Source organism: Flexithrix dorotheae DSM 6795 (genome assembly GCF_000379765.1).
In the GTDB taxonomy this organism is placed as follows: domain Bacteria; phylum Bacteroidota; class Bacteroidia; order Cytophagales; family Flammeovirgaceae; genus Flexithrix; species Flexithrix dorotheae.
The window spans coordinates 115,343-165,793 of sequence record NZ_KB903437.1; the positions used below are offsets into that span (position 1 = coordinate 115,343).

42 protein-coding genes are annotated in these 50,451 nt (G+C 35.3%); 19 read left to right on the top strand and 23 right to left on the bottom strand.

Translation table 11 applies throughout. The features are described from left to right. Positions 1–343 precede the first annotated feature (343 nt). From A3EM_RS0112085 to A3EM_RS0112105, 5 genes are all read right to left on the bottom strand, one after another. Positions 344–1,825, bottom strand: a complete 1,482-nt coding sequence (locus A3EM_RS0112085) for an NADH-quinone oxidoreductase subunit N (RefSeq protein ID WP_020528476.1) — start codon at positions 1,823–1,825, stop codon at positions 344–346. Positions 1,826–1,828: 3 nt separating this feature from the next. Further along, positions 1,829–3,586: a complex I subunit 4 family protein gene (locus A3EM_RS0112090; RefSeq protein WP_020528477.1), complete on the bottom strand. Its 1,758-nt coding sequence runs from the start codon at positions 3,584–3,586 to the stop codon at positions 1,829–1,831. Then, positions 3,579–5,618, bottom strand: a complete 2,040-nt coding sequence (nuoL, locus tag A3EM_RS0112095) for an NADH-quinone oxidoreductase subunit L (protein ID WP_020528478.1) — start codon at positions 5,616–5,618, stop codon at positions 3,579–3,581. The genes A3EM_RS0112090 and nuoL overlap by 8 nt, the downstream gene beginning before the upstream one ends. 18 nt (positions 5,619–5,636) lie before the next feature. After that, positions 5,637–5,942: an NADH-quinone oxidoreductase subunit NuoK gene (gene nuoK / locus A3EM_RS0112100; protein ID WP_026210255.1), complete on the bottom strand. Its 306-nt coding sequence runs from the start codon at positions 5,940–5,942 to the stop codon at positions 5,637–5,639. Positions 5,943–6,184: 242 nt separating this feature from the next. After that, a complete protein-coding gene (locus A3EM_RS0112105; protein WP_020528480.1) occupies positions 6,185–7,207 on the bottom strand; it encodes a hypothetical protein in 1,023 nt (340 codons plus the stop codon). Positions 7,208–7,662: 455 nt separating this feature from the next. Between A3EM_RS0112105 and A3EM_RS0112110 the strand changes: the two genes are divergently transcribed. Then, on the top strand, positions 7,663–8,718 hold the full coding sequence (locus tag A3EM_RS0112110; RefSeq protein ID WP_020528481.1) for a nucleoid-associated protein: 1,056 nt from the start codon (positions 7,663–7,665) through the stop codon (positions 8,716–8,718). A gap of 17 nt (positions 8,719–8,735) precedes the next feature. Here A3EM_RS0112110 and A3EM_RS0112115 read toward each other — a convergent pair whose 3' ends face one another. After that, positions 8,736–10,040, bottom strand: coding sequence for a tetratricopeptide repeat protein (locus A3EM_RS0112115; protein WP_020528482.1), 1,305 nt, complete (start codon positions 10,038–10,040; stop codon positions 8,736–8,738). Positions 10,041–10,232: 192 nt separating this feature from the next. On the opposite strand from A3EM_RS0112115, the gene A3EM_RS0112120 reads away from it, so the two are divergent. From A3EM_RS0112120 to A3EM_RS0112135, 4 genes are all read left to right on the top strand, one after another. After that, positions 10,233–10,427, top strand: coding sequence for a hypothetical protein (locus A3EM_RS0112120; RefSeq protein WP_020528483.1), 195 nt, complete (start codon positions 10,233–10,235; stop codon positions 10,425–10,427). Between the two features lie 162 nt (positions 10,428–10,589). Then, positions 10,590–12,056, top strand: coding sequence for an SGNH/GDSL hydrolase family protein (locus A3EM_RS0112125; RefSeq protein ID WP_020528484.1), 1,467 nt, complete (start codon positions 10,590–10,592; stop codon positions 12,054–12,056). Between the two features lie 47 nt (positions 12,057–12,103). After that, positions 12,104–13,390, top strand: coding sequence for a GDSL-type esterase/lipase family protein (locus A3EM_RS0112130; protein WP_020528485.1), 1,287 nt, complete (start codon positions 12,104–12,106; stop codon positions 13,388–13,390). 188 nt (positions 13,391–13,578) lie between these two features. Then, the gene (locus A3EM_RS0112135) at positions 13,579–15,402 is read left to right on the top strand and encodes a glycoside hydrolase family 15 protein (protein WP_020528486.1); all 1,824 of its coding nucleotides are present in this window, start codon (positions 13,579–13,581) and stop codon (positions 15,400–15,402) included. 52 nt (positions 15,403–15,454) lie between these two features. Here the strand turns inward: A3EM_RS0112135 and A3EM_RS0112140 are convergent, their stop codons facing one another. From A3EM_RS0112140 to A3EM_RS47515, 3 genes are all read right to left on the bottom strand, one after another. Beyond that, a complete protein-coding gene (locus tag A3EM_RS0112140; RefSeq protein WP_020528487.1) occupies positions 15,455–16,051 on the bottom strand; it encodes a hypothetical protein in 597 nt (198 codons plus the stop codon). 44 nt (positions 16,052–16,095) lie between these two features. Then, complete coding sequence (locus A3EM_RS0112145; protein WP_020528488.1) at positions 16,096–16,659, bottom strand: nucleotidyltransferase family protein; 564 nt, start codon at positions 16,657–16,659, stop codon at positions 16,096–16,098. A 97-nt stretch (positions 16,660–16,756) separates the two neighbouring features. Then, a complete protein-coding gene (locus tag A3EM_RS47515; protein WP_020528489.1) occupies positions 16,757–16,930 on the bottom strand; it encodes a hypothetical protein in 174 nt (57 codons plus the stop codon). Positions 16,931–17,060: 130 nt separating this feature from the next. Between A3EM_RS47515 and A3EM_RS47955 the strand changes: the two genes are divergently transcribed. Together A3EM_RS47955 and A3EM_RS0112160 are read left to right on the top strand one after the other, a co-directional pair. Continuing rightward, positions 17,061–17,213, top strand: coding sequence for a hypothetical protein (locus A3EM_RS47955; RefSeq protein WP_020528490.1), 153 nt, complete (start codon positions 17,061–17,063; stop codon positions 17,211–17,213). Then, positions 17,210–18,898 (top strand): sodium:solute symporter family protein, encoded by a 1,689-nt coding sequence (locus tag A3EM_RS0112160; protein WP_020528491.1) that lies wholly within the window; start codon positions 17,210–17,212, stop codon positions 18,896–18,898. Before A3EM_RS47955 ends, A3EM_RS0112160 begins: the two co-directional genes overlap by 4 nt. A gap of 47 nt (positions 18,899–18,945) precedes the next feature. On the opposite strand, the gene leuB is transcribed toward A3EM_RS0112160, so the two are convergent. The 3 genes from leuB to leuC all read right to left on the bottom strand — a co-directional run bounded on the left by leuB (position 18,946) and on the right by leuC (position 22,197). Then, entirely contained in the window at positions 18,946–20,031 is a 1,086-nt protein-coding gene (gene leuB / locus A3EM_RS0112165) for a 3-isopropylmalate dehydrogenase (RefSeq protein ID WP_020528492.1), read from the bottom strand. An 82-nt stretch (positions 20,032–20,113) separates the two neighbouring features. After that, positions 20,114–20,707 (bottom strand): 3-isopropylmalate dehydratase small subunit, encoded by a 594-nt coding sequence (gene leuD, locus A3EM_RS0112170; protein WP_020528493.1) that lies wholly within the window; start codon positions 20,705–20,707, stop codon positions 20,114–20,116. Positions 20,708–20,796: 89 nt separating this feature from the next. After that, positions 20,797–22,197: a 3-isopropylmalate dehydratase large subunit gene (leuC, locus tag A3EM_RS0112175; protein ID WP_020528494.1), complete on the bottom strand. Its 1,401-nt coding sequence runs from the start codon at positions 22,195–22,197 to the stop codon at positions 20,797–20,799. A gap of 786 nt (positions 22,198–22,983) precedes the next feature. Between leuC and A3EM_RS0112180 the strand changes: the two genes are divergently transcribed. Together A3EM_RS0112180 and A3EM_RS0112185 are read left to right on the top strand one after the other, a co-directional pair. Then, positions 22,984–24,549 (top strand): LysM peptidoglycan-binding domain-containing protein, encoded by a 1,566-nt coding sequence (locus A3EM_RS0112180; RefSeq protein ID WP_020528495.1) that lies wholly within the window; start codon positions 22,984–22,986, stop codon positions 24,547–24,549. Positions 24,550–24,652: 103 nt separating this feature from the next. Further along, positions 24,653–24,835, top strand: coding sequence for a hypothetical protein (locus A3EM_RS0112185; protein ID WP_020528496.1), 183 nt, complete (start codon positions 24,653–24,655; stop codon positions 24,833–24,835). Between the two features lie 243 nt (positions 24,836–25,078). Here A3EM_RS0112185 and A3EM_RS0112190 read toward each other — a convergent pair whose 3' ends face one another. Continuing rightward, positions 25,079–25,774, bottom strand: a complete 696-nt coding sequence (locus A3EM_RS0112190; protein ID WP_020528497.1) for a LytR/AlgR family response regulator transcription factor — start codon at positions 25,772–25,774, stop codon at positions 25,079–25,081. Further along, positions 25,761–26,792 (bottom strand): sensor histidine kinase, encoded by a 1,032-nt coding sequence (locus A3EM_RS0112195; RefSeq protein WP_157637853.1) that lies wholly within the window; start codon positions 26,790–26,792, stop codon positions 25,761–25,763. The genes A3EM_RS0112190 and A3EM_RS0112195 overlap by 14 nt, the downstream gene beginning before the upstream one ends. A gap of 215 nt (positions 26,793–27,007) precedes the next feature. Between A3EM_RS0112195 and A3EM_RS0112205 the strand changes: the two genes are divergently transcribed. Beyond that, positions 27,008–27,388: a MotA/TolQ/ExbB proton channel family protein gene (locus A3EM_RS0112205; RefSeq protein ID WP_020528500.1), complete on the top strand. Its 381-nt coding sequence runs from the start codon at positions 27,008–27,010 to the stop codon at positions 27,386–27,388. A gap of 98 nt (positions 27,389–27,486) precedes the next feature. On the opposite strand, the gene mnmE is transcribed toward A3EM_RS0112205, so the two are convergent. Next, positions 27,487–28,869, bottom strand: a complete 1,383-nt coding sequence (mnmE, locus tag A3EM_RS0112210; RefSeq protein ID WP_020528501.1) for a tRNA uridine-5-carboxymethylaminomethyl(34) synthesis GTPase MnmE — start codon at positions 28,867–28,869, stop codon at positions 27,487–27,489. A 246-nt stretch (positions 28,870–29,115) separates the two neighbouring features. Between mnmE and A3EM_RS45775 the strand changes: the two genes are divergently transcribed. The 5 genes from A3EM_RS45775 (at position 29,116) to gldD (ending at position 34,479) form a co-directional block, all read left to right on the top strand. Next, positions 29,116–30,699 carry a GAF domain-containing protein gene (locus tag A3EM_RS45775; protein WP_020528502.1) on the top strand — a complete coding sequence of 528 codons (1,584 nt, stop codon included), beginning with the start codon at positions 29,116–29,118 and terminating at the stop codon, positions 30,697–30,699. 134 nt (positions 30,700–30,833) lie between these two features. Further along, positions 30,834–31,901 carry an A/G-specific adenine glycosylase gene (gene mutY / locus A3EM_RS0112220; protein ID WP_020528503.1) on the top strand — a complete coding sequence of 356 codons (1,068 nt, stop codon included), beginning with the start codon at positions 30,834–30,836 and terminating at the stop codon, positions 31,899–31,901. A 52-nt stretch (positions 31,902–31,953) separates the two neighbouring features. Next, a complete protein-coding gene (locus A3EM_RS0112225) occupies positions 31,954–32,391 on the top strand; it encodes a single-stranded DNA-binding protein (protein ID WP_020528504.1) in 438 nt (145 codons plus the stop codon). A 23-nt stretch (positions 32,392–32,414) separates the two neighbouring features. Continuing rightward, positions 32,415–33,761, top strand: coding sequence for a gliding motility-associated protein GldE (gene gldE / locus A3EM_RS0112230; protein WP_020528505.1), 1,347 nt, complete (start codon positions 32,415–32,417; stop codon positions 33,759–33,761). Positions 33,762–33,861: 100 nt separating this feature from the next. Continuing rightward, entirely contained in the window at positions 33,862–34,479 is a 618-nt protein-coding gene (gene gldD, locus A3EM_RS42200; protein ID WP_020528506.1) for a gliding motility lipoprotein GldD, read from the top strand. Positions 34,480–34,626: 147 nt separating this feature from the next. Here the strand turns inward: gldD and A3EM_RS0112240 are convergent, their stop codons facing one another. The 7 genes from A3EM_RS0112240 to A3EM_RS0112270 all read right to left on the bottom strand — a co-directional run bounded on the left by A3EM_RS0112240 (position 34,627) and on the right by A3EM_RS0112270 (position 42,976). Next, the gene (locus A3EM_RS0112240; protein WP_020528507.1) at positions 34,627–35,382 is read right to left on the bottom strand and encodes a phosphosulfolactate synthase; all 756 of its coding nucleotides are present in this window, start codon (positions 35,380–35,382) and stop codon (positions 34,627–34,629) included. A gap of 104 nt (positions 35,383–35,486) precedes the next feature. Then, the gene (locus A3EM_RS0112245; RefSeq protein WP_020528508.1) at positions 35,487–36,884 is read right to left on the bottom strand and encodes a tetratricopeptide repeat protein; all 1,398 of its coding nucleotides are present in this window, start codon (positions 36,882–36,884) and stop codon (positions 35,487–35,489) included. A gap of 89 nt (positions 36,885–36,973) precedes the next feature. Continuing rightward, positions 36,974–37,966, bottom strand: a complete 993-nt coding sequence (locus tag A3EM_RS42205) for an NAD-dependent epimerase/dehydratase family protein (protein WP_020528509.1) — start codon at positions 37,964–37,966, stop codon at positions 36,974–36,976. Between the two features lie 116 nt (positions 37,967–38,082). Beyond that, entirely contained in the window at positions 38,083–38,859 is a 777-nt protein-coding gene (locus A3EM_RS0112255) for a tyrosine-protein phosphatase (RefSeq protein ID WP_245576500.1), read from the bottom strand. Next, a complete protein-coding gene (locus A3EM_RS0112260) occupies positions 38,829–41,255 on the bottom strand; it encodes a polysaccharide biosynthesis tyrosine autokinase (protein ID WP_083925219.1) in 2,427 nt (808 codons plus the stop codon). Before A3EM_RS0112260 ends, A3EM_RS0112255 begins: the two co-directional genes overlap by 31 nt. Before the next feature lie 103 nt (positions 41,256–41,358). After that, a complete protein-coding gene (locus A3EM_RS0112265; RefSeq protein WP_083925220.1) occupies positions 41,359–42,240 on the bottom strand; it encodes a polysaccharide biosynthesis/export family protein in 882 nt (293 codons plus the stop codon). 280 nt (positions 42,241–42,520) lie between these two features. Then, positions 42,521–42,976, bottom strand: coding sequence for a nucleoside deaminase (locus tag A3EM_RS0112270; RefSeq protein ID WP_020528513.1), 456 nt, complete (start codon positions 42,974–42,976; stop codon positions 42,521–42,523). An 86-nt stretch (positions 42,977–43,062) separates the two neighbouring features. On the opposite strand from A3EM_RS0112270, the gene A3EM_RS0112275 reads away from it, so the two are divergent. The 4 genes from A3EM_RS0112275 (at position 43,063) to A3EM_RS0112290 (ending at position 49,954) form a co-directional block, all read left to right on the top strand. Continuing rightward, positions 43,063–43,578 carry a DUF2911 domain-containing protein gene (locus A3EM_RS0112275; protein ID WP_020528514.1) on the top strand — a complete coding sequence of 172 codons (516 nt, stop codon included), beginning with the start codon at positions 43,063–43,065 and terminating at the stop codon, positions 43,576–43,578. 24 nt (positions 43,579–43,602) lie between these two features. Beyond that, positions 43,603–45,081 (top strand): gluconokinase, encoded by a 1,479-nt coding sequence (locus A3EM_RS0112280; RefSeq protein WP_020528515.1) that lies wholly within the window; start codon positions 43,603–43,605, stop codon positions 45,079–45,081. 98 nt (positions 45,082–45,179) lie between these two features. Next, a complete protein-coding gene (gene purL / locus A3EM_RS0112285; protein WP_020528516.1) occupies positions 45,180–48,869 on the top strand; it encodes a phosphoribosylformylglycinamidine synthase in 3,690 nt (1,229 codons plus the stop codon). 119 nt (positions 48,870–48,988) lie between these two features. Continuing rightward, complete coding sequence (locus A3EM_RS0112290; RefSeq protein ID WP_020528517.1) at positions 48,989–49,954, top strand: site-2 protease family protein; 966 nt, start codon at positions 48,989–48,991, stop codon at positions 49,952–49,954. A gap of 314 nt (positions 49,955–50,268) precedes the next feature. Here A3EM_RS0112290 and A3EM_RS47055 read toward each other — a convergent pair. After that, the coding region (locus A3EM_RS47055; RefSeq protein WP_026210258.1) for an ATP-binding protein at positions 50,269–50,451 on the bottom strand (183 nt) is incomplete at its 5' end.

Below are 50,451 nucleotides of genomic sequence, written 5' to 3' on the forward strand. Positions count from 1 at the left end.
CCAAGGACTTGAAGAAATTTACCTGTATCTGGGAATCTTTCCCACACTAATTTTGAAGGCGGTCTCGCTTACATACAGCATTATCATAAAATGAGTTTATAGTAATTGAAAAGCCAAAAATATTTCATCCTTTATTGAAGTAGTTTGGTGTGGAAACCATACGTTTTATTAATTTTCAATATTCGGGATTAAAAACTCATCAAGAGTTGTCTACAAAATAATTCGTAATAATGTCAATTGTTCCTACAGCATTTGAAGGGTTTCAAAAACGCAGGGTTCAAACAAAAACCCTGCTGGGACAGAATGCTGGATTTATCTTTAAAGAAAAAAGAAGCACTGGTGCTTAAAAAAGCAAAGTATTTAAAAACCCGGTCAATACATCTGGTTTGAAAAAGAAGAAAATCAACGGTAAAGTTAAAACTACAAGCAATGCAGTCTGGACGGGTTGAATGGAAAATTGCTGATTTTCATTTGGCCTGAAAAACATGAAAAAGGGAATTTTCAAATAATAGAAAAGCGCAATTAAAGTATTAAACAAACCAAAAATAAACAGGGTCAGCATAAAACCTTCCCCACTATTTTGATATGCTTCCCATAAGGCTGAGAAAATAAAAAGTTTTGCTGTAAACCCTGCGGTAATGGGTAAACCGGTGAGGGCAATCATGATGGTTACCACTAAAATTCCAATTACTGGAAAACTTAGACCTGTCCCTTTCATTTTTTCAATCGAATCATTTCCTGAAGTTTCTTCAAAAAACTGGATGAAAACAAAAGCCGCAAAATTCATAAATACATAAATGCCCAGGTAAAAGTATAAACCAGAATAGCCTGAAGCTGAAAGTGGGATAATTGCCAGCAGTAAAAAACCTGAATGGGCAATAGAAGAATAAGCCAGCATTCTTTTCGCACTTTTCTGCCATATAGCGGAAAAATTTCCAATCAAAATACTCAGGCCGGCTACGAACCCTAAAAGATAAATTATTCCTTTTTCCTCCTGCACAAAATTTTCAAATCCCTGGATGAAAGTTAAAAGCACTGCAATTCCTGCAGCTTTTGGGGCTACCGAAAAGAATGCGACCAAAGGAGTTGGTGCAGCTTCATAAACATCGGGTGTCCAGATGTGGAACGGAGCTGCGGAAATTTTGAAAAATAATCCGCCAAGTGTCATCCCCAATGCAATGATTACCGGAATAGTTGGGATATGTGCTAAGCCGGAGGCTATTTCAGAAAATACTAAAGATCCGGAAAAACCATAAAGCAATGACATTCCGTAGAGCATTACCCCGGAAGAAATTGCCCCAAAAAGTAAATATTTTATTCCTCCTTCTGCACCTTTTTTATCGAATTTGAAAACAGTGAGTACATAAGAAGTAATGGAAACCAACTCTATGGAAAGGTAAACCATAAGTAAATTATTCGCCATTGCCATAAGGTTGAGGCCAAGAATAATGGCGATGAACAAGCTATAAAACTCTCCATAATTTTTGAAATCTTCCTGCTTATTGTTTCCAGAAAGCATCATCATCAGGATAACCACCATTCCTGAAAAGTTGAATAAATACTTGAAAAACAGAGAACTTTTGTGGATGGCCAGCAAACCAAGCATGAATGGAGCTTCATTCCCGGTTCCCGTTTTTTGAATGAAGAGGAAATTAATGGCTAATCCGATAAGGGCAACCACACCTAAAACCAATTTCTTTTTGCTGGTGAGGAAAAGTTCAATAATGATCAGCGCAATAAACAGCACCGCAAGCCATCCTTCTGCATAAAGAGAAGAAATACTTTCAAGAATATGGTTTAGTTTATCGCTCAGGCTCAAATTCATTCCTTACTTATTGATGGCTTGTAAAATTATTTCCAGGTTTTCCTTTCCGGTAGCTTCTACAAAATTCACAAAATAATTCACAGAAGGGGAAATTACATCCAGTAGCAGATGCGGAAAAAGTCCCAGAATTATGGTCATAATAGCTAATGGCACAAACATGATAAGTTCTCTGGAGGAAAGATCAGTTAACTGATCAACTGCCAGATCTTTTTGAGCCCAGAAATTTCCCAGATACATTCTTTGCAAAGTCCATAAATAATAAGCCGCACCCAAAATTAATCCCAATGTAGAAACTATAGCCATCCAGATGGGTATAAGTCCATTGGCACTCTCAGATTTGAAAGCGCCAAGGAATACAAATAATTCTGCAACAAATCCTGAAAAACCAGGTAATCCCAAAGAAGCAAAAAAGGCAACCATTACCATAGCGGAATAAACTGGCATTTTGGAAATCAAACCTTTGTAATTTTCTATTTCCAGATTGTGAGTTCTGTAATAAACTACTCCGGCTACCAAAAACAGCATAGCAGAAATAATACCGTGGCTGAACATTTGGTAGATTGCTCCATTAATGCCCTCAGTGGTTAAGGAAGCAATACCCAGCATCACAAATCCCATGTGTGAAACTGAAGAATAGGCAATCAGTTTTTTCAAGTTATGCGTGCCCAAGGCTACGAATGCGCCATAAACAATGGCAATTACCCCAAATAAACCAATCCACCAGGAGAAATAAATCGCCCCTTCCGGGAAAATACTGTAGGGAATTCTCAATATGCCATACCCTCCTATTTTCAACAATATTCCGGCTAGCACTACTGAAATTGCAGTAGGGGCCTGAACGTGTGCATCGGGTAACCAGGTGTGTACCGGAACAGCGGGTAGCTTAATGGCAAATCCAATGAATAATAGCAGGAAGGCAATCAGCCGGGCATTTTCTCCGAAAAAGGAAGTAATTTCTCCTTTGAAAAAAATGCTGCCCGGAATATAATTTTCCGCATCCATCATGGCAATGAGACTAAAAGTTCTCACCAGGTTTTCAGGTTTGATCTGATCTACTTTTAGCATTTCCTGAACCTGCTCCACATTTTCAGTAGTGACATTTTCAACACTTTCCGTTAACCCTATTTTTACAGCAGTTGCAGCCGGGTCTATCACCGAAGTGTATAACCCAATCATTACAATCAGGATAAAGATAGATCCCAGCAAAGTATAAATAAAAAACTTAATAGAAGCATATTCTCTTCTTGGTCCTCCCCAAATGCCTATCAGAAAGTACATGGGTAAAAGCATGAATTCGAAGAAAAGATAGAAAAGGAAAAAATCCAGTGCCATAAAACATCCCATAATGGTAGCACTTAGCACATTGAATAAAGCAAAGAACCCTTTTCTTTTATGACTAATTTCGAATGAGGAAATTGCCCCAATTACCATTACAATGGCAGTAAGTAATACCATTGTACTGTTGAGTCCATCTAAACCCAGGAAATACTGAATTGAAATAGTACCCAGGGTTCCCAGATCAAGGTGGAGCCATTGGTGATTTTCCACCAGCTGAAAATTACCCTGATTATTTATTCCTACAGGAGCACCAGCCGACCAGTCCAGTTTCAGCATGACCAAAATGGACAAAATGAGTTGAACAACTGTAGTGCCCAGTGTAATCCATTTTAAACTTCCATTAAGTGACTTTGGAAGTAAAAGGATAACAATTGCTGCTATCAGCGGGACAAATATGAGTAATGAAAGTAAAGATTCACTCATTAATTAAGTAGATCAATAAACAAATAAAACCAAATAAAGTCCAGGCAAAATAGGACTGGACTTTTCCTCCCTGAAAAGATCGGGTTAAGTTTCCGGTTTTTCCGGAAACCATTACCATAAAATTTACAAAGCCATCTACAATATATTTATCTACCCAGGCTATGATGTGGGCAAAAATCACATTGAATAAAGCAAGTTTATTTACAATTCCATCGATAATAGAAAGATCGAAAGTTTTCAGTTTTTCAGCAATCAGAATGCTGTTTTTCACCAATACCCTTTCATAGAAACTATCCATATACCAGAAGTTCAGGGATAATTTATAAGCAAAAGAAGATTTGGGAAACAGCGATTGTTTTAAGTTGTAAAGCACTCTATTTCCATACACCAGCCAGGCAAGTCCAAGGCCGGAAATGGCTAGTGAAGCAGAAATTACTTCTACCAATAATTTTTGACTATGGTCAATGACTAAGTTTCCTTTAAAGGTAGCCAGCAACCATCCATTTTCCCCATCAAACGGATTAAGAGAAAATACAAACCCTATGGATAAAAAACCTAAAATCACTAAGGGTAATTTCATTTCCCAGGAAATATCCTGAATATAATTTCCGGCATCTTTTATTTTATCTTCCAAATTGAATTCACCAAAGAATACCATGATCAATTGCCTTCCAACATAAAAGGCGGTGAATAAAGCAGATAAAAATCCGAAAAGCGGAATCAGGTAGGCTGCCCCACCATATTCACTGGCAAAACTATAAGCCCCAACCAGAATCGCATCCTTTGAAAGAAATCCTGAAAATAAAGGCAAGCCTGCTAATGCCATAGCTGAAAATAAATAAGCGATAAAAACCACAGGTATCTTTTTACGCAAACCACCCATATTCCTCATATCCTGTGGATCGAAATGTGCTTTGGTGTCGTGCTCCACCTGATGCATCACATGGATTATCGCTCCAGCGGATAAAAACAAACAGGCTTTAAAAAAAGCATGAGTAACTAAATGAAATAAAGATGCCCCAACAGTGCCTACTCCAATGCCCATCACCATATATCCCAGTTGGGAAATGGTGGAAAAAGCCAGTACTGCTTTAATATCATTTTGGGAAAGCGCTGCATAGGCAGCCATAAATGCAGTGATTGTCCCTATAGCGGCAATCACAATTTGTACTTCTGGTGTAAAAATGAAAGCAATTCTTGCCAGCATATAAACACCGGCAGCTACCATAGTAGCTGCGTGAATTAAAGCTGAAACCGGAGTGGGTCCTTCCATAGCATCAGGCAACCATACGGACAAAGGAAACTGAGCAGACTTTCCAATTGCTCCGCAAAACAATCCCATCCCGGCAAGGCTGATGAGTAAGTACTGGCTGGCAAAGTCAACAGCATATACCCCGGAAAAATGTTTAGAAGCGATTATACCTAAATCGGTATTTTGAAATAAAGCAAATAATGACAAAATCCCTACTAAAAAACCTGCATCCCCTATTCTATTCACTAAAAACGCTTTTTTACTTGCTTTTAAGGCAGCAGGCTTTTCCTGCCAGAAGCCAATTAATAGATAAGAAGATACCCCAACTAATTCCCAGAAAATATAGATGAATATGATGTTGTTGGTAAGGATTATTCCCAACATGGAAAAAGTAAAGAGACCGAGGTAGGCAAAATACCTTGGAAAATTTTTATCCCCTTTCATATACACCAGGGAGAATAAATGCACCAAACCAGAGACCAGAGTAACTACCACCAACATAATTGCAGCCAGTTTATCAATATTGATTCCGATAACAAAGGCGTTTGTCTGATGGGAAAACCATTCGAAGTGGGTAAGTGTACTGCCCTGATTCAGCCAAACCTGATAAAAAACATAAAGGGAAAGCAATGCGGAAAAAGCCAATACAGCTGTAGCCAAAATACCAGATTTTTTTTCCAGTTTCTTCCCAAAAAAAATCAGGAGTAAAAATGAAAAAAGTGGCATTAGGGTAATTCCCGTTGCGATTATAGCAATATCGTTTGTTTGAGCTCCTTCCAAGTCAGGGTTTAAGTAAATTTATCCTTTTAGTTCCTTAATATCATCCAGATCAGCTGATTGGAAAAAATGGTAAACCTTTAAAATAATGGCGAGCCCCACAGCCGCTTCGGCTGCAGCAATTACAATGACAAATAACGAAAACATTTGTCCCTGAATTAATTGGGCATCGTATTGTGAAAAGGCTACAAGGTTAAGATTGGCGGCATTAAGCATTAATTCTATACCCATAAGGACAACAATTGCATTTTTTTTAACCAAAACAACCGTTAATCCAATGCAAAATAATGCGCCACTTATGTATAAAAAATGCTCAATGGGAATCATGTTTCCAGCCAAATTTATTTTCGTTTTTCAGTATTTTCCTGAAAAATTGCACAAATATAGCTGTTTAAATGATATTTCGCAGGTAAGTAACTGAATTCCATTCTGGATAAAACTAATTAGATATACAATGGCTCATTATCAAACATTTAAGTCAATTTTTAACCTATAATTGTTTTGCCCAAAACCCGGATCAAAATAATTTGAAGAGGATATCATTCAGGTACTTTTACAATCAAGTGAGATTATTTGATAAACAACAGGCTTAGGCTTGTCTCCAGAATTTCTCCCATGTTTTTACATTTCAAAAATGTATTAAATTTATAATGATTGGCAAGATCGTTTTTAAGTATATTTATGTTATCCGAAGTGGATAATGTATCTGCTTTCATGGCTCTGAGCAAACTACTTATCTTGTGTTCAGAAGTTTTGAGTCTGTTCCCCATCATGGATCTTTCTTCCTTTTGGTATTGAATCACCGTCTCAGGAATCATGGCCTCAATTCCCATTTTGATAATGGGATTATTTTGCTTGAAATATTGGGGTAAATAAATAGACTTTCTGCCTTCATAGGATTGTTGGTCAAAATCAATAGCCCTCAATTTGAAGTCGGTTTCTTCAAAATCAGGGGTTACTACTACTACATAATTACTGGAATGCATATCCCCCAATAGCCGAACAAAACACCTTTCATTAAATTTGACAAACTCCTTCCCCATCCTGATTTTATTAATTTTCGGATCGTCAAGATATTCCTTAATAAACTGATCTCCTGGTAAGCCAGAAATGTGCTCTTCAATTAGAGTTTGTTCGTGCACCAGATAACTGATTCTGTTTGGGGAAAGGATATCTTCCAGTTCCAATCCATACACCCTGGAAGCATCCGCCTGCTTAATGTAGAAATAATCGAAATTGTCATTTAATTTATTGACTACCCTCACCCTGAATGGTTGAGTGTTTCCGTAAGTGCAAATATCAACACGCTCTATGTATAAATGCTTCATTACAGAAGTATCTCCACTTGCTTTTAGGATCGCATAGATTTTTTTTAAGTCGAGATATATTATTTCCCGATCAGAGTGGGAATAAATAACTGTTTTCCAGAGTGTATCTTCTCCCAGGTGGTCATAAAGGGGAATGGCACTTTCAAATCTGGTTAAATCTTTATAATGGATGGGAATTTCCAAATACCTGTTGTAGCGTAAAAGGAACTGAGTAAGCCCAGCAGAAATTTTATAAGTTATTTTCTTTTTTTTGATAATAGCCATAACCTGATATTTGCTACAATTAGGCAAGCCTGATTCGCTTCCATACTATTATTACATTTTCGGAAATTGAGTAAATCTATAGCTTTTAATTTCCTCCCCCTTTCCCCCTCCAAAGGGGGAAAATAGACTTTTCCCTTCTGGAGGGGATACAGGGGAGGTTTTTGGGTTACTATTATAATCTGTCCAAGATCAATTCTTGACAGAAAAGCGTAGAAATGTCAATTTTGCCCTTTAGTATGATTCGCCTCTTTGAAACCTTTAATTTATTTGATAAAATTAAATATTATATTTCAATAAGTACCACTACTTTCTAAAATGAGTATTTTCATCTTATAATCAAATGGTTATGGTATTAATTAGATATATTTATTTCCGATTGATTACAAAGGAAAGGATATATTCCGGATAGATATTTAGAAAATTTGGCAATTCACCCGCTAACCAATTTTTTATTAATGATAGATTTTAAGAATACTGAAATTGAACAACTGGCCGTACATTATGTAGGAAATCCTGCACAAGACCAACCTTTGAAACTATCAAATGAACCCTTGAGGTTTTCTGATGATATGGTTTACAATCTGTTGATCAATTATTTTTTTAAACCTTTCAAATCAGAAGAAGTTTACCAGTTTCATCATGATGATGACATTAGCCTGAATGAAGTTTTTGCTTCCTGTTATGCGATTTTTTCCAACCAGGAAAAGTTCTTTGAGCAATCCAGAATAATTGCGGATATTTTATATAGAAGTACTGATCATCCGCAGGTAAAAAGTGGAGAGATGTTTATAGCTTATTTTTCAGGTACACAACTGGAAGGGGAAGAAATTGATGCCATCGGAATATTTAAAGCTGAAAATAAAGACACCATCCTCAAGGTTTTCCCGGAAGAAAATGGATTTGGAATAGATCACGAAGAGGGAATTAATATAAATAAGCTGGATAAGGGTTGTATAGTCTTTAACTTGGAAGCTGAAACCGGGTATAAAGTAGCTATCGTGGATAATTTGAAAACAAATGGGGAAGCCATATATTGGAAAAAAGATTTCCTGGGACTTCTGCACAAAGAAAACAATTTTACCCATACTCAAAGTTATCTGCAGTTGTGTAAAGGATTTTTTGAAGAAGTTTATAATGAGGAAAATGGTGTGGACAAGTCAGCACAAATTATGAAGATAAACCAATCAAAAAATTACTTTAAAGATGCCAATACATTTAAAGAAGAGGTTTTTGAACAGGAAGTGATGCAGGAACAGGAAATTATTGAAGCATTTAAAGATTATAAGGAGTCGTATCAGGAAACTGAAGAATTTAAATTACCCGACAAAGATCAATTTCAAATTTCCAAACAGGCAGTTAAGTCCCAGCAAAAATTTTTCAAAAGTATTTTAAAACTTGATAAAAATTTCCATGTATATATTCATGGCGGAAGGGATTTAATAGAAAGAGGTTTTGATGACCACAAGAAAATGAAATATTATAAAATCTATTTTAATGAATTGTTACCATAATTAAAAGTTAGGAATTATTACTGGTTACACAATGCCGCAAGAGGCTTTTTAGCCTGAGAAAAACCCAGCGAAAGAGACTTTTTCAAATCCTCACAACTCAGATTCTGATTTTTTAAGGAGTGGTAAGTTAATCCTCTGTTATAATAATAAGTAGCATTTCCCGGGTCATAGCCAATAGCCGAACTAAAATCAGTTAGTGCATTATTAAAGTCCTTCAGTTTATAATAGGTTCCTCCCCTGCTGGCATAAACTTTGGCCCAGGAAGGATCAAGCCGGAGAGCTTTGGTAAAATCCGCTACTGCTTTATTATATTTTTCTAATTTTTGGTGAGCCAATCCCCTATTGTAATAAGCTTCAATATTTGTATTATCCAGGCTAATGGCTTTGGTAAAATCTTCTAAAGCTCCCAGATAATCTTCATTTTCATATTTGGCATACCCACGATTGATATACGCTGAAGGAAAAGCTGTTTCACTATCAATGGCATTGTCCAGCATTTTGATAGCGTTTGAATTATTTTTTCCTATAAGTGCCATATTATATAAAGCCAGGCTGTTTTCCGGATCAATTTCCAGGGCTTTGTAAAAATCCTGAATTGCCAAATTTTCTTTATTAAACTTTTGATAGGCAATTCCACGGTTAACATAAAAATCAGAATTTCCGGGATCAAGCTCCAGGGCCCTGGAAAAATCTTCAATTGCTCCGTCCCTGTAATTTATTTTCATTTTGGCCTGCCCGAGATAATTAAATATTTGAGCATCCTGAGTACCTAAAGTCATAATGGAACTAAAACCATTGGCAGAATCACCTCCGAAGTCCCCGCTTTTAAAATAAACTGCATTTGTTTCATTATCGGGAGTATGAAGAAGCATCTCAAAATCTTCAATTGCAAGCGGGTAATTCTCTAATTGGAAATGAGAAATAGCCCTTCCAAATAAGGCCTCTTTGGTATAGCCATTCCAACCAAACGGCATATTTTTTAAAACCACATTGTAATCTTTCACTGCGCTGACATAATCCTCCAAACCTTCAAAGCAGGACGCTCTCATATAATATAGGTTTTTGTTGTTGGCATTTTTCTCTAATGCCATATTGATGAGGGGAAGAGCGGATAAAAATTCCCCTTTATCTATAAATTTTTCAGCATTTCTGGTAAGCTTCTCTACCTGTTTCTGATTGGAAATTTTGGTGAGTGGATAATAGTTTTCCTGGGTGTTGGTGCTATTATTTTGAGCTATTGCCGAAAAAAATAATGAACCAAAAAAGAATAGAAGTGTTAATAACTTAACGTTGTAACAAAAGGATTTATAACAAGAATTCATTGTAACTAAATTGATTAATTAACAAGGAAGTTTGTAGCGTTTGGTAGATTTAGATTAGAGTGGTTTAACCAAATTTAACTTTTGTAAATTTACTATCCTAAAATATTGGTATTTTTTGTGTTATTGTATATTTTAGAAACAAAATTTTGGGAAACAAACTCAAACTTCACCTAATACTTAAATTACTAAAAAATGGAATCATTAATTATTTGGGCTGTTATATTTATCTTAGGATTTTTATTTACCACCCTACTTTATATTTTCTTTACAAAAAGGGCTATTCCTAATCCTGAAGAAATGGAAGGGTTTATCAATGCCACCAGGGGAAAATTTCAATCACCTGAAGAAGCTTTTTATGTAATGAAATCGGATGAAAGAGTAGCATAACTCCATATAGTTTTTAGAGAAGTTTGCTAAGTTTCATTTCTTGTTTAATTTCGTTGGTTTTAAATTGCAATAAGTATTCTTATTTCACTTTGAAGAAATAAAAATACATCCTAACGTTCATAGGGTAACTTTTAGAATTCAGGATTTTTTTACCTGTTTAGAATGATAAAGCCAACAAGACTTATTTCAATTCTTATTTATGTAGGTGCAATGTCTGGTTTGATAATGTTATTATCACCAGGGAATATTGTCCTTACTTCAGATTTTAGTTTTAAAATTCCCACTTTTAAGGATGTTTTTGCTTCTCCACAACCAAGTGTGGATATATCCGGTATAATTGCGCTGGATGAACAACTGGATAGTTTAGACAAAACCGCTGAGGTTTCAGAAGATACTATTCAGGTCAATTCACTTTCCTTTGGCACCAATACTGAAGAAAAACTAAGAGATTTTAAAAATCCAATTATTTTTCCCCCCGGAAAAGAAAATGCGCTGGACAATTTCTTTTCTACCTTAAAAAGGCTTTCTAGTGAAAATGAACTTATCAGAATTGTACATTATGGTGATTCCCAGTTAGAAGGAGACAGAATAAGTGATTATCTGAGAGATCGGTTTCAAAAGCGATTTGGTGGCTGTGGCGTAGGGTTAGTTCCCATTATCCCGGTAAATGATATCAGTGGGACTTTCAAACAAACTGCCAGCGAAAACTGGGTAAGATATGCCTCATTTGGAGCAGAAAGAAAGCAACCTCAGCATAAAAATTATGGATTATTAGGCCATTATTTTTCTCTGTATGATCATGAACACAAACCAAGTGGTCCTTTTTCAGGTTGGGCCGAATTCTCCCGTTATAGAAGAACATATAGAAGGTTTAATGTAGTAGAGGAAGCCAAAATAATATATCGAAATAAAAGAAGTCCCATAACTCTCAAATATAAATTAAACAATCATGACGGGCAGGTAGAACTTCCTCCTAATCAGGATCTTGGTATTAAAACCATAAAAATGAATGGTGATTTTATTAAGGCTTATATGGAGTTTAAAAGTGGTGGTGCTCCCGATATTTATGGAGTAGCATTTGATTGCCAAAGAGGAATTGCTCTCGATAACGTTCCTATGAGAGGAAGCTCCGGTACAGAATTTACTCAAATCAGTAAAAACTTTTTCCGAGAACAGGTAGAAAAACTGAATGTAAAATTTATGATCGTGCAGTATGGGGTAAATGTAATTCCTAATGTTCGTGATGATTATAATTACTATGAATATTCACTTTCCAAACAATTAAAATATTTAAAATCTCTTGATCCCGAATTGGATATATTGGTTGTAGGAGTTTCCGATATGTCCTGGAAAAACGGAACTGTTTATGAAAGCTACCCTAATGTAGAATTAGTAAGGGAAGCCCAAAAAAGAGCTGCATTTAAAGCTGGTTGTGCTTTTTGGGATTTATATTCCGCTATGGGAGGAAAAAATTCCATGATTAGCTGGGTAAATGCGGAACCACCGCTGGCCTCCAAAGATTACACTCATTTTACCACCAGAGGGGCAAGGTTGGTAGGGGAAATGCTTTATAATGAAATAATGCAAGAGTACGAAAGTTATAAAAAACGAATGAGGAACACACAGTAATTCCTTATTGTTTTTCAATGAATTGTGAATTGACTAAATAGTAATCAATGGGATGGAGCTTATTAACCAAATGGATTTATAAACCATTAATCACCTTTTTTGTAATTGCTTTATTTTCATATTCTCACGGAATAGGACAAAATAATGATCCGGCTACCGATTGGTGGTTTATGGATTATAGTTTCGTGCAGTACCAGGACAATTTCCTTCAGGCAACCAGTCCCAAAACGCTTGCTCATGTATTCGAAAAATTAATAAAACTTGAAAATACTAAAGACAGCAGAGTTAATATCCTTCATATAGGTGATTCACATATTCAGGCAGATATTTTTTCCGGGCAGATAAGAGATAAATTTATCAATGACCCCAGGTTTCCTGTAAACAGCAGGGGGTTTGTTTTCCCATATAGTGTAGCCAAGACAAATAACCCATACAATTACAAATCATTTGGGAATGGCATTTGGGAAAATAAAAGGAGTGTAAAAAGTAAGCATTTCAGCAAATGGGGATTGGCAGGGATTTCCCTTGAGACCCGGGATGAAAATGCTTCAGTTTCACTTCATCCAAATGTAGGCAACCATATTTATGAGATAAGAAAAGTAAAAGTTTTTTACCCCAATAACAATCCCAATTCCTTTGATGTGGTGGTTGCCCCAGTGGCTGGTAATTCCATTTCAAGTTTTTTTGAAGGAGATGGTTACGTAGAATATTCATTTAAAAAACCTCAGAGTTCAGTAGAAATACAGGTGAGTAAAAATGAGGAATCTCAAAATGAATTCACGCTTCAGGGAGTAATGTTGGATAATATGGCACCGGGTGTAGTTTACAGTGCTTCAGGTGTGAATTCTGCAGATGTGGGAAGTTATGCCAGATGTGTGGACTTTGAAAAAAATCTGGAGGGGATTAGTCCCGACTTAGTTGTAATTTCCCTAGGTACCAATGATGCCTATATGTACAATTTTAATCAGGTGCAGTTTAAGTCTGATTTACGCTCAATGATTAATAAAATCAGGCGAATGGTTCCTGATTGTTCCATTATTTTAACTTCTCCTGCAGATAATTTCAGGAGAAGAAGGTATTCTAATAAGAACAATGAGAAAGCCAGAAATATAATGGTGGAGCTTTCCAGGGAAATGGATGTGGCTGTTTGGGATTTATTTCATATTATGGGCGGTTTTCAGTCCATGAATACCTGGTATAGCAAAGGCCTTGCTCAAAGGGATAAATTACATTTTACCTCAAAAGGATATAAGCTTCAGGGAGAGTTATTCTATCAGGCTTTTAACCGAACCTTTCAGCAGTATAAAGAATTTCGAATGATGGGAGGGAATTAGATTTAAATATTTAAAACTTCTTTTGTCTTTACGTGTAAATTTATTTTCTAGCAGAAATTTATAATTCCCACTTTAAAACCTCAATTAATTTCCAATTTTCTTTAGGTTAATGGACAATTTTTGCTTTTAAGTGCTAAATTGGCTGAATAAGTTTATTTAAATAAAAGATCAGCGAACTAGCAGAGATTATGGCAGAAAAAAGCAATTATCAACCAATTGAAAACTATGGCATTATTGGAGACCTTCATACAACTGCTCTGGTAGGTATGGATGGTTCCATAGATTTCATGTCTTTTCCCCATTTCGATTCCCCAACAATATTCGCAGCTCTATTGGATGATAAAAAAGGTGGAAGATTTAAAATCGCTCCAATTTTAGAAGGAGCAAAGCAAAAGCAAATTTATCTGCCAAATACCAATGTCCTGATGTCGCGATTTCTTTCTAAGGAAGGGGTTGCTGAAATTATAGATTACATGCCTGTGGAACAGGATGATGTAAGCCATGAGTTGGTAAGGAAAGTATCTACCATTAGAGGAGAAGTTCACTACGAAATGGTTTGTGATCCTCAATTCGATTATGGCAGGGCTTCGCATAAAGTGGAAAAAAAGTCTGAAGGAGTTTTGTTTACTTCCGATGGAGACGATAATTTAAAATTATTTCTGAGGTGTTCTATTCCTGTAGAAGTAGTAGAAGGCAAAGCAATAGTGAAGTTTACCCTTCATGCCGGAGAGACAGCCTCATTTATACTTGAACAATATAATTTGGGTGTTCATCCACCAAGTGCTGCACCAGATTTTGTAGAAGAGTCCTTTATCAATACAGTTAATTACTGGAGGAAATGGATCAGAAGGTCTAACTACAAAGGAAGATGGAGAGAAATGGTGAACAGATCCGCTTTGACTCTGAAGTTATTAACTTCCCAAAAATATGGTTCTGTTGTAGCAGCTCCAACTTTCGGTTTACCTGAAGAAATTGGGGGAGAAAGAAACTGGGATTACAGATATACCTGGATACGGGATGCCTCTTTTACTTTATACAGTTTAATCAGACTGGGTTATACAGAAGAAGCCACCGGATTTATGACCTGGATTGAGGGCCGATGTAAGGATTTGGATGATGATGGTTCTTTAAAGATCATGTACGGAATAGATGGCAGAAAGGAATTACCAGAAACTACTTTAGAGCATTTTGAAGGATATATGGGTTCCAGTCCGGTTAGAATTGGGAATGGGGCGCATGACCAGTTACAGTTAGATATTTATGGCGAGTTAATGGACTCGGTTTATTTATACAATAAATATGGAGAGCCAATTTCTAATGAATTGTGGAAAAATCTTGTTCGGTTAGTGGACTGGGTAACCCTCAACTGGCAGAAAAAAGATGAAGGAATTTGGGAAGTAAGAGGTGGACAACAGGAATTTCTTTATTCCCGATTGATGTGCTGGGTAGCAATTGACAGGGGAATCAGATTGGCACTAAAGCGTTCCTTTCCAGCGCCACTAGACCGATGGTACAGAACCAGAGATCAGATTTATATAGAAATTTTCAAGAAATTTTGGGATGAAGAGCGCCAAACTTTTGTACAGCATAAAGGCTCCAAAACCGTAGATGCCGCCTTACTCATGATGCCTTTGGTAAAATTTATCAGTCCAACGGATCCAAAATGGCTTTCTACCCTGAAAGCTATCGGAGAAGATTTAACGGATGATTCTTTGGTATATCGGTACCGTACACATGAAGCGGCTTCTGATGGATTATCAGGTGAGGAAGGAACATTTTGTATGTGCTCTTTCTGGTATGTGGAATGTCTTTCACGATCGGGCGAACATGAACAAGCCCGGCTTTTACTTGAAAAAATGTTTGGATATGCTAACCACTTAGGGCTTTATGCGGAAGAATTAGGACCAAGTGGAGAGCATTTAGGTAATTTCCCACAAGCATTTACTCACCTTGGGCTTATCAGTGCTGCCTTTGATCTGGATAGAAGAATTACAGAATCCAGAAGTAAATAAGACTTGTTTTAAATTTATTAAAAAGTGCTTGTAATTCATTTTAGAAGCACTTTTACTTTAAGTCCAAAACTTCCATAAACTCCAAAAAAGTAGAATTGGCAAAGCTGGATATATTTTCGATTTCGGAAAGGGGAAATTTTTTGGAAATTTTAATAAAGGAGTGGTAGGAAAGGATTTCCGTAAGTTGGGCCGTTTCTAATTCATTTGCCAACAAATAATTATCATCACCAAAGTGATATTCCCAGGGAGTGGATGGATTAACACACAAATAAATTCCTTTAGCCTGAATGAGGTAATGGTTTCGAATAAGAATTTCCCTGAATTCCACTAACAATTTTCCCTGCAAGTGAAGCGTGAAACTGATTTCATTTCCCCACCAAACCATTGTTCTAAAAGCAAATACTGAATCAGGTTTGAAAAGTTTGGGAAAATCAAGAACCAAATAGGGCAGGTTTTGGTAATTTTCTCCTTTCGATATTTTTCCATTTTTATTGTCAATTCCTTCAGGAAAATTTATCTCAAATTGCTTTATGATTTCCTTAATTTCTGTTCTTGTATCGGAAAGTAATTTGGTGATTTTATCTGTAATCAGTCTTTTGGTGATTAGAAAATCCTGATCTATTAAATATCTGAGTTCTTTTTCTGTCATAACTTTAGGTACTTAAAACCCTTATCTGAAACTTGATTAGAAGGTTATGGAATGAAAATTTGGAGCTTATGCCAGGTTTTCCCCCAGTTTTTCTCTTCAATCCTTTTTTTATAGACCGAAGCTTTTTCAGATTGAAATTCTTTCGTAGGATAAACCTTAAGTTCGAATAAATCATTCAACCCATGAGGATAAATGGCTTCAAATTCCCCAACTTCATTTAACCTGACAGCCACACAAGTTGGCGTTTCAACCCAATAAGATACCGCTTCTTCGGAGGATTTATAAGGTTTGTGCCCTTGCTTCAAATGCATTCTTGCCTGGTTTTTTACAGACCAGTTTACAGTAGAATCCATTGCTAATAATTTAGCATCCAATTCCCAATCTCTTTTCATGTCTGAATTTTTCGAATCAAAGAAAATAACATCCACATCATTCAATTCCGTTGGTTTTTCATAGCCATGTAAAAAGTCCCAAACCTTATTTCTGACAAAACCTGCCCCTATCCAGCAATCGGGAAGCTTAAGTGAAGCTACAATTCGCAGTTTTTCCATCATAAATGCATCAGAAGTAACAATGGGTTTCAAGTTTTGGAAATATAAATCCTCCATGAATTAATTTATAGAATGGCTTAAAAGCAAAATACCCTAACCAATTTGATTAAAACAAAAGGTTAGGGAAAATATATAATGTTGAATCGGATAAAAATTACCAGGAAATGACCAGGGTAATAAAAATTAAACTTGAAACCATGGCTAGAATTAAACCTGTCTTTTTGATGAAAATATTAACCTCTTTTTCTGAAAATTCAGGCTCACTACTTTTCCCTTCCTCCTGATTGAAGGTATAGGTATCCCAACTTTTATTACTGAAATAATTCATAATTTAATAGATTAATAAATTATTAATGATATGTTTGTCACGTAATATTTTTGACTAATATCAATTAAAAATTTTTCTTTAGTTATATTTAGCGATCGATCAGTATGTTTTATTAGCATAACAAATGATAATGAAGAACCAAGAACAACCTGCCGAAAATGACGAAGTGAAGAATGACCCTCCTCCATTTTTAAAATCCTGGAAACAGCTTTATGCGATAGTGATTGGTGAGTTAGTGATTTTAATTGTTTTGTTTTATTGGATTACCAAATTTTTCTCATGACCCTTTTAGATTGGTTTGTGCTGGGTGGCACTCTATTATTTATTGTAGTTTACGGAACCTGGAAAACGAAAGGAAGTAAGGATATTCAGGGATATTTATTAGGAAATAAGGAGGCTCAATGGTTCACGGTTGCCCTCTCCATTATGGCTACTCAGGCTAGTGCGATCACTTTTTTATCTGCTCCGGGCCAGGCTTTTTCCGATGGAATGCGATTTATCCAGTTTTATTTTGGACTGCCATTAGCTATGGTATTCCTTTCCGTTACTCTTGTACCTATTTATCATAAATTAAATATTTATACGGCATATGAATACCTGGAGAAAAGGTTTGATTTTCGAATTAGGGTATTAACCGCATTGTTGTTTTTAATTTCAAGAGGACTGGCTGCGGGCTTTACCATTTTTGCCCCTTCCCTGATTTTATCTTCCCTGCTAGGTTGGGATATTTACTTTACCAATCTGATCATAGGAATTTTGGTTATAATTTATACCGTATCCGGAGGAACAAAAGCGGTGAGCCAAACCCAAAAATACCAGATGGGAGTGATTGTAGTGGGTATGTTAATCGCTGGAGTCATGGTAGTTTCCCTTCTCCCTAATCAGGTCACTTTCGGGGATGCACTCAATATTGCCGGAAAGATGGGAAGACTAAATGTAGTTGATCTGGAGTTTGACCCAACCACAAAGTACAATATCTGGACGGGAATCATTGGTGGTTTTTTCCTCGCACTTTCTTACTTTGGTACCGATCAGTCTCAGGTTCAGCGGTATTTATCCGGTAGTTCTGTAGGACAAAGTCGGCTGGGTTTGTTATTCAATGGAATGATGAAAATCCCTATGCAATTCGCCATTTTATTTATTGGGGCAATGCTTTATGTGTTTTATTTCTTCTTCCAGCCACCCGTTTTTTTCAATCAGGTATTATTGGAAGATGCCAAACAAACCGGGCAGGTAGTGCAGTTGGAAAAATTGGATAAAGAATATTCAAAAGCATTTTTTGATAGAAAAGAAAAAGCATTTAAAGTGGTGGCGTCTTTACATAAGGATGATGAAAATGCTGTAGACAAAGCCATAGAAGAATTAAAAACCTCAGATCAGAATCTGCTTGAAATTAGAGAACAAACTATTTCTTCAATTAAAGTAGCAAATCCTGAAGCAGATACCAATGATACTAATTATGTGTTTTTGAATTTCGTATTGGATTATCTTCCTCCCGGTCTGATTGGTTTATTAATCGCAGTGATTTTATCTGCTTCTATGTCATCCACTTCATCAGAATTGAATGCGCTGGCGTCTACTACGCTTATTGATATTTATAAAAGGTATTATAAAACCGATGGCAGTGACAGCCATTACCTGAATGTTTCTAAACTAATGACTGTGGTTTGGGGAATTTATGCCATTATTTTCGCCATGTTTGCCAACCGGCTGGGGACCCTGATTGAAGGGGTAAATATTTTAGGTTCATTGGTTTATGGTACTATTCTGGGGGTTTTCCTAGTAGCCTTTTTCGTGAAAAATGTGAATGGAACAATAATACTGGTTACAGCTATTTTCTCGGAAATAATTATCTTATACTGCTGGTGGTTTACAGAAATTCCATTCCTTTGGTTTAATGTAATCGGTTGTTTATTTGTCCTGATACCAGCATATATATACTCTTTAATTGTAAAAGAAAAAAGCTGATGAAAAATCATCAGCTTTTTTAATTGGAAAAATGTTAGAATATTTTTTTATGCTAAGGCAGCCGCTTTTTCTTTAATTAAGGCTGCGATTTTATCCCCTACTTCTGTGGTAGAATAATGTTTTTCTGAGTTGATATCAACTGTAACAAACCCTGTATTTAAAGCTTCTTCTACTGCATCTCTGATTACATTAGCTTCTTTCACCAAATCAAAAGATGTTTCTAATAACATGGCAGCTGACAAAATAGAAGCCATTGGATTGGCAATGTTTTTACCTGCAGCCTGAGGATAAGAACCATGAATTGGTTCATACAACCCTAATCCACTTCCTACAGATGCAGATGGCAACATACCAAGAGATCCTGCAATTACAGAAGCCTCATCAGTAATGATATCTCCAAAAAGGTTTTCCGTAAGAATTACATCAAACTGACTTGGGTTTAAGATCAATTGCATAGCTGCATTGTCCACAAATAGGAAATCCAGTTCTACATCACTAAAGTTCTCTGCTGCATATTTGGTAACCACCTCCCTCCAAAGCCTTGAAGTAACCAATACATTTGCCTTATCAACAAGAGTAACTTTATTTCTTCTTTTTCTGGCTGCTTCAAAAGCGAGTTTGGTAATTCTGATAATTTCTTCTTCAGTATAAATACTGGTTTCAAAAGCAGTTTTACCATCTTCCGATCTTCCTCTTGGAGAACCAAAATACAACCCACCAGTCAATTCTCTAAAAACAAGAAAATCGGTTCCACTTATTCTATCAGATTTTAATGGAGAAGCTTCCTCTAATACTTTATAACTTCTAACAGGTCTAAGGTTGGCAAATAATCCCAGGCTTTTTCTCATTCTCAAAAGCCCCTGCTCAGGTCTTACTTTTGCAGTAGGATCATTATCATATTTGGGATCGCCAATTGCACCAAATAATACGGCATCAGAATTTTTACAAACCTGATAAGTTTCCTCAGGGAAAGGATCTCCGGTTTTATCAATGGCAATAGCCCCAACTAACCCTTCTGTAAAATTAAATTCGTGTCCGAAAGCTTCAGCAACAGCATTTAGTGCTTTTACACCTTCTGCTGCTACTTCTGGTCCAATTCCGTCTCCACTTAATAAACCTATATTCTTTTTCATTCTTTAAATAAATGTTTTGGCTGAGGGTTTTTTAAAAAGAAAAACCCTCAAAAATTTTATTCAATTAATAATTATGTGTTTGCTAAAACTTTACCTGATTTTTTTCAAATTCAAGGATTTCCGCTTTTTTGCTCAGGATATAATCGATATCATCATATCCATTTAGCAAACATACTTTTTTGTATTCACTGATCTCAAAGTTTTCAGATTCTCCGGTACTTACCAAAGTGATGGCCTGATTTTCAAGGTCAACTTTCAATTCAGCTTTTGGGTCAGCCTCAATAGCATTAAATATTTTTGAAAGAAATTCTTCAGAAACCTGAACAGGAAGTAAACCATTATTCAATGCATTTCCCTTAAAAATATCGGCAAAGAATGAGGAAACCACCACCTTAAAGGGATAATCCCGGATTGCCCATGCAGCATGCTCTCTTGAAGAACCACTCCCAAAGTTTTTACCTCCAACTAATATATCTCCTGAATATTTAGGGTTGTTCAGTACAAAATCCTCTTTCAAAGAACCATCGGGATTATATCTCCAGTCCCTGAATAAGTTTTCACCAAACCCATCTCTGGTAGTTGCCTTGAGGAATCTGGCAGGAATAATTTGATCTGTATCTACATCTTCCACCTGCAAGGGCACTGCAGTGGAAACTAAAGTTTGAAACTTTTCCATTATATTATATTTTCCTTTTGAAAAGTACCAATTCTAATTTTTAAAAAAGTTTTGGTACAATTGAATCTAATTGCTTATTTATCAATAAATTAAACCTCTTCGGCTACATTAGTGATATAACCGTTAATGGCCGCTGCTGCCACTGTAAGCGGACTTGCTAAAATCGTTCTGGCTCCAGGTCCCTGTCTTCCTTCAAAATTCCTGTTAGAAGTAGAAATGCTGTACTGTCCTTTAGGAACTTTATCTTCATTCATTGCCAAACAAGCAGAACATCCGGGCTCTCTGAATTTAAATCCGGCTTCTTCAATGATTTTATCTAATCCTTCGGCTCTAGCCTGATTTTCTACCTGCTTGGAACCAGGAACAATCAGATCATTTACATGATCGGCTTTTTTCTTCCCTTTCACATAATCGGCAAAAATTCTAAGGTCTTCAATTCTTCCATTAGTACAACTTCCGATGAAAACCCAGTCAATTTTCTTCCCAATCATATTATCTCCGGGATTGAAGCCCATATAATCAAGTGATTTTTTGAAAGTGATTCTGTTATTTTCTCCTTCAATTTTATCTAATGTTGGGATATGGCTGTCTACCCTTACACCCATGCCTGGGTTTGTTCCGTAAGTTACCATTGGCCCGATATCTTCGGCTTTTATATATAATTCCTTATCGAATTTTGCGCCTTCATCAGTTTTCAATGATTTCCAGTAGGCCACCGCTTTTTCCCAGTTTTCGCCTTTTGGAGCATGTTCTCTTCCTTCTATATAGTTAAAAGTAGTTTGGTCAGGAGCGATCATTCCTCCTCTGGCCCCCATCTCAATTGACATGTTACAAACAGTCATTCTGGCCTCCATAGAAAGTGATTCAATCGCAGAACCACAGTATTCTACAAAATATCCAGTACCTCCAGATGAAGATATCTGGGAGATAATATATAAGATGATATCTTTTGACAATACACCTTTACCCAATTCACCATCAATTTGAATTTTCATGGTTTTAGGCTTGGATTGAAGTAAACACTGTGTGGCTAATACGCTTTCTACCTGGCTCGTTCCGATACCAAAAGCTATCGCTCCAAAAGCTCCATGGGTGGATGTATGTGAATCACCACAAACTATGGTCATTCCCGGTTGGGTAATTCCCAATTCTGGTCCAATGATATGCACAATACCATGATTAGGATGACCTAATCCAAACATCTGAACACCGTATTTTTCGCAATTGTCTTTAAGTTTGGCAACCTGAAGACGTGAAAGTTCTTCCTGGATAGGCAAATGCTGATCTTTTGTTGGAACATTGTGATCAGGTGTTGCAACCGTATTTTGAGTTCTGAATACCTCAATTCCTCTTTTTTCTAATCCAGCAAAAGCTTGTGGACTGGTTACCTCATGCACCAAATGTCGGTCGATGTATAGAATCTCAGTGCTATCATCTATTTTATGCACAATATGCGCATCCCAAACCTTCTCAAATAACGTTTTTGCCATTTATTTAAAAATTTAATATTTAAGTAGCCGGGCGGGTAAACTGCTACAATGGTTGCCACAACTACTTGATTGTAAGTAAAATAATTCTCATTTGTAAAAGTCCGAGGACTGGTCTGTATTTAACTACCTGATTGACGGTGAAATACAGGCCTTTTCAAATTGGTGGGTAAATATAGTTTAAAAAAATATTCCGTATCCTATTCGGGAATTGAAAGGAATTAGCAAAAAAATGCTAAAAAATTAAGTCTATCACTATGATTATTTGAAACAATATCATTTAGAATTATGAAAATTTTAAATAACTACAATAAATTTTATTTAATTCTTAATTTTAATACTAATAATGATGGTAAGTTATAAAAATGATTGAATGATGGTTTTTTAATTTACAGCTTCTAAATAAAATTTTCCTCCTGCTCTATAAAGTTATTCAATTCACCTGCTTTCAAGAAATTCCACCACCTGATTAACTTAAATTTTCTCTAACAACTACAAATTGAACACAGAAGGATTCTCTCCATAATGTGCCCAGGTTTTCTCTAATTCCTTAAAGGCTAAAAAATGCCAAAAAGTATAAAATTAGGCTAAGTATATCTTGTATAGTACTAAAAATGGATTTTAGTGCTAATTATAGATTAAAAAATTGGTGAATGTCTAAGTAATTATTTTAAAGTGAAAAGAATTTACAAATTAGTTTTTGAAATGCATATAGTGCCTAATTTGTGAAAAGTATAAAGATTATTATCGGTATATAATTGTGTCATTATTCAATTTAACAATTAAATCATGACGCATATTACCAATCACCTCTCACAAAATTGTGGCTATAAGGTTAGAAGTATTCAGCCTGAAAATGAATATTTAAAAAGGCTATTTGGGGAAAGAGTTAAGTATATTTTTATGATGCTGGTAACGATTTTCTTGCTTCAAAACAACCTGGAATTGTCAGCAGAGCACAATAGCAAAACTTTCACTTACACCGTAAAAAGCGGGGATTCTCTTTATAAAATTTCAAGGGAAACAGGGATTAGTATAAATGATATTATTAGAATCAATAATTTAAAGGGGAACAATATACTTATAGGCCAGCATTTAATCATACCAACTACAGCATCCAGACAACAAGCGACAAATGTAGTTGCAAAGCAGGTTGTAAAAACAAGCGCTGTTTATTCCAACAGCAATCAGAAAAAGCATATAGTGAAAAGAGGAGATACTTTGTTTGGTATTTCTAAAAAATATGGAATTCCGGTGAAACAGATCATCAATGAAAATAAATTGAATTCTACTACAATCAGAAGCGGACAACTTTTGACGATTTCCAACAAAGTGGATACTGAAGTTGAATCCAAGTTTAAACAATCGGAGTATTACCAAAATAATTATCAGACCAATACCAATCAAAAAATCAGTAATTATGAGCTACAAGCTGTTTGGTTAGCAAGAAATGAGTTTTCCATGGTAAAATCGAATCAGGGAAATTTTTCTGATAGAAATACCTACAATATTTATCACAGGTCTCAATTTTTAGCCAATGTTTCTGATAATATCCAAAGTAGATATGCAGTAAATAGTCGGGGAATTCAATATAATGATCCAAATAAGATTTCTTATTACCACATCAGGAATTATGGCTTTTCACATCAAGTTGCAAATGCATTGGCGTTTGCCTCATCCAATGAAGGTGGGCCAAGTGCATTGAATTTTTATGATGGTGCAGGTTCTTTTGGATTTATTCAGTTTACCTTAAAATATGGTTCATTTGCTAAATTTGTTTCGCATTTAAAAGAAAATGATTATCTTACGTACAAGAACTATCTGGTAAGATATGGAATTCGGCTTGAAAACGGCTTCAATAAATATGGGGAGCCTTCTGAAGAGTTGGTAGTTTATGCCCCTGAAGGCTATAGAGGAATTACCAGGATTACCGGAGATTTAATTTTTGATTATATTATAGACCATAAAACATTATACGGTCCACTAATTTTATTAGGACAAAATACTACTAAAATACAAATAGAGTCAGCTTACCAACAATACTATAAATCCGCAGAAAACTTACAAATAAACCTTTTTGGATACAATAAAAATCTAAGTGTATCAAATTTACTCGAAACCACGGCAGGAATGACTGCCCTTACTGATCTTTGTGTAAAATTAGGGGAGGATGGCACCAAAAGACTTATTGAAAAAACAATTAACAGCTTGTTGATTTCAACCTCTTTTTCCATACAAGGTCTTTATAATCTAAATGATAACCAAATAATACAAGCTATTATCAATAATTCTGATGATTTATTGGTAAAGCGAAGATTGACCAAATTAATATATCAACAACAACAAGTTCTCTAGCTTTAAACAATTAAACCTTCACTACATTATTTTCTTAAATAAGTATAAAATTTTGATCATTTAATAAAGATTAAAATTTTTTATTAATACCACGTTATTTGTTATGAGAAGGCTAATTGATAAGCTTAATAAGGTTAGAAATTTTAAAACTAGAAGAACTATGAACAACAAGGTTAAAGATATATGGCAGCAAAGGAGAGAATGGGTTAAAAAAATGGAAATGAAAGAAAAGGGCTTGAATAGTGGAAAGGAAAAAATGAAAGCTACCTATAATAATTTAGGATAAAGTTTGAAATAGCAATTTCCATATCAGGAAATTTGAAGAAAGTTTAAAAATCTCATCGTCAGGGCCAGAATACCGATGATGTGTATAAAATATATAAAGCTGATTAATAGGCTAAAAATCTATTAATCAGCTTTTTTTTGCCAAATGGCTACAAAAAGGGATAATAAGTGTTGATTATCAGGATGTAACATTTTTAGATACAGATTGGAAACAAAACCTCTGGTTATCAACTTTTAAAATCCTTTACCATTTATCTTTCAGTAATTCCCTAAATGGCCGGCTTACAGGAAGCCATTTCTCTCCTACTTTAACTTTGTCGGCAGTGTAGGCCTCTACCTTGTCTTTTGCCACTACAAATGATCGGTGTATTTGAAGGAAATAGGATTCAGGTAATTTAGTCATCAATTCTTTTAAAGTGATTTTGGTTATAAAGGGCTTTTCCATTTCAGATACCATTTTTACATAATCTCCCATCACCTCAATAAATAGAATCCGCTCAAGCTCCACCCGGACCATTTGCCGATTTTGCTTCAAATAAATGGCCTCCTGCTTATTTTCCTGAGGTTTCCCGGATTTCGCTCCTTGCAATTTCTGAAACCGGTAAATAGCTTTCATAAAACGATCGAAACTTACAGGTTTTAAAAGGTAATCTACCACTTCCAGCTCAAAAGCCTGTACCGCATAATCCCGATGAGCTGTTATTAAGATTGCTTTTGGAGCAGTAGACCATGTTTTCAAAAAAGAGAGACCATTTAATTCTGGCATTTCAATATCCAGCAGCAGTAAATCAATAGCATCTTTCTCCAAATATTCGGGAATTTCCCAGGCGCCCTTGCAAATTCCTGCCACTTCCAAAAAAGGGACTTTAGAAGTATATCCACTAATCAATTCTCGCGCATAAGGCTCATCATCAATGATCAGGCATTTAATGTTGTTCATGGGCAGGCAAGGTTAAATAAACAGTAAAAGAATCTGAGTAGTCCTTTAAATGCAGTTGGTATTGGTTATTGTATAAGTAATCTAGTTGCTTCCTGATATTCTCCAACCCAATCCCCAATGATTTTGCATTTTGGCTGGCTATTGCTTTTGAGTTTTTTATATAAATCAGAATCTGTTGTTTTTCTATTTCTATTCTCACAATAATAAAAGCTTTGTCCCTGGCATTTTTAACTCCATGTTTAAAGCAGTTTTCCAAAAAGGTAATTAATAAAAGTGGGGGGACCTGATATAGAGCTAAGGAAATATTGGCTTCCATTGTCAATTCCAGTTTATCATGGTAGCGCATGGATTCCAAATACGCAAAATCCTGCATTTTCTCCCACTCAACCTCCAGATTCACCCAGGTTTCTTTTCCCTGATGAAGTACATAATCGAGCAAATGGCTTAGTTTCATCACTACTTCCGGAGCTTTATCTGATTTTTGAAGCGTAAGGTAATATAAATTGTTTAGTGTATTGAAAAGAAAATGTGGGTGTAACTGGGTTTTCAAAAACATCAGTTCGGCTTCACTTTTTCCCTGCAAAGCCAGCAGATATTTCCTTTGCATGGTATGCCATTGTTCAGTTACGCTTATAGTTACAAAAAGCAGGATGAAAAAATAGGTGGTACCCACAAAGGAATAAAAGCTTTGAATGGGAGCCAATAGTTTATAATAAGAATAACCGGCCATCCAGGCTAAGGATGTATACAAAATAATTACTATCCCATAAATAGAGGCGATAAAAGTATAGAAAAGGTAAAGAAAAAAATACCATAGCTGATCTTTTAACAAGTAGTGAGGAATAAGGTGTTTTACTATAAAATACGCAGTAATCATTACCAGAGGCATTAACAGACAAGTCAGAATAGTGGCCTCCCCAAATCTTTGCTCAAAGTGCCCGAAATGGTAAATGCTGAACAGGAAAAGTAAACTCCAGAAAATTACCTGAGCAATTTTATATAAATTCTTTTGTTTCATTTCAATGACTATATTATGCATTTTCCTGTAGATGCTGAATTAAAGTCGATGATTTACCAAATTAAGAAGGTAGATTACTCAATAAAAGATGGAATCCAATTGTCGATTTCCCCATGTCAAATATCCCCTTAAACAAGGAACCCGGCTATATTTTTTCCACTTCAATTTTAATACTTTTAGGATTGTAGCATGTAAAACCAAAAAAATTAAAAAAAATGAATTTAGTTGAATGGCATTATGAGGGAGGTTTAGATTATATGCTTCCAATCAGTATTCTTTTAATTACTATACTTGTTCTTTTTTCCATTTTTATGCTGCGGAAATTTAAAGGACAACTTATTCCAAAATGGTTAGAAAAGAGCATATATCAAATCGGGCTATTTAGCTTCTTTTTTGGCTTGTTAGGCCAAATACTAGGCCTTGTTAATGGATTAGATGCTATTGAAAAGGCAGGGGCTATATCACAGGGAATTTTAGCAGGGGGATTAAAAGTCAGTTTTTATCCTACTATCTATGGACTGATTGTTTTCCTTATCTCACAGGTATTTAATTTTATCATGACCAGGCTTAGCCCATCTTCCAAACAACAAGCATAAGTAGAAATTCAGAATTTATAATTATCTATTGATTAAATAAAAAAGAGGTTGCCCGAAAAGGGCAGCCTCTTTTTTTTATCTATCGATGTTTGTATTGGTTACTTTCCGATACAAAATTTGGAAAAGATATTAGCTAAAAGATCGTCTGTTGTGATCTCACCTGTGATCTCCCCTAAAAAATGTAAAGCCTCTCTGATGTCCAGGGCAAGGAAATCTCCAGAAACCCCATTCTCCAGTGCCTGAATAACGTCTACAAGTGCTTTTTGGGTATTTACCAGATTTTCATAATGCCGAACATTGGTTACCACAGTATTCCCTGTTTTAAAACTGTCCAGGTTTACCACTTCAAGTAATTTCTTTTTAAGTGATTCAATATGAAGTTTTTTCCCAGCCGAAATACCAAAGAAATGCTGAATATTGGAAAATTCCTCCGGAAGTTCTCCCTTTTCAAGCAAATCAATTTTATTGGCGATTACCAAAAACGGAATATTCATTTCTTCCAAATGCTTAATTTCATCAAAAAGCTCTGAAACTTCAGTTTCCTTTACATCGAAAAGGTAGATGATTAATGAAGCATCTTTCATTTTTTCATAGGTTCTTTTTACGCCTATGGCTTCTACTTTGTCTTCAGTTTGTCTTAGCCCGGCAGTATCAATAAACCTGAAACTGATTCCACCAATTACCAATTCATCTTCAATAAAATCTCTGGTTGTTCCGGGAATTTCAGAAACAATAGCCTTTTCTTCATTTAATAAAGCATTTAATAAAGTCGATTTCCCTGCATTTGGTTTTCCGGCAATTACGGTAGGCACTCCGTTTTTGATCACATTTCCTAAATCAAAGGATTCAATTAAATCTTTTAAAATACTCTGGAGGTGGGTAACTAGACTTTTCAGTTCTGCCCTGTCGGCAAATTCCACATCCTCTTCGCTGAAGTCTAATTCCAATTCTATCAAAGAAGCGAAATTGATTAACTTTTCCCTTAAAGTTTTAATTTCTTTCGAAAACCCACCTCTCATCTGATTGAGTGCCGCATGATGCGATACTTCTGAATCAGAAGCAATTAAATCGGCAACTGCCTCGGCCTGAGCTAAATCCAGTTTTCCATTAGTAAAAGCTCTTTTAGTAAATTCACCTGGGTTGGCATATCTCACCTTGTTTTTCTGAAATAATTGAATAATTTTTCTAACAATATAAGCCGAACCATGGCAGGATATCTCTACAACATTTTCACCTGTATAAGAATTAGGGTTTCGGAATAGAGAAACCAATACTTCATCTATAATTGTATTTTCATCTCTAAGGGTTCCGAAATGGATGGTATGTGTTTTTTGTTTTTCCAGGTCCTTTCCTTTAAAAACCTTATTCGTAATCTTTATGGCATCCTCCCCGGTTAACCGGATGACAGCTATAGCTCCTTTACCCGTAGGGGTGGAAAGTGCTATAATGGTATCATGATTATCCTGATATTTATTAATCATACTGAGTTATTCTATGGATTATAAAGTGCAAAGTAATAAAAAAAGAAGTTGTAATTAATTGGAAATGGATGATAGTGTATTTCCAGGTTGGCAAATTGATCAATCTTTAATAATAATACTCTTTTGTTAATGGCGTTAGGGTTCTACTAACAGGGATTTTTTTGTCCTGAATACCAGATTTTTTGAACAATAAACAAGCCTCTTAAGTCTCATTACTTTCTTACCAATTTCCAATTAATATTTTAAATGAAAATTATTAACCTGCAATACCTGAAAAATAATGGAATATATGTAGCCATTATTTTTTCTCTAATTCTTATTGTTTCAAACTCCATATTGGTTTATGTGAACCAAAAATCCCTTCAGAATATAAATAAGGTAAAGTCTCAGGCAGTAGAAATTCATAGAGCTGTAGATAATTTGTGGAAACAGGTTCTTCAAAGCGATGTTGGGATAAGAGGATATATGTTGGTTCAGGAGGAAAAATTTATCCAACCAATGATGGATGCTAATGAAGATTATGAAAAAGCTTATCAAAAACTAAGGACAGAATTAAAAAAGCAAGGTTTTGATGTTTCTTTAATGAAAGGCTGGGAAGATATTTTTTATCACAAAATGAATGAGGCCTTAACAATGAAGGAATTGATTGATAATAATGATAAAGAGAAGGCCCTGGAAATATTAAAAGAAGATAATGGTTTAAAGCTATGGTTGGCATTTAGTCCTTTTTACGAAAAAATGAATGACTATGAAAAAAAGGTGAGGGTAGAGGCTGAGAGTAATTATCAATTAATTTTAAACACAACCATATTTGTTCAAATATTATTATTAATTCTTGCCTTTCCCACCCTGATAATGGTATGTATAGTCATTAGGCGAAATAACCTAAATAGAAAAAGACTTTATACTAATCTGGAAAATAGCACTAGGAAATATATTTTTGATCCCCAAACTGAAATAAAGAATATTAATGGGAAACAGGTTATTTTAACACTTATTGATAGCCTGAAACATGCTTCAGAATTTATAAGTGAAATAAGTAAAGGTAACTATGAAGTAGATTGGAAAGGCATAAATTCTGAAAATGAGAAAAATAATCAGGAAAATCTTGCCGGAGAACTTATCCACATGAGGGAACAAATGAAGAAAGTGAAGGATAGGGAGCAAAAAAGAAACTGGGTAAATATTGGTTTAGCAAAGTTTTCAGAATTACTTAGATTTCAGGAGGAAAGTATTGAAAAAAACCTTGATATTATTTTACCCGAATTGGTAAAGTATGTCGGTGCTAATCAGGGCGGTTTTTTTGTGCTTTCCAATCAAAAAAAGGAAGTAGATGAACTGGAACTCAAAGCATGTTATGCCTATAACAAAAAGAAATTCATAAATAATAAGGTTCAATCAGGTGAGGGACTTGTGGGACAGGTGTTTTTGGAGAAGGAAAAAGTGGTATTAACTGATGTACCAGAAGATTATATTTCAATTACTTCAGGATTGGGAGAGGCCACACCCGAATGTTTAATAATACTTCCTCTTTTGAGTAATGAGGAAGTGATAGGTGTTTTAGAGCTGGCATCTTTTCAGCCTTTTGAAGATTATCAAATTGAGTTTATTGAGAAACTCACAGAATCGATTGCATCTGCATTATATTCCCTGAGAATTAACGATACTACAAAACAGCTTTTGCAGGAAACTCAAACCCAATCGGAAATGCTGAGATCTCAGGAAGAAGAGCTGCGTCAAAATCAGGAAGAATTATTGGCTTCTCAGGAAGAGTTAATTCGAAAAAATGCCGAATTAGAAAAAAAACTATCCGAGTTACAAAACAATTAGGTTGTTCATTTATTTAATTTGAGGTTTATTAAAATCATTAAAAGGCAATTGTGTATTAATGAGAACTAAAATTCTTTTTAAAGCACTTTATTTTGAATAGTTAGTTAATCCAATTGCCTTAATCTTCAAATTAAATGTCTGGATTTGCCCAAAAAATAATTGATTGGTACAACGAGAATAAAAGGGACTTACCCTGGCGAAATCTATCTGATCCATACCCAATATGGCTTTCGGAAATAATTTTGCAGCAAACCAGGGTTGACCAGGGCCTTCCTTACTTCCACAAATTTTTTGATAAATATCCCACTGTGCATTTATTAGCTAATGCAGAGGAACAGGAGGTGCTTCGGCTGTGGCAGGGACTTGGTTATTATTCAAGGGCTAGGAACATGCACGGTGCTGCCAAATTTATTTCCAGTGAACTAAATGGTCAATTTCCGGATAATTTTAAGGATTTAAAAAAACTGAAAGGAGTTGGGGATTATACTGCTGCAGCCATTGCCTCATTTGCATTTAATGAAAATGTTGCTGTAGTGGATGGAAATGTTTACAGAGTTTTGTCCCGAAGGTTTGGTGTGGAAGAAGATATAGCCAGCCCAAAAGGCAAAAAGATTTTTCAGGATTTGGCAGATTCCTTACTACCCCAAAAAAAGTCAGATATTTATAATCAGGGAATAATGGAGTTTGGTGCGCTACATTGTAAACCCAAAAATCCCGATTGTATGTTTTGTGTTTTTTCACAGGAATGCGAAGCGAGAAAAACTGGAAAACAAACTGATTTGCCCATAAAGATCAGGAAGGTAAAAATTAAAAACAGGTTTTTTACTTATCTGGTTTTGGAATTTAAAGGGCGGTTTGCAATGAAAGAAAGATTAAAAGGAGATATTTGGCAGGGATTACATGATTTTCCATTACTTGAGTCGGAAAACTTTTATAATGAGGAAAGTCTGTTTGATCAAACTTTAATTTCTCTGAAATCTTTAAGTAGAGATGTTTTGCGTTGCGAAAGTTTTGGAAGCTATAAACATATTCTGACGCACCAGAAAATTCAGGCAAAGTTTATCCATTTAAATTTAAAAAGCGAGAATAATCTCAATAAAATTTGTGAAGAATATGGATTAAAGTTATATTCAATTGAAGAAATAGATAAATTACCAAAACCTATTCTGATTAATAATTTTTTAAAGGAACATGTTTTTTAGCTATTTATCATAAAGGTTAATAATTTTGTAGTCAATAAATCATCTTAAACCCATGGCAGGCGTAAACAGAGTTATACTAGTTGGAAATTTAGGAAAGGATCCTGAAGTAAGAGATTTGGAAAGTGGGGCTAAAGTTGCTACCTTTTCCCTTGCAACCTCAGAGTCTTACAAAGACAGAAATAGTGGAGAACGAATCACTCAAACCGAATGGCACAATATTGTTGTTTGGAGAGGTTTGGCTGATGTTGCTGAAAAATATTTGAAAAAAGGAAGCCAGATTTATTTAGAAGGCAAACTAAAAACCAGATCGTGGCAGGATAAAGATGGGAATAACAGGTATACTACTGAAGTAGTTGCTGACAATTTTATTATGATGGGCCGATCTCCTGAAGGTGCTGGTCCGAGTAACGATCCCGGGCCGTCCGAACCTCCATCTGCAGAAACACAAAACTCAGATGCTGGTACGGATATAGACGACTTACCGTTTTAATATTTGAACCATAATTAATTACTTTGGAAGACAGTATTATTGAACCTGAACCGTATTTTTTAATTTTAACCCAGCTTAATTCGGTTCCGGCTATTGTATACCCTATTTTCTTTATAATATTAATTTTATTGCTGCTTTCTGCCCTAATTTCAGGGTCAGAGGTGGCTTTTTTTTCTTTATCTCCTCAGCAGGTCCACAAATGTGAAAGTAGCCAGAGGTCCAATGATATAAGGATAGCAAAATTACTTTCGAATCCGAAATTACTTTTGGCCACTATTCTAATATTAAACAATCTGGTGAATGTGGCTTTAATTACCCTGGCTACCTTTGCAAGCTGGGAAATGTTTGGAAGAAATGCCGAACAGAAAACCCTGTTTTTTTTAAATGCTTTTATCACTCCGGCTATAATTTTCTTCGGAGAGATTTCCCCAAAAGTATATGCCACAGAGAAAAACCTATTATTTGCCAGGTTTACCTCAGGAATGCTTCTGGTGGCTACCTCTTTATTTAAGCCTTTTTCCTGGCTATTAATGAGCTTGAGTAGTTTATTGGAGAAAAGGCTGGAAAGAAAAGGTTACGAAGTATCCATGACTGAGCTCAATGAAGCAGTGGAAATGACTACCACTGTAAATAAGGATAAAGAAATATTGAAAGGAATTGTCTCTTTTAGTTCAAAGACGGTGAAACAGGTCATGCAATCCAGAATTGATATCACAGCTTTTGAAATAGAAGATAATTTCCATCAATTGCTAGATGAAGTGAATAAAACCTCTTACTCCAGAATACCAATCTACCAGGATACCATAGATAAAATTGAAGGTATTCTGTATGTAAAAGAACTCTTGCCTTTTGTAGAGCAGGATGAGAATTTTAATTGGCAGAATTTAATAAAAAGAGATACTTTTTTTGTTCCTGAATCGAAAAAAATTGATGAATTGTTGAAGGATTTTCAACAAATGCGGGTACATATGGCCATTATAGTTGATGAATACGGGGGTACCTCGGGTTTAATCACAATGGAAGATATTATTGAAGAAATTGTGGGTGAAATTAATGATGAATTCGATGATGAGGAAGATTTAGGATATAAGAAAATTGATAACAGAACTTATACCTTTGAGGGAAAAATGTCCCTCAATGATTTTTATAAAGTTTTAAATATTGATTCTACAGAATTTACGGAGGCTAAAGGGGAAAGTGAATCTGTTGGTGGGTTATTACTTGAGCTTTTTAGTAAATTACCTACTGCTGGGGAAAAGATAGAGTTCAAAAATTATGTGTTTACAGCAATTTCGGTAGATAAAAAGAGAATAAAAAGGGTAAGGGTTTTTATTAAAGATGAAAACATTAATGCCATTTCCAATCAATAAATTTTCAATTGCCCATAATAATTTTTCAAAAAGATTTAAACTTTAGACTATTTGAGGGGCATTAGAAATGAGAGCATCTTAAAATAGCTAAATGATTAGTATGATTAGAATTATTATTTTTTTACTATTTACTACTTTAGTCTTAAACAGCTGTGGAGATCCTGTTTATTTGCCTAAACCGAGAGGTTTTCACAGGATTGAACTTCCTACCCATGAATATGAGACCTTGTCTTTAGGATATCCCTATAGCTTTGAATATTCTAAGCATGCACAGGTAATTCCGGATAGTTCTTTTATGACTGAGCCTTACTGGATTGAAGTGTTTTACCCAAAGTATGAAGCTAAACTCACCATTTCCTATAAAGCTGTGAATAATAATATTGATTCTTTGATAGAACTTTCAAATGATTCTCACAGACTAACGACCAAGCATCACGTGAAAGCCACAGCAATTGACGATTACGTAACCAAAACTCCAAATGGAATTACCGCTGTGGTTTTTGAACTTGAGGGGGATGTTCCCAGCCAGTTTCAATTTTATGCTACAGATTCCACCGAAAACTTTTTCAGGGCTGCATTATATTTCCCTACAGCCACTAAAAATGACTCCCTAAAACCAATTATTGAATATGTTAAAATTGATATGGTGCATATGCTGAACACTTTAAAGTGGCAGGATGTTAATGCAATAAAAATAGATAGGGAAAAAAATAAATAATAATAAAATGAACAGTAAAGTAGCTTTTATAATATTTATAGTAATTGCAAGCACACTTTTTCCAATGGCAGGTTATTTCCTAGACTGGAGACACAACAGAAAAAGGTTTAAAAAACAAAAACCATAAAAGATTCCGATACCTTTGGTTTATAAAAATAAATCAAAGGTATCTCCTCTTAGGCCTAATCTTATTGTTTCCAATGGAATAACCTCATTTGGGGCAATATTTCCCAAATTTACGTTTGCGCCAAGTAATTTTACAAACCAAACCTGTTGTTCTTTAATTGGAGCTTCCCAAATGATTTTTTCAGAAGGAATTTTGGTTAAAATTTCTTCAACAAGTCCGGATCTCACCTCTCCAGTACCACGAAAAAGGCCAACATTTCCTCCTTCTCTGGCTTCCCCAATTACCTTCCAGGCTCCAGCTTCAAGCTCATGCTGCATGAGATTTATCCATTTATAAGGGGGAATTATTTTATCAGCATCCTTCGAACCAACCTCAGACAATACAGTAACCTGATCAGATAATTTCTGTATATACTCACATTTTTTCTCATGTGGCAATTCAATTGATCCATCAGAAACTTCCGCATGAGACAATCCAAATTTGTCCAATACTTTTCGGTATTCATCAAATTGATTTCTTACTATAAAAGCTTCAAATAAAGTTCCGCCCAAATAAACAGGGATATTATTTTCTTTATAAATGGCTAGTTTTTCCTTTAATTTTGGATAAACGAAAGAAGTAGCCCATCCCAATTTAACAATATCAATACAGTGACCGGAAGATTCCAATAAATCTTCAACTTCCCTTAAGGATAATCCTTTATCCATCACCATGGTGAATCCTTCGTTCCTGGGTTTGTTTGTTCGTTCAGGGATATTTGTTAAAAAATAATTCATTGCTATTTATAGTTATAAAAAATCATTAAAAAATACAATTAAATAGATTTCAATGTTTTAGTCAGTAAAATTCAGATTTAAATTTTTAAAATTATCGCTTGATATTATTTCTTAAAGTTGTTGATAATCTTCAATAAGGTTTTTTGAATTTGAAGATCAGGGAAAAAATCGAAAAGGAGGGTGTGTTTGTCAAAATCTAATATTAATCCACTTTCTAATAGATTATTGGCTATAGTATATTTACCAGCTACGAAATTATAACCACAGGCTCTGTATATTAGATCTACATTATCGGGAAGTTCACTAAGTCCTTCATTAATGATATTAATAGCCCCTTCAATGTTATTTTTTACGAAATGAGCAAGGGACCATTTAAGCCAAACTTCAGGGTTGGTGGGGTTTAATTCTCCTGCTCTTTCAAAGGCTTCCAGGGCGGAAAGCTCGTTACCCAGTTTAAATTCCATATCTGCCAATACCAGCCAATATTCATCATTATAAGGGTTAAGCTTTACTGATTTTTGCAAAAAATGAACTGCTTCAAACCACTTTTCCTTCAAGCCAAGGCAATTGCCAATCCCAAACCAGGCATCATCACATTCTTCATCCTCATCCAAAGCTTTTTTATAAAACTTTTGGGCCTCATCGTAATCCTTAAGGTTTTCTTTACAGATTCCCAAACTACAATAAACTTCTGCTGAAGGCCCTTCAAATTCTAAAGCTTTAGCAAAAGCTTTATAGGCATTTTCATAATCTTCAAGGTTTATGTAATCATTTCCCAGGTGGAAATAAGCTTCAACAAACTGAGGGTCAATTAAGGCGGCATAGTCAAATGCCCATACAGCTTTTTTATAATCAGTCAGCTTCTCATATAAAATTCCCAGGTTGTACCAGGAAATAGCAGAATAGGGATTTTTATCAATAAATCTATTGAAGAACTTAATGCCTTTTTCCAGCTCACCAATAGTTTCAAGACAAAAAATTAGCTCATACACTGCATCCTCATTCCCCATGTCTAATTCAATTGCCTGCTCATAGTATTGGGTAGCTTCCTCAAATTTTTCTATAGATTGAAGGGCAAATCCTATGTTGTGATAAACATGAGACTTATCATCAATAATTGGTAATACCTGCTCAAAGCATTCGATTGCCAATTGATGCTCTCCTGCCATAGAATAAAGTTGACCCCTCAGCTGAATGATTTCCGGATCTGTAGGCTGAATATTTTCTGCACACTCCAAGGCTTTGAATGCTTCTTCATAATTTCCCGAATAGGAAAGTATATTAGCCTTGCTAATGAACAATTCCGTAGAATAGGGATATTGCAGAATTGCGATATCACAAACTTTTATTGCTTTTGAATAATGATTTGAGCTGAAATAATGTTCAATTAATTGCTCATAAACACTAAGATCAAAAAAATAGGTTTCATTTGTCTGAAGCATTTTCTCAAACCTTCTCAACGCAACCTTTAAATCATTATCCTTATTAGTATTTTCTGCCATTAAAGTCCAAACATATTAGTTTGACATTGGTAAACCCTTCAATTCCTTCCTTATACCTAAACTACAAAACTAAATTTTAATTAGGAATATTAAAATTCTTTTTTCAAACGGAAATTTACATAGTGTTTACAAACCCACTCCAGGGTTTCGTTAATGTCCTTAAAATTAATGCCTAAGGTATTAGAAATTTTCCGATTACTATATTTCACACGGTCAGAAGAGCTTATGATCATTTCTTTCGTGATTTTTTGTTTTCTTCTAAAAATAGATGAAAAAAACCAGTCAATATAAGAAATGAAGATTCCGAACCATGGTTTTAATACTTTTTGAGGAGGTGTTTTATCCAGTAAAACTGATATCTTTTCAAATAAGTCTTTATAAAGCGTTGAGCCTGAATTTAAAATAAACCTTTCGTTTTTGATGTCAGAAATTAATAATTTAAATGAAATTTCGGCTACATCTCTTACATCCACATAATTGGCGAGGCCAACCGGAAAATAATTTGGCGCATTCCACAAATAATCAATTAATTTAAGACTGCTTTTTTTCCAGTTTCCTACTCCAAAAATAATAGAAGGATTAACGATTACTGCATCCAGTCCTTCCTCAATAGCCCTCCATACTTCCTGTTCGGCCAAATATTTTGTAAGTGAGTAAGTAGTCACTACTTTGTCATTTTCCCATTTATTCCCTTCTTCAATTATTTCTTCACGACTATTTTTTCCAATAGCAGCCACGGAACTGATAAATAATAACTTTTTAACCGGATACCGCAAACAACTGTTGACCACATTGGCTGTTCCCTCCACATTAATTTTGAAAAGTTTTTTAGCATCATTAGGATTAAAAGACACCATTCCTGCGGCATGAATTACATAATCAGTATTTACAATACCTTCCTCAAGGGAAACAATGTCGAGTAAATCACCGGGTATCCATTCAATTTGGGAAGCAATATCCTTTACCATGCTCATGTCACTTTCTTCTCTTTTCAATGCCTTTACCTTGCCTCCATTTTTTAAAATTTCCCTGGCAATGTAACTTCCAACCAACCCATTACATCCAATAATGAAATAAACCATACTTTTCTTAATATTCTATGTCCCCAATCATTTTGGGACAGGATTATCTAAAGGTAAAGACTCCTCTAGATCTCATTCAACAATATGATATGAACTTCCTTGCAAAATAAAGGTTTTTAATCTAGAAGTGAGTTGTTTAATAAATCTAATTTTAAGGCCTCATGAAAGGTGGGTAATATTTCAGCTTTTTTAAATTGATCAAGATGTTTGGGAGCATGGCAGTCCGTTCCTAAAAAAGAAATTGCTTTATCTTTTATAAGTTTTTCGGCAATCTTTTTCGATTGTTTTGAATAATACCCGGTTAGAGAACTGATATTTAGTTGGAATTTTACTCCTTTATCTATCAGATACACAAGATCATTATATTTTGGAAAGTAATATGTATACCTTTCAGGGTGTGCCAGTACCGGTATATAACCTGAAGATCGCATTAAAAATACAGCATGTAAAAGTTGGGAGCATGGATTGATGAAAGAAGTTTCAAATAATAAATATTTCCCGCCAATAGTGAGTAAGGGTTCATTATTTTCCAGCTTCTCAATCAGAAATTCATCCAAATAATATTCCGCTGCAGCTTCTATTTGAATATCCAGGCCCTCTGCATTTATGGCTGCCCTTACTTCTTCCAATTTACCCAGAATTATTTCAGGTGTATTCCTGTAAAAATCACTCATTACATGCGGAGTTGTAATAAGCTTTTTATATCCAAGGTCAATAAATCTTCGAATTAAAAACAATGATTGTTCAATATTCCCTGCACCATCATCAATCCCGGGTAATAAGTGGGAATGCATGTCAACTTTAATTTTTTGGATTGGTTCAACTGCTTTTGGTGATTCTTTCTTCTTAAAAAATGAAAACATTATTTTTTCCTCCTGATTAATTTTTTCCACCAACTGATATTTTCAGTTTCGTAATATCCGTAATTATGGCCATATCCATAGCCGTAGCCATACCCATATCCATATTCTCCATACCCATAACTATTGGTTGTATCCACAGAGTTTAAGATAATTGATAAATGTTTAAAGTTATTTACTTCCTTCAAATTATTTACATTTTCCAAAAATGAAACTTTTGAAACCCCTGCTCTAACCACATAAATTGGGATATCCACTTTTTTCATGGCTATGATTCCATCTGTAACCAAACCCACAGGTGGTGTATCAAAAATGATAACATCGTAAGCTGTTTTTAATCTCTCCAGCAGATTTTCAAATTCTGAGGACATCAAAAGTTCAGCAGGATTAGGTGGAACAGGACCAGCCAAAATATAGTTCAGGTTTTCCAAACCCGTACTTCCTATGCATTCCTCAAGAGAGTTTTTGCCTATTAATAGGGTAGAAATACCCTTTGTGTTTTCTTTTTCGAAAGCCATATGGATTTTAGGCTTTCTTAAATCGAGATCAAGAATAATTACTTTCTTTCCTGATAAAGCGATTATTCCTCCAATATTAAGTGCAACAAAGGTTTTGCCTTCCCCACTTACAGTGGAGGTGAGTGAAATAATCCTGTTTTTTCCTTTACTGTTTCCTGCTAAAAAATCAAGATTAGTTCTGATGGACCGAAAAGACTCACTAATTGAAGCCTTGGGATTTCTATGAACAACAAGTTGGGAAAACTCAGATCCTCCCATATTGTAATTGGGAACTAAACCTAAAATTGGAGCTGATGTAAGTCTTTCTATTTCCTTGATATCATTGATTTTATTATGAATAAGGTATTTGATTAAAACCAGTCCAATACTGGAAACAAAACCAATAACCACAGTAAGCAAATAGACCAGTCCGGGAATCGGGTATATCGGGGCACCTGAAGCATTTGCTGGGGACAAAGTTCTGAAATTTGAAACTGTACTGGCTTTGGCAATCCCTATTTCAATTTTTTTATTTTGAATCGTATTCAGAATTTTATCATAAAAAGAATAATACCTGTTGAGCTTATTAAAATCAGAGTCAACCTGAGGATTAGATTTTATGGAGTTTTCATGGTCCCTTATTTTGGCTTGAATCCGATTAATTTGAGTTAAACCCGCCTCATATTTATATTCAACCAGCATTAATAATTCTTGATAAAGGTTCTGAATATCCTCTTCACTACGTTTTCTTGCTTCTGTCTCTTTTTTGTAATAGCCTTTGATTCTTTCTGCTTTTTCTTTAACCAGCAACATGTTTTCAATGGTTTTGGTTAAGGAGGGGTCATCTATCACAGTAGAGGCAATACTAATATGAATTAAACTGGAATCTGCTTTTATAAGATCCGCTATATTTTTATACTGTGTGTTTTTTAAGCTTAATTCAATTTTCTGGTTTTGTAAATCATCTATTTTATTATAAACTTCAGTGTAGTTAATGAACTTTGATTCCTCATCTTTTTTATAAGAATACTTTTTAAGCTCTTTTTCAAAATAATCGAGCGTATCTCTTACTAACAACAACTGCTTGTCTATATAATCAATAGATTGTTCGTAAACTTTATTCTTGTTTTCTATTGTCTTTACCAAATAGGTATCATTTACTGCATTAACAATCGCTACGGCCTTATTAGGGTTATGTTCCTTAAATGAAACTCTAATGGTATTTGCTACCTGGTTTTCTACGGTGACGTCCAGGTTGGTATTCAGGTAATTGTATAAATAGGAATCGTTGTGAAAAATAAAGTAAAAATCCGGATCATTAAGAATTTCATCATCCCAACCTCTGGACTCAATTTTAATTTCCAGATCATTGGTTTTAATCCACTCCCCAAATTCAAATTCCTCAGCGAATTCGGTCTTATTCAATTTATATTCCAGCCTGAAGGACTTTGGGCTAATCAATGAAAGAGAAATAGGAGTATTATAAAGCAGATCATTTTTTAATTCTCCTTCCACAATAAAAGGGCCTCCCAAATATTTTTCATCGCTTAAAATTTCCCCTACCGAATGGTAGCTAATCCTTAAATTAGCCTGATCAATTACATTGGAAAAAATTAACTTTGATTTTATTAATTCAATTTCACCCGCCATATTGATGGCATCAATCCCACTTTGGAATTGATCAACCTCCAATTCAAGCATTTGAGTTGAACTTTTAAATTCAAGTTTTAAGACTGAATTGGCTTCAAATACAGGTTTTGAATAACGAAGAAATAAAAATGCCGCCAATCCACATATTAAAAATATGAGTATGAAACCCCAAATACTTTTTTTTGTGAGAAAGAGAAATTTTTTAAAATCGAATGAATTTAGTGCCTCATTCTCATCGGGTTCTTCCAGAGCTATATGTTTAATTCTGTTATCTGACATCATAGGATCCTTATCCCCTTTTTATAAGCTAATTGTAACTAACTTTATTTTTTAATTCAAATGTTTAGCTGAGATCCAAAGTGTCTCAGAAACTTTTGGGAAATGCTTATTTATCTAATTCCCTTACAAATAATAATAAGGTAAGTGCAAGGGTAGTAAGTGTGGCGATTGGGGTAATAATCGCATTAATATCCTGCACCAACTCGGGGTTAAGCTTTCTTCTAGATTCCACGTAAATTATATCGTTGGGTTCAATGATTACATTTGCATCCTTAAAAGAAGCAATAGTAGAAAGATCGATTAATTTTACACTTGGATTGTCCCAGGGGCCTCTAATTAACCTTATTTTATCAGGTTTGGCTTTTAACTGAACATCTCCGGCAAGTGCCAAAACCTCAGTCAAAGTCATGTTTTCATTTCTAATTGGTAAAACCCTGTCCCCTAATGCACCCATTAGCACCACCCTTTTATTAAGGTATTGAGTAACCACAAATGGTTTTTCATAAAACTTTTCATAATTCTTTGCCAGTAAATTATTGGCTTCCTCCAGTGTTTTGCCTTCCAACTCTATATTACCTATCAATGGTAATTGAACAAATCCCTTTTCATTAACCAAGTAAGAAGTTGGAGTAGAATTATTTGCAGAAATAGAGAAGTTTTCCTTTCCATTAGTATATTCCTGCATTGCAATCTGGTTGGTTTGGGAATTTGACCCTGGTGTGTTTAAGTCAGGGGGTAATTCCTTTCCAATTTCAAATTCCTTATTAGGGTCAATCAGCCTTTCGCCATCATTGGTAAAAACGGAAATGGCTATTCTATCCAATGGCTGAATTTTATAAGTAGATATGGTCTGTTCTAAGGAAAGTTTAAATTTATCTGCATTTATGGCCTCATCGGTTGCAAATAGCACATTTTGCTTTAGTCCTTTACAGGAATAAATTAAACTGGAAAGCATTAAAACGAAGATTAATCGATTTAGATGATTCATTAAAAAAATTGAATTTGACAGGCTCTTGTTATCAAATTATCAAAAAATACCAGAAAATTACTCTGGTGGATAAAGCCTGTACAGTCTAAAAAATATATTCTAAGAAGAAAATGATTTGTGAAAATATGAAACATTTGCTTCCTATCAATCAGACACTTATAAAAGTATCTCGATACAAACCAATACCTGTTAGGTATAAATCAAGCTAATAACGATAATGCTGTTTAATAATTATTTTGAAGATTATTTTAATTTTTGAATGTAAAATTTGGAGGAATTTCTATTTCGTTGAATTTTTATTTTCCCTTAAATTTTTGAAAAATGATTGAATTAATCCAAGACACTCATTTTCCAATACCCCTCCTTTTATTAAAGTGGCAGGATGTAAATAACTTTTTGAATGTTTACTAAACCCATTTTTAGAATCAGCAGCCCCAAAAACTATTTCTCCTAACTGAGCCCAGAAACTAGCTCCTGCACACATTACGCATGGCTCGAGTGTAACATATAGCGTACATTCTTTCAAATACCTTGAGTTTAAATAATTACTGGCACTGCTCAGTGCAACCATTTCTGCATGTGCTGTAGCATCATTCAGTGCAATACTCTGATTATGTCCTCTTCCCACAATACGGTTCTGACAAACAACCACCGCACCTACAGGAATTTCATTTTCATCGTAAGCTTTTCTAGCCTCTTTCAAGGCTTCTCTCATAAAATATTCGTCATTAAACATTTTCTATAATTATATTGCCAGCAAATTCAATAGAAGTTGAACTTTATTATGCTTCGTAAAATCATAAAAATAAATCCAATAACCAAATGTCTAATTTTAGAAATCAATTAATCGGAATTTTTATTATTTCAATTCTGTTTCTCCAATCATCTTGTCAAAAAGCTAGCCCTGCAAAATCGGTAAGTGAAACCATTAATGGTGTAACTGTAAAAATAGATTACCATGCACCATCAGTAAAAGGAAGAGATATTTGGGGAAGTTTAGTGCCTTACAACGAAGTTTGGAGAACCGGGGCAAATGAAGCTACTACCTTTGAAATTGATCAGCCCGTGCTTGTAAATGGAGAAAATCTTCCGGCTGGGAAATACGCTTTATTTACTATTCCCGGAGAAAGTAAGTGGGAAGTCATTTTTAATAAAAACTGGGATCAGTGGGGGAATAATGACTATGATAAAGCAGAAGATCAATTGAGAATAACAGTTGTTCCCAAATCTGAAAATGGACTTACAGAACAGATGGGTTTTGAAATGGCTAAAGATGGAACTGTCTCTTTTAAGTGGGAAGCCATTTCCTGGGATTTTGAAGTAAAAGCTGCTAATTGATTTTTAATACTATTCGCCATCCTTTTGAAAAATAAAAAATACCTTATTGCCATTGATATTGGCACGACCAGTGTAAAATGTATCCGGTTTGCTCAAGACTTGAAAATCCAGGAAAAAACGGAATTTCCCTTAGAAACCCTGCGACCTAATCCAGAAACCAGCGAACAAAATCCTGAAGAGATATTTGAGGCAGTTGTAAAAGGAATAAATGCCCTGGTAGTTTCAACTGAAGAATTATTAGCCGCAAGTTTTAGCTGTGCCATGCATAGCCTTATTTGTATGGATAAGGATGGCAAGGCAATTTCCAATGCCATTATTTGGGCAGATACCAGGAGTATAAATTATGCCGAAGCTATTAAAAACAGTTCGGAAGGCAAGGAAATTTACCAGCAAACGGGAACACCCATTCACCCAATGGCACCTTTGGCTAAAATCGCATGGTTACAAGAAGAACAGCCTGAAATATTCCAAAAATCTGCAAAATTCATTTCCATTAAAGAATATGTATTTTTCAGGTTGTATGGTAAATATGTTGTGGATTATTCCATAGCCTCCGCCACAGGCTTGTTCGATGTTTTCGAATTAAAATGGAATGAAAAGGCTTTAGAAAAAGCGGGAATAACAGAAAGTCAACTTTCTACTGCTTTTCCCATCACCCATTATGAAAAAGGAATTTTAAGGGCTTTTAAAGAATCTTTAAAAATAGACTTAGAAACGCCTTTTGTTTTAGGGGGAAGTGATGGTTGTCTGGCTAATTTAGGTGCAAATGCAATTCAGAAAGGAGATGCTGCGGTAACTATTGGAACAAGTGGGGCTATCCGGGTGATGGCTAAAAACTCCGGCAAGGATGAAAAACAAAGAATTTTTAATTACATCCTAACTGAAAACCACTATGTATTGGGTGGAGCCATCAATAATGGCGGAGTGGCTTTAAAATGGTTTGCCGAAAACATGGATGATCAGGATCCTGAAAAGAAAGATTATTCCCAAATTATTGACAGAATAGCTAAAATAGCTCCCGGATCCAATGGTTTAATATTTCTTCCATATTTATTGGGAGAAAGAGCGCCACATTGGGATGCCAATGCGAAGGGTGTATTTTTTGGAGTGAATATCAATCATACTAGAGATCATTTTTTAAGAGCGGTGATGGAAGGAGTTATTTTTGGAATTTATGATATTGGCAGAGCATTGGAGGAAGTTTCAGGTGATATAAAAAGAATTTATGCTGGAGGAGGCTTTGCCAAATCTGAGGAATGGGTACAAATGTTGGCAGATGTTTTTGGAAAAGAAGTTTTGATCACGGATAGTCATGAAAACTCAGCTATGGGAGCGGCTATTATTTCCCTAAAATCCATAGGCCTGGTTGGAGAATTGGAGGACATTAAAGATTTCACCAATATCAAAAAAGTTTTTAAACCCAACTTTACTAATCACCATATTTACCAAAAGAATTTTTCTCTTTTCCAAAAACTTTATCAATCACTCAAAAATGATTTTTAGGATTAGTTACCTGCAACAATAAAAATTTACGCCTCAATAACTTTTAATGTATAATTTTGCGACAAATTCATTGCATCATCTAAACCACTGCATTTCAAATGATTTTGTTTTTTAAATCCCAGTCTGGAAAATTAATAGTCACAGAGGCGAAAAACGGATTAAACGAGAATGATATTCAAAAACTTTCCTGGCTTTATGGAGAGGCTGAATTGATAAAGGAAGATTCTTTAAAAGGATTTTTTGTTGGACCAAGAAAGGAAATGATTACTCCCTGGAGTACCAATGCAGTGGAAATTACCCAAAATATGGGTATTGCGGGAATTATCCGTGTGGAAGAATTTAGCGAAGTAGAAAGTGAAAATGTGAAATTCGATCCCATGTTGCAAAGACTGTATAAAGGATTGGATCAGGAAATTTTCACGATTGATAAAACACCTGACCCGGTAATTTATATTGATGATATAGCCGCATTTAATAAACAGGAAGGACTTGCCTTAAATGATGATGAAATAGGTTATCTGGAAGGTTTAAGTAAAAAAATAAACCGAAAACTAACTGATAGTGAGGTTTTCGGATTCTCTCAGGTGAATTCAGAGCATTGCCGACACAAAATTTTCAACGGTACTTTCATTATTGATGGAGAAGAAAAACCATCTTCTTTATTCAATCTTATCAGAAAAACCTCTAAGCAAAATCCCAATACTTTAGTTTCGGCTTATAAGGACAATGTGGCATTTATTGAGGGACCGAAAATAGAGCAATTTGCCCCGGCTACTCAGGATAAACCAGATTATTTTGAAACTAAAGAAATTGAAAGTACAATTTCCCTAAAAGCTGAAACACATAATTTCCCCACTACTGTAGAACCATTTAATGGAGCCGCAACAGGTGGCGGTGGAGAAATTAGAGACCGGATGGCGGGAGGAAAAGGAAGTGTGCCTTTGGCTGGGACTGCAGTTTACATGACTTCCTATTCAAGGTTGGAGGAAAATAGGAAATGGGAAAAAGCCACTGAGGCAAGACCATGGCTTTACCAAACGCCAATCGAAATTTTGATAAAAGCTTCAAATGGAGCGAGTGATTTCGGAAATAAATTCGGTCAGCCACTTATTTGTGGATCAGTACTAACTTTTGAGCATTTTGAAAATGATAAAAAGTTTGGCTTCGATAAGGTGATTATGATGGCTGGTGGAGTAGGGTTTGGCAAAAAAAGAGATGCGCACAAAGCAAAACCGGAAAAAGGAGATCAGGTAGTTGTTTTGGGTGGGGATAATTATAGAATTGGAATGGGCGGAGGAGCAGTTTCCTCTGTAGCCACAGGAGAGTTTGCCAATGCTATTGAGTTGAATGCCGTTCAAAGGTCAAATCCAGAGATGCAAAAAAGGGTTTTTAATGCGATCAGGGCATTTGTGGAAATGGATGAAAATAATATCATTTCTATTCACGATCATGGTGCAGGCGGACACCTGAATTGTTTATCGGAATTGGTGGAAGAAACCGGAGGAACAATTGATTTAAGAAAATTACCAGTAGGTGACCCTACACTTTCGGCTAAAGAAATTGTGGGAAATGAGTCGCAGGAAAGAATGGGACTGGTGATTAAAAAAGAAAATATTGAATTACTCGAAAAAATAGCCGAGCGGGAAAGAAGCCCGATTTATGAAGTAGGTGAAACCACCGGGGAAATGAATTTCACATTTAAAGACGATGTGACTGGGGAAAATCCTATAGACCTGAAATTGGAAGACATGTTTGGCAAGCCACCCAAAACTATCATGAATGATAGTACAGTGGAAAGCAAGTTTGCCGAATTAAATTATCAACAAGAAAATTTAAGGGAATATTTAGAAGGTGTGCTACAGTTAGAAGCAGTGGCCAGCAAAGACTGGTTGACTAATAAAGTGGACAGATCGGTTACGGGAAAAGTGGCTAAGCAACAGACAGCGGGTGCTTTGCAATTGCCATTAAATAATGTGGCGGTAATGGCGCTGGACTACAGAGGAAAGAAAGGAATTGCCACTTCAATTGGGCATTCTCCAGTTTCAGCTTTGGTTGACCCAACTGCAGGTTCTATCAATTCCATTGCTGAAGCACTGACCAATATCATCTGGGCACCGATGTCTAATAAGCTTACTTCAGTTTCTTTGAGTGCCAACTGGATGTGGCCATGTAAAAACCCTGGGGAAGATGCCCGACTTTATGAAGCGGTGGAAGCCGTAAGTGATTTTGCCTGTGATCTGGGAATAAATATTCCTACTGGCAAGGATTCACTTTCTATGACTCAGAAATATAAAGATGATGTGGTTTACGCTCCGGGAACTGTGATTATTTCTGCAGCCGGAGAAGTGGCAGATATCAACAAAGTGATTAGCCCGGTGCTGATTGATGAATGGGATTCCAGCCTTGTTTACATTGATTTTTCTAAAGATGAATTCAAATTGGGTGGAAGTAGTTTTGCACAAATTGTGAATAAACTGGGTACAAGTGTGCCGACTGTTAAGGATACAGCTTATTTTAAAAATTGTTTCGATACTGTTCAGGGATTAATATCAGATGAATTGATTTTGGCTGGTCATGATATTTCCGCAGGAGGAATGATCACAGCCTTGTTGGAAATGACATTTGCCGAAAAAAATATCGGGCTGAATATCGATTTGAGTGATATTGCTGAAGATGATTTAATAAAAATACTTTACAGTGAAAACCCCGGAATTCTTATTCAGGTAAATGACTTGGAAAAAGTTTCTGGAGAACTTAATAAAAATGGAATTGCTTTTAAAGTAATTGGAAATCCAGAAGAAGGAAATTCGATTAAACTGAAAAAAGGAAATACCGATTACGATTTCAATATTCCTGAACTCAGAGATGTTTGGATGAAAACATCTTATTTGCTGGATAGAGAACAAAGTGGAGCGGAGAAAGCAAAGGAAAGGTTTGATAATTATAAAAATCAGCCTTTGGAGTTCTCATTCCCCAATCATTTTACCGGCAAATTAAGTCAATTAGGAATTTCAGCAGATAGAAAAACCAAGTCGGGAATTAAGGCGGCAATTATCAGGGAAAAAGGGGTGAATGGGGATAGGGAAATGGCTTATTCCATGTTCCTTGCGGGTTTTGATGTGAAAGATGTACACATGACTGACCTTATTGCCGGAAGGGAAAACCTGGAAGATGTTAACTTTATCGTGTTTGTAGGAGGATTTTCTAATTCCGATGTTTTAGGTTCGGCAAAAGGCTGGGCCGGAGCTTTCCTTTATAATGAAAAAGCAAAAGCCGCACTTGATAATTTCTATAAAAGAGAAGATACACTCAGTCTTGGGGTGTGTAATGGTTGTCAGTTGATGATTGAATTGGGATTAATCAATCCGGAGCATCAGGAAAGGACAAAACTTTTGCATAATGAAACTAATAAGTTTGAGTCTTCATTCTTAACCATCAATATTCCAGAAAATAATTCGGTGATGCTAAACACTTTGGCGAATACCCGATTAGGTTTATGGGTAGCACACGGAGAAGGAAAATTTGCTATGCCATTGGCTGAAAGTGAATACAATATTGTAGGGAAATACAGCTACGAAGCCTACCCGGGAAATCCGAATGGCTCTGATTTTAATACAGCTGCAGTAGCTTCGAAAGATGGAAGACACCTGGCCATGATGCCACACCTGGAAAGAGCAATTTTCCCATGGAACTGGGCAAATTATCCAAAAGGAAGAAAAGATGAAGTTTCCCCATGGATTGAAGCATTTGTAAATGCCAGAAAATGGGTGGAAAATACTGTGAAATAGGCACAAGTGCTCCACACCGGGTACTCCATACCGGGTACTATTATTTCAGAGAAATAATAATCTCTTTATCAGTCTTTTACGGCAAAATAATACACGGTTAATTTTGAATTACTACTTAAATGGAAGATCAGGAAAACCAAAGCTATGAGGAGGAAGAGTATTTTGATCCTTTTCCTCCAAAACCAGAACTGGAAGAAGAACAGGAAAATCCAAATTCACTGGCGAAGTCGGTTTTAAGTGTGGTAATATTTATTGCGGCATTTTACCTGATTTTCGATATGGATTTAATTTTTATTCTCATTTTGGTGGGAGTACTTTTTATCCACGAAATGGGGCATTTCCTAGCCATGAAAATTTTTGGCTATAATGATGTAAAAATGTTCTTCATTCCTTTGCTTGGGGCAATGGTAACCGGAGATAAAAAACAAATTTCCCAATTTCAGCGATCCATTGTTTTGTTGGCTGGCCCAGTTCCGGGAATTATCATTGGTTTGGCGATCTGGTATTTTGCAAAGGATATTCCCGATAATAATTATCTAATTGAAATCGCCAATATTTTCATTTTCCTGAATGGATTTAATTTACTTCCCTTTTCTCCATTGGATGGAGGGAATTTAATAGAAACACTGTTTTTCAATTCCAGTCAAAAAATCCAGACGGTTTTTCTGGGAATTTCCGCATTTGTGTTTACTGCTTTTGCCATTTATTCTGAAAACTATATTCTGGTGATTATCCCGGTATTTATAGTGACAAGAATCAACTACCAGCGGAAAACCATCAAAATCAGGAAAGCACTTTCTAAAGAAGGAATAGATTACCAGAAAAATTATGAAGAACTTTCTAATAAAGAATATTGGCTCATTCGAGATGAAATGTTGCGAAATTCAGCGCCTCTTTTCCCTAATATAAGGCCAGAGGTTTATAGAGCATCACCTGTGGAAGATAAAATTTTAACTCAGGTTCAGCTTATTCTACAAAAGCCCCCTATTCTTGATTTATCTTTTTGGGGTAAAACGGTATTAATATTCGTCTGGATATTATTTTTCCTCGGGCCAATTGTAGGGTTTTCCTTATTGGTTTACTGATTTTTCAATTTAATTATCTTTTCCGGGTTTCTGTTTGTAATCTTTAGCCGGTTAATTTTTATATTCTATATACCAATAACTGAATTATAATCAACATAGTGATACTCAGGAATATACTTCCAATCGAGTTGAAAATGATAAGTTGTCTTTCCAAGGCCTTTTTATTGAGCAGTATGATTATGAAAAGAAAGCAACATCCAAGCATTATAAAAAAGCCTCCCCATTCATAGTGGCTATTTCGGAGGGTCCATGCCAGTGATTCCGGTCTCATGGGTGCCACTTTAAAAGTGTGGTACAATTTAGTAAAAAAAAAATTAATCTTGCTTTAGAATTCCTTTTCTCAGAGAGTCTCCTTTCAGGTCTATTCTATGAGAAGAGTTAACAATCCGGTCTAAAATCGCATCGGCTAGTGTACCCTCTCCAATAAGTTCATACCAGGTAGAAACCGGGATTTGGGAAGATAATATCGTGGATGACATTTTATATCTTTCATCAAT

Coding starts and splice junctions, on each gene's coding strand:
- A3EM_RS0112085 (WP_020528476.1), bottom strand. CDS start 1,825: ATGAATTTGAGCCTGAGCGATAAACTAAACCATATTCTTGAAAGTATT.
- A3EM_RS0112090 (WP_020528477.1), bottom strand. CDS start 3,586: ATGAGTGAATCTTTACTTTCATTACTCATATTTGTCCCGCTGATAGCA.
- nuoK (WP_026210255.1), bottom strand. CDS start 5,942: ATGATTCCCATTGAGCATTTTTTATACATAAGTGGCGCATTATTTTGC.
- A3EM_RS0112105 (WP_020528480.1), bottom strand. CDS start 7,207: ATGGCTATTATCAAAAAAAAGAAAATAACTTATAAAATTTCTGCTGGG.
- A3EM_RS0112110 (WP_020528481.1), top strand. CDS start 7,663: ATGATAGATTTTAAGAATACTGAAATTGAACAACTGGCCGTACATTAT.
- A3EM_RS0112115 (WP_020528482.1), bottom strand. CDS start 10,040: ATGAATTCTTGTTATAAATCCTTTTGTTACAACGTTAAGTTATTAACA.
- A3EM_RS0112120 (WP_020528483.1), top strand. CDS start 10,233: ATGGAATCATTAATTATTTGGGCTGTTATATTTATCTTAGGATTTTTA.
- A3EM_RS0112125 (WP_020528484.1), top strand. CDS start 10,590: ATGATAAAGCCAACAAGACTTATTTCAATTCTTATTTATGTAGGTGCA.
- A3EM_RS0112130 (WP_020528485.1), top strand. CDS start 12,104: ATGGGATGGAGCTTATTAACCAAATGGATTTATAAACCATTAATCACC.
- A3EM_RS0112135 (WP_020528486.1), top strand. CDS start 13,579: ATGGCAGAAAAAAGCAATTATCAACCAATTGAAAACTATGGCATTATT.
- A3EM_RS0112140 (WP_020528487.1), bottom strand. CDS start 16,051: ATGACAGAAAAAGAACTCAGATATTTAATAGATCAGGATTTTCTAATC.
- A3EM_RS0112145 (WP_020528488.1), bottom strand. CDS start 16,659: ATGGAGGATTTATATTTCCAAAACTTGAAACCCATTGTTACTTCTGAT.
- A3EM_RS47515 (WP_020528489.1), bottom strand. CDS start 16,930: ATGAATTATTTCAGTAATAAAAGTTGGGATACCTATACCTTCAATCAG.
- A3EM_RS47955 (WP_020528490.1), top strand. CDS start 17,061: ATGAAGAACCAAGAACAACCTGCCGAAAATGACGAAGTGAAGAATGAC.
- A3EM_RS0112160 (WP_020528491.1), top strand. CDS start 17,210: ATGACCCTTTTAGATTGGTTTGTGCTGGGTGGCACTCTATTATTTATT.
- leuB (WP_020528492.1), bottom strand. CDS start 20,031: ATGAAAAAGAATATAGGTTTATTAAGTGGAGACGGAATTGGACCAGAA.
- leuD (WP_020528493.1), bottom strand. CDS start 20,707: ATGGAAAAGTTTCAAACTTTAGTTTCCACTGCAGTGCCCTTGCAGGTG.
- leuC (WP_020528494.1), bottom strand. CDS start 22,197: ATGGCAAAAACGTTATTTGAGAAGGTTTGGGATGCGCATATTGTGCAT.
- A3EM_RS0112180 (WP_020528495.1), top strand. CDS start 22,984: ATGACGCATATTACCAATCACCTCTCACAAAATTGTGGCTATAAGGTT.
- A3EM_RS0112185 (WP_020528496.1), top strand. CDS start 24,653: ATGAGAAGGCTAATTGATAAGCTTAATAAGGTTAGAAATTTTAAAACT.
- A3EM_RS0112190 (WP_020528497.1), bottom strand. CDS start 25,774: ATGAACAACATTAAATGCCTGATCATTGATGATGAGCCTTATGCGCGA.
- A3EM_RS0112195 (WP_157637853.1), bottom strand. CDS start 26,792: ATGAAACAAAAGAATTTATATAAAATTGCTCAGGTAATTTTCTGGAGT.
- A3EM_RS0112205 (WP_020528500.1), top strand. CDS start 27,008: ATGAATTTAGTTGAATGGCATTATGAGGGAGGTTTAGATTATATGCTT.
- mnmE (WP_020528501.1), bottom strand. CDS start 28,869: ATGATTAATAAATATCAGGATAATCATGATACCATTATAGCACTTTCC.
- A3EM_RS45775 (WP_020528502.1), top strand. CDS start 29,116: ATGAAAATTATTAACCTGCAATACCTGAAAAATAATGGAATATATGTA.
- mutY (WP_020528503.1), top strand. CDS start 30,834: ATGTCTGGATTTGCCCAAAAAATAATTGATTGGTACAACGAGAATAAA.
- A3EM_RS0112225 (WP_020528504.1), top strand. CDS start 31,954: ATGGCAGGCGTAAACAGAGTTATACTAGTTGGAAATTTAGGAAAGGAT.
- gldD (WP_020528506.1), top strand. CDS start 33,862: ATGATTAGAATTATTATTTTTTTACTATTTACTACTTTAGTCTTAAAC.
- A3EM_RS0112240 (WP_020528507.1), bottom strand. CDS start 35,382: ATGAATTATTTTTTAACAAATATCCCTGAACGAACAAACAAACCCAGG.
- A3EM_RS0112245 (WP_020528508.1), bottom strand. CDS start 36,884: ATGGCAGAAAATACTAATAAGGATAATGATTTAAAGGTTGCGTTGAGA.
- A3EM_RS42205 (WP_020528509.1), bottom strand. CDS start 37,966: ATGGTTTATTTCATTATTGGATGTAATGGGTTGGTTGGAAGTTACATT.
- A3EM_RS0112260 (WP_083925219.1), bottom strand. CDS start 41,255: ATGATGTCAGATAACAGAATTAAACATATAGCTCTGGAAGAACCCGAT.
- A3EM_RS0112265 (WP_083925220.1), bottom strand. CDS start 42,240: ATGAATCATCTAAATCGATTAATCTTCGTTTTAATGCTTTCCAGTTTA.
- A3EM_RS0112270 (WP_020528513.1), bottom strand. CDS start 42,976: ATGTTTAATGACGAATATTTTATGAGAGAAGCCTTGAAAGAGGCTAGA.
- A3EM_RS0112275 (WP_020528514.1), top strand. CDS start 43,063: ATGTCTAATTTTAGAAATCAATTAATCGGAATTTTTATTATTTCAATT.
- purL (WP_020528516.1), top strand. CDS start 45,180: ATGATTTTGTTTTTTAAATCCCAGTCTGGAAAATTAATAGTCACAGAG.
- A3EM_RS0112290 (WP_020528517.1), top strand. CDS start 48,989: ATGGAAGATCAGGAAAACCAAAGCTATGAGGAGGAAGAGTATTTTGAT.